The organism is Stieleria bergensis (assembly GCA_007745635.1).
GTDB lineage: Bacteria > Planctomycetota > Planctomycetia > Pirellulales > Pirellulaceae > Stieleria > Stieleria bergensis.
The window spans coordinates 6,537,350-6,593,480 of record CP036272.1 but is presented as its reverse complement, the minus strand read 5'-3'; the positions used below and the strand labels follow the sequence as shown (position 1 = coordinate 6,593,480).

General features: G+C 55.1%; 61 protein-coding genes and 1 pseudogene (2 of these 62 cut by a window edge). 42 read left to right on the top strand and 20 right to left on the bottom strand.

Going from position 1 to position 56,131, the window contains the following annotated elements:
- The 3 genes from SV7mr_RS23115 to SV7mr_RS23105 form a co-directional block, all read right to left on the bottom strand.
- On the bottom strand, nt 1–872 hold the 5' portion of the coding sequence (locus SV7mr_RS23115; RefSeq protein ID WP_145277147.1) for a tyrosine-type recombinase/integrase. Its footprint begins 100 nt before the window's first position; the window shows 872 of its 972 coding nt (coding positions 1–872); it begins with the start codon at nt 870–872; the stop codon falls past the left edge of the window.
- Nucleotides 856–2,097 carry a site-specific integrase gene (locus SV7mr_RS23110; protein ID WP_145277145.1) on the bottom strand — a complete coding sequence of 414 codons (1,242 nt, stop codon included), beginning with the start codon at nt 2,095–2,097 and terminating at the stop codon, nt 856–858. The genes SV7mr_RS23115 and SV7mr_RS23110 overlap by 17 nt, the downstream gene beginning before the upstream one ends.
- A 128-nt stretch (nt 2,098–2,225) precedes the next feature.
- Complete coding sequence (locus SV7mr_RS23105) at nt 2,226–2,540, bottom strand: amidoligase family protein (protein ID WP_419187818.1); 315 nt, start codon at nt 2,538–2,540, stop codon at nt 2,226–2,228.
- Between the two features lie 250 nt (nt 2,541–2,790).
- On the opposite strand from SV7mr_RS23105, the gene SV7mr_RS23100 reads away from it, so the two are divergent.
- Nucleotides 2,791–2,997, top strand: a complete 207-nt coding sequence (locus SV7mr_RS23100) for a hypothetical protein (protein ID WP_145277141.1) — start codon at nt 2,791–2,793, stop codon at nt 2,995–2,997.
- The gene (locus tag SV7mr_RS23095; RefSeq protein WP_145277139.1) at nt 2,987–5,254 is read left to right on the top strand and encodes a terminase gpA endonuclease subunit; all 2,268 of its coding nucleotides are present in this window, start codon (nt 2,987–2,989) and stop codon (nt 5,252–5,254) included. Before SV7mr_RS23100 ends, SV7mr_RS23095 begins: the two co-directional genes overlap by 11 nt.
- A 136-nt stretch (nt 5,255–5,390) precedes the next feature.
- Here SV7mr_RS23095 and SV7mr_RS23090 read toward each other — a convergent pair whose 3' ends face one another.
- On the bottom strand, nt 5,391–5,849 hold the full coding sequence (locus tag SV7mr_RS23090) for a hypothetical protein (protein WP_145277136.1): 459 nt from the start codon (nt 5,847–5,849) through the stop codon (nt 5,391–5,393).
- Between the two features lie 462 nt (nt 5,850–6,311).
- Here SV7mr_RS23090 and SV7mr_RS23085 point away from each other — a divergent pair, with 462 nt between their 5' ends.
- From SV7mr_RS23085 to SV7mr_RS23070, 4 genes are all read left to right on the top strand, one after another.
- A complete protein-coding gene (locus SV7mr_RS23085; RefSeq protein ID WP_145277134.1) occupies nt 6,312–7,388 on the top strand; it encodes a DUF1559 domain-containing protein in 1,077 nt (358 codons plus the stop codon).
- A 68-nt stretch (nt 7,389–7,456) separates the two neighbouring features.
- Nucleotides 7,457–8,248, top strand: a complete 792-nt coding sequence (locus tag SV7mr_RS23080; RefSeq protein ID WP_419187817.1) for a DUF4198 domain-containing protein — start codon at nt 7,457–7,459, stop codon at nt 8,246–8,248.
- A 370-nt stretch (nt 8,249–8,618) separates the two neighbouring features.
- Entirely contained in the window at nt 8,619–11,048 is a 2,430-nt protein-coding gene (locus tag SV7mr_RS23075; protein WP_145277132.1) for a DUF1592 domain-containing protein, read from the top strand.
- A gap of 1 nt (nt 11,049) precedes the next feature.
- Nucleotides 11,050–12,249, top strand: coding sequence for a DUF1552 domain-containing protein (locus SV7mr_RS23070; protein WP_145277130.1), 1,200 nt, complete (start codon nt 11,050–11,052; stop codon nt 12,247–12,249).
- Nucleotides 12,250–12,372: 123 nt separating this feature from the next.
- Here SV7mr_RS23070 and SV7mr_RS25760 read toward each other — a convergent pair whose 3' ends face one another.
- Nucleotides 12,373–12,513, bottom strand: coding sequence for a hypothetical protein (locus tag SV7mr_RS25760; protein WP_419187816.1), 141 nt, complete (start codon nt 12,511–12,513; stop codon nt 12,373–12,375).
- A gap of 282 nt (nt 12,514–12,795) precedes the next feature.
- Here SV7mr_RS25760 and SV7mr_RS23065 point away from each other — a divergent pair, with 282 nt between their 5' ends.
- The 3 genes and pseudogenes from SV7mr_RS23065 (at nt 12,796) to SV7mr_RS25750 (ending at nt 14,791) form a co-directional block, all read left to right on the top strand.
- Entirely contained in the window at nt 12,796–12,993 is a 198-nt protein-coding gene (locus SV7mr_RS23065) for a hypothetical protein (protein WP_145277128.1), read from the top strand.
- A gap of 60 nt (nt 12,994–13,053) precedes the next feature.
- Nucleotides 13,054–14,106: pseudogene (locus SV7mr_RS25755) on the top strand (phage portal protein); the annotation flags it as partial.
- A 196-nt stretch (nt 14,107–14,302) separates the two neighbouring features.
- Nucleotides 14,303–14,791, top strand: coding sequence for a hypothetical protein (locus SV7mr_RS25750; protein ID WP_419188518.1), 489 nt, complete (start codon nt 14,303–14,305; stop codon nt 14,789–14,791).
- 6 nt (nt 14,792–14,797) lie between these two features.
- Here the strand turns inward: SV7mr_RS25750 and SV7mr_RS25745 are convergent, their stop codons facing one another.
- The gene (locus tag SV7mr_RS25745) at nt 14,798–15,403 is read right to left on the bottom strand and encodes a hypothetical protein (protein WP_419188517.1); all 606 of its coding nucleotides are present in this window, start codon (nt 15,401–15,403) and stop codon (nt 14,798–14,800) included.
- 54 nt (nt 15,404–15,457) lie between these two features.
- On the opposite strand from SV7mr_RS25745, the gene SV7mr_RS25740 reads away from it, so the two are divergent.
- From SV7mr_RS25740 to SV7mr_RS23055, 3 genes are all read left to right on the top strand, one after another.
- Nucleotides 15,458–15,622 carry a hypothetical protein gene (locus tag SV7mr_RS25740; protein ID WP_419187815.1) on the top strand — a complete coding sequence of 55 codons (165 nt, stop codon included), beginning with the start codon at nt 15,458–15,460 and terminating at the stop codon, nt 15,620–15,622.
- 50 nt (nt 15,623–15,672) lie between these two features.
- Nucleotides 15,673–15,849: a hypothetical protein gene (locus tag SV7mr_RS25735; RefSeq protein ID WP_419187814.1), complete on the top strand. Its 177-nt coding sequence runs from the start codon at nt 15,673–15,675 to the stop codon at nt 15,847–15,849.
- 1,059 nt (nt 15,850–16,908) lie between these two features.
- Complete coding sequence (locus SV7mr_RS23055; protein ID WP_145277124.1) at nt 16,909–18,471, top strand: AAA family ATPase; 1,563 nt, start codon at nt 16,909–16,911, stop codon at nt 18,469–18,471.
- Nucleotides 18,472–18,473: 2 nt separating this feature from the next.
- Here SV7mr_RS23055 and SV7mr_RS23050 read toward each other — a convergent pair whose 3' ends face one another.
- Together SV7mr_RS23050 and SV7mr_RS23045 are read right to left on the bottom strand one after the other, a co-directional pair.
- On the bottom strand, nt 18,474–19,061 hold the full coding sequence (locus SV7mr_RS23050; RefSeq protein ID WP_145277122.1) for a hypothetical protein: 588 nt from the start codon (nt 19,059–19,061) through the stop codon (nt 18,474–18,476).
- A gap of 314 nt (nt 19,062–19,375) precedes the next feature.
- On the bottom strand, nt 19,376–19,837 hold the full coding sequence (locus SV7mr_RS23045) for a hypothetical protein (protein WP_145277120.1): 462 nt from the start codon (nt 19,835–19,837) through the stop codon (nt 19,376–19,378).
- Between the two features lie 21 nt (nt 19,838–19,858).
- On the opposite strand from SV7mr_RS23045, the gene SV7mr_RS23040 reads away from it, so the two are divergent.
- The 5 genes from SV7mr_RS23040 (at nt 19,859) to SV7mr_RS23020 (ending at nt 23,710) form a co-directional block, all read left to right on the top strand.
- A complete protein-coding gene (locus SV7mr_RS23040) occupies nt 19,859–20,092 on the top strand; it encodes a hypothetical protein (protein WP_145277118.1) in 234 nt (77 codons plus the stop codon).
- A complete protein-coding gene (locus tag SV7mr_RS23035; protein WP_145277116.1) occupies nt 20,082–20,816 on the top strand; it encodes a hypothetical protein in 735 nt (244 codons plus the stop codon). Before SV7mr_RS23040 ends, SV7mr_RS23035 begins: the two co-directional genes overlap by 11 nt.
- Nucleotides 20,794–21,501: a hypothetical protein gene (locus SV7mr_RS23030; RefSeq protein ID WP_145277114.1), complete on the top strand. Its 708-nt coding sequence runs from the start codon at nt 20,794–20,796 to the stop codon at nt 21,499–21,501. The genes SV7mr_RS23035 and SV7mr_RS23030 overlap by 23 nt, the downstream gene beginning before the upstream one ends.
- Before the next feature lie 101 nt (nt 21,502–21,602).
- A complete protein-coding gene (locus SV7mr_RS23025) occupies nt 21,603–22,208 on the top strand; it encodes a thermonuclease family protein (protein ID WP_419187813.1) in 606 nt (201 codons plus the stop codon).
- Between the two features lie 374 nt (nt 22,209–22,582).
- The gene (locus SV7mr_RS23020; protein ID WP_145277110.1) at nt 22,583–23,710 is read left to right on the top strand and encodes a DNA-methyltransferase; all 1,128 of its coding nucleotides are present in this window, start codon (nt 22,583–22,585) and stop codon (nt 23,708–23,710) included.
- On the opposite strand, the gene SV7mr_RS23015 is transcribed toward SV7mr_RS23020, so the two are convergent.
- Genes SV7mr_RS23015 through SV7mr_RS23000 form a run of 4 tightly spaced genes read right to left on the bottom strand, consistent with a single transcriptional unit; the run spans nt 23,707 to nt 27,971 of the window.
- Nucleotides 23,707–24,948 (bottom strand): hypothetical protein, encoded by a 1,242-nt coding sequence (locus tag SV7mr_RS23015; protein ID WP_145277108.1) that lies wholly within the window; start codon nt 24,946–24,948, stop codon nt 23,707–23,709. The genes SV7mr_RS23020 and SV7mr_RS23015 overlap by 4 nt on opposite strands.
- The gene (locus SV7mr_RS23010; protein WP_419187812.1) at nt 24,945–25,982 is read right to left on the bottom strand and encodes an AAA family ATPase; all 1,038 of its coding nucleotides are present in this window, start codon (nt 25,980–25,982) and stop codon (nt 24,945–24,947) included. Before SV7mr_RS23010 ends, SV7mr_RS23015 begins: the two co-directional genes overlap by 4 nt.
- A 46-nt stretch (nt 25,983–26,028) precedes the next feature.
- Complete coding sequence (locus tag SV7mr_RS23005; RefSeq protein ID WP_145277104.1) at nt 26,029–26,676, bottom strand: hypothetical protein; 648 nt, start codon at nt 26,674–26,676, stop codon at nt 26,029–26,031.
- A gap of 5 nt (nt 26,677–26,681) precedes the next feature.
- Nucleotides 26,682–27,971 carry a serine/threonine-protein kinase gene (locus SV7mr_RS23000; RefSeq protein ID WP_419187811.1) on the bottom strand — a complete coding sequence of 430 codons (1,290 nt, stop codon included), beginning with the start codon at nt 27,969–27,971 and terminating at the stop codon, nt 26,682–26,684.
- Nucleotides 27,972–28,257: 286 nt separating this feature from the next.
- Between SV7mr_RS23000 and SV7mr_RS22995 the strand changes: the two genes are divergently transcribed.
- The 17 genes from SV7mr_RS22995 (at nt 28,258) to SV7mr_RS22915 (ending at nt 42,024) form a co-directional block, all read left to right on the top strand.
- A complete protein-coding gene (locus SV7mr_RS22995; protein WP_145277100.1) occupies nt 28,258–28,617 on the top strand; it encodes a winged helix-turn-helix domain-containing protein in 360 nt (119 codons plus the stop codon).
- A gap of 86 nt (nt 28,618–28,703) precedes the next feature.
- A complete protein-coding gene (locus tag SV7mr_RS25730; protein ID WP_419187810.1) occupies nt 28,704–29,150 on the top strand; it encodes a DUF4314 domain-containing protein in 447 nt (148 codons plus the stop codon).
- The gene (locus SV7mr_RS22985) at nt 29,147–30,937 is read left to right on the top strand and encodes a recombinase family protein (RefSeq protein WP_145277098.1); all 1,791 of its coding nucleotides are present in this window, start codon (nt 29,147–29,149) and stop codon (nt 30,935–30,937) included. Before SV7mr_RS25730 ends, SV7mr_RS22985 begins: the two co-directional genes overlap by 4 nt.
- A 72-nt stretch (nt 30,938–31,009) precedes the next feature.
- On the top strand, nt 31,010–33,028 hold the full coding sequence (locus tag SV7mr_RS22980) for a phage major capsid protein (protein WP_145277096.1): 2,019 nt from the start codon (nt 31,010–31,012) through the stop codon (nt 33,026–33,028).
- 94 nt (nt 33,029–33,122) lie between these two features.
- Nucleotides 33,123–33,452 (top strand): DUF2190 family protein, encoded by a 330-nt coding sequence (locus tag SV7mr_RS22975; protein ID WP_145277093.1) that lies wholly within the window; start codon nt 33,123–33,125, stop codon nt 33,450–33,452.
- Between the two features lie 21 nt (nt 33,453–33,473).
- Nucleotides 33,474–33,824: a DUF2190 family protein gene (locus tag SV7mr_RS22970; RefSeq protein ID WP_145277091.1), complete on the top strand. Its 351-nt coding sequence runs from the start codon at nt 33,474–33,476 to the stop codon at nt 33,822–33,824.
- Nucleotides 33,825–33,916: 92 nt separating this feature from the next.
- The gene (locus SV7mr_RS22965; RefSeq protein WP_419187809.1) at nt 33,917–34,456 is read left to right on the top strand and encodes a hypothetical protein; all 540 of its coding nucleotides are present in this window, start codon (nt 33,917–33,919) and stop codon (nt 34,454–34,456) included.
- 61 nt (nt 34,457–34,517) lie between these two features.
- Nucleotides 34,518–35,498: a hypothetical protein gene (locus SV7mr_RS22960; RefSeq protein ID WP_145277087.1), complete on the top strand. Its 981-nt coding sequence runs from the start codon at nt 34,518–34,520 to the stop codon at nt 35,496–35,498.
- A 5-nt stretch (nt 35,499–35,503) separates the two neighbouring features.
- Nucleotides 35,504–35,845 carry a hypothetical protein gene (locus SV7mr_RS22955; protein WP_145277085.1) on the top strand — a complete coding sequence of 114 codons (342 nt, stop codon included), beginning with the start codon at nt 35,504–35,506 and terminating at the stop codon, nt 35,843–35,845.
- A complete protein-coding gene (locus SV7mr_RS22950; RefSeq protein WP_145277083.1) occupies nt 35,842–36,225 on the top strand; it encodes a hypothetical protein in 384 nt (127 codons plus the stop codon). The genes SV7mr_RS22955 and SV7mr_RS22950 overlap by 4 nt, the downstream gene beginning before the upstream one ends.
- Complete coding sequence (locus tag SV7mr_RS22945) at nt 36,222–36,650, top strand: hypothetical protein (protein ID WP_145277081.1); 429 nt, start codon at nt 36,222–36,224, stop codon at nt 36,648–36,650. The genes SV7mr_RS22950 and SV7mr_RS22945 overlap by 4 nt, the downstream gene beginning before the upstream one ends.
- Complete coding sequence (locus SV7mr_RS22940) at nt 36,650–37,213, top strand: hypothetical protein (RefSeq protein ID WP_145277079.1); 564 nt, start codon at nt 36,650–36,652, stop codon at nt 37,211–37,213. Before SV7mr_RS22945 ends, SV7mr_RS22940 begins: the two co-directional genes overlap by 1 nt.
- A gap of 30 nt (nt 37,214–37,243) precedes the next feature.
- Nucleotides 37,244–37,651: a hypothetical protein gene (locus SV7mr_RS22935; protein WP_145277077.1), complete on the top strand. Its 408-nt coding sequence runs from the start codon at nt 37,244–37,246 to the stop codon at nt 37,649–37,651.
- Nucleotides 37,652–37,955: 304 nt separating this feature from the next.
- Complete coding sequence (locus SV7mr_RS22930; RefSeq protein ID WP_145277075.1) at nt 37,956–38,456, top strand: hypothetical protein; 501 nt, start codon at nt 37,956–37,958, stop codon at nt 38,454–38,456.
- Between the two features lie 20 nt (nt 38,457–38,476).
- Entirely contained in the window at nt 38,477–38,686 is a 210-nt protein-coding gene (locus tag SV7mr_RS22925; RefSeq protein WP_145277074.1) for a hypothetical protein, read from the top strand.
- A gap of 9 nt (nt 38,687–38,695) precedes the next feature.
- The gene (locus tag SV7mr_RS22920) at nt 38,696–41,230 is read left to right on the top strand and encodes a phage tail tape measure protein (protein WP_145277073.1); all 2,535 of its coding nucleotides are present in this window, start codon (nt 38,696–38,698) and stop codon (nt 41,228–41,230) included.
- A complete protein-coding gene (locus SV7mr_RS22915; RefSeq protein ID WP_145277072.1) occupies nt 41,230–42,024 on the top strand; it encodes a hypothetical protein in 795 nt (264 codons plus the stop codon). The genes SV7mr_RS22920 and SV7mr_RS22915 overlap by 1 nt, the downstream gene beginning before the upstream one ends.
- Nucleotides 42,025–42,500: 476 nt before the next feature.
- Here the strand turns inward: SV7mr_RS22915 and SV7mr_RS22910 are convergent, their stop codons facing one another.
- From SV7mr_RS22910 to SV7mr_RS22900, 3 genes are all read right to left on the bottom strand, one after another.
- Nucleotides 42,501–42,731, bottom strand: a complete 231-nt coding sequence (locus SV7mr_RS22910) for a hypothetical protein (RefSeq protein ID WP_145277071.1) — start codon at nt 42,729–42,731, stop codon at nt 42,501–42,503.
- A gap of 227 nt (nt 42,732–42,958) precedes the next feature.
- The gene (locus SV7mr_RS22905; RefSeq protein ID WP_145277070.1) at nt 42,959–43,516 is read right to left on the bottom strand and encodes a hypothetical protein; all 558 of its coding nucleotides are present in this window, start codon (nt 43,514–43,516) and stop codon (nt 42,959–42,961) included.
- 656 nt (nt 43,517–44,172) lie between these two features.
- Nucleotides 44,173–44,376, bottom strand: coding sequence for a hypothetical protein (locus tag SV7mr_RS22900; RefSeq protein WP_145277069.1), 204 nt, complete (start codon nt 44,374–44,376; stop codon nt 44,173–44,175).
- 271 nt (nt 44,377–44,647) lie between these two features.
- Between SV7mr_RS22900 and SV7mr_RS22895 the strand changes: the two genes are divergently transcribed.
- The 8 genes from SV7mr_RS22895 to SV7mr_RS25725 all read left to right on the top strand — a co-directional run bounded on the left by SV7mr_RS22895 (nt 44,648) and on the right by SV7mr_RS25725 (nt 49,987).
- On the top strand, nt 44,648–45,196 hold the full coding sequence (locus tag SV7mr_RS22895) for a hypothetical protein (RefSeq protein WP_145277068.1): 549 nt from the start codon (nt 44,648–44,650) through the stop codon (nt 45,194–45,196).
- Nucleotides 45,189–46,562, top strand: coding sequence for a glycosyltransferase family 25 protein (locus SV7mr_RS22890; protein WP_419187808.1), 1,374 nt, complete (start codon nt 45,189–45,191; stop codon nt 46,560–46,562). Before SV7mr_RS22895 ends, SV7mr_RS22890 begins: the two co-directional genes overlap by 8 nt.
- 4 nt (nt 46,563–46,566) lie before the next feature.
- Entirely contained in the window at nt 46,567–47,328 is a 762-nt protein-coding gene (locus SV7mr_RS22885; protein WP_145277067.1) for a glycosyltransferase family 2 protein, read from the top strand.
- Entirely contained in the window at nt 47,321–48,034 is a 714-nt protein-coding gene (locus SV7mr_RS22880) for a glycosyltransferase (RefSeq protein ID WP_145277066.1), read from the top strand. Before SV7mr_RS22885 ends, SV7mr_RS22880 begins: the two co-directional genes overlap by 8 nt.
- Nucleotides 48,031–48,837 carry a radical SAM family protein gene (locus SV7mr_RS22875; protein WP_419187807.1) on the top strand — a complete coding sequence of 269 codons (807 nt, stop codon included), beginning with the start codon at nt 48,031–48,033 and terminating at the stop codon, nt 48,835–48,837. Before SV7mr_RS22880 ends, SV7mr_RS22875 begins: the two co-directional genes overlap by 4 nt.
- Nucleotides 48,834–49,247, top strand: a complete 414-nt coding sequence (locus SV7mr_RS22870; protein WP_145277065.1) for a hypothetical protein — start codon at nt 48,834–48,836, stop codon at nt 49,245–49,247. The genes SV7mr_RS22875 and SV7mr_RS22870 overlap by 4 nt, the downstream gene beginning before the upstream one ends.
- Nucleotides 49,248–49,288: 41 nt before the next feature.
- Nucleotides 49,289–49,744: a hypothetical protein gene (locus SV7mr_RS22865; protein ID WP_145277064.1), complete on the top strand. Its 456-nt coding sequence runs from the start codon at nt 49,289–49,291 to the stop codon at nt 49,742–49,744.
- Between the two features lie 99 nt (nt 49,745–49,843).
- A complete protein-coding gene (locus SV7mr_RS25725; RefSeq protein ID WP_419187806.1) occupies nt 49,844–49,987 on the top strand; it encodes a hypothetical protein in 144 nt (47 codons plus the stop codon).
- 110 nt (nt 49,988–50,097) lie between these two features.
- Here SV7mr_RS25725 and SV7mr_RS22860 read toward each other — a convergent pair whose 3' ends face one another.
- The 5 genes from SV7mr_RS22860 to SV7mr_RS22840 all read right to left on the bottom strand — a co-directional run.
- Nucleotides 50,098–51,252 carry a hypothetical protein gene (locus SV7mr_RS22860; protein WP_145277063.1) on the bottom strand — a complete coding sequence of 385 codons (1,155 nt, stop codon included), beginning with the start codon at nt 51,250–51,252 and terminating at the stop codon, nt 50,098–50,100.
- Nucleotides 51,253–51,269: 17 nt separating this feature from the next.
- Nucleotides 51,270–52,973: a hypothetical protein gene (locus tag SV7mr_RS22855; protein WP_145277061.1), complete on the bottom strand. Its 1,704-nt coding sequence runs from the start codon at nt 52,971–52,973 to the stop codon at nt 51,270–51,272.
- A 5-nt stretch (nt 52,974–52,978) separates the two neighbouring features.
- Nucleotides 52,979–54,418, bottom strand: a complete 1,440-nt coding sequence (locus SV7mr_RS22850) for a hypothetical protein (RefSeq protein ID WP_145277059.1) — start codon at nt 54,416–54,418, stop codon at nt 52,979–52,981.
- A 134-nt stretch (nt 54,419–54,552) separates the two neighbouring features.
- Nucleotides 54,553–55,236 carry an RloB family protein gene (locus tag SV7mr_RS22845; protein WP_145277057.1) on the bottom strand — a complete coding sequence of 228 codons (684 nt, stop codon included), beginning with the start codon at nt 55,234–55,236 and terminating at the stop codon, nt 54,553–54,555.
- A protein-coding gene (locus tag SV7mr_RS22840) for an AAA family ATPase (protein ID WP_145277054.1) crosses the window boundary here: on the bottom strand, nt 55,211–56,131 show its 3' portion. 477 nt of this gene lie beyond the right edge of the window; only the last 921 of its 1,398 coding nucleotides appear in the window; the start codon falls outside the window, past its right edge; its stop codon occupies nt 55,211–55,213. Before SV7mr_RS22840 ends, SV7mr_RS22845 begins: the two co-directional genes overlap by 26 nt.

The window sequence follows — 56,131 nt, the reverse complement described above, 5'->3', positions numbered from 1 at the left end:
GTCCCGCTCAGTGTGCTGTGGCCCAAATAGGTAACCAGTAGCGGCAACCTCGTATTGATGTCTTGGCCATCACGGTACCAACGTTCCAAGCAGTGAACTGCAAAGGTGTGTCGAAGGTCATGAAGTCTCGGTCCCTTGCCTCGACCGCCATGCGGGATCCCACACTCGTTAAGGAAGCGTCGGAACAATCCGTAAATCGAGCGTTGATGAAACGGCTTGTTGCGTGCAGTGGGAAAGAACGGATCCGATTCACGATGGAATGCCATCCGTTGCTTATAGGTACGCAGCCGGTCTCGAATCGAAGGTGCGACTGGAACCAACCGGTTTTTACGAAACTTGGTGTCAAGAATTCTCAGCACACCAGCCTCAGCATCGACATCTTCGGCCGTCAAATTGCAGGCTTCCGAAACTCGCAGGCCGCAGTAGCAGAGCAGCCGAAAGAGTTCCGGCATCACGAGATGGCGTTCCGGCGAGCGAGGGTCCGATGCCAATCCATCGACTCGCGTGAGCAAGGAATGTATCTGTTGGTGGGTGAAAATGTAGGGCACAAAGTCCAGCTGTGTTGCCGTGGTTGCCAATTTGGAATCCGGCAAATAGGCGGCAACTCCGTGACGCCGAGCGTACTTCGCAAATTGGATGAACATCGACATCCGCGCTCGCATGGTTCTGGGACGTTCGTGCTTGCGCAAGCGAACCCAACGTTCGGCAAGGTCACGATCAATCCGATCGGGAGGGCAAGCGTTGGCGTGAAGGTATCGGTCGAGTCGACGGAGTTCGCTCGTTTCGGCAACATAGCGGTAACCGCAGGAAAGCTTCATCAACAGAAATGCTTCCAAGTGATCGGCCAACTGGCTTTCAAACGACTTCTTCATGACGAGCCTCCTCAGGATCAAAAGCGACGGCTCGCAACGAATCTATGTCGATGCGCAGATACGTCCGAGTCGTCTCTTCAGAAACGTGACCAAGGGTGCCAGCAATGGTCTCCAGTGGAACCTTGGCTTCAAGCATTCGGCTCGCCAACGCATGCCGTAAGGCGTGCAAGCCTTTTCGACTTTCTTTGGGAAGTTGAATCCCCGCAAGACGCCGATACTTCGCCACCATGTCATAGAAACTGCAGCGTGAACCGATGGGACCGTAGGGAGCGTTGCTTTGAAGAAAGACTTCGCGAGCATCCGAACTCGGTCGGCCGTTTCGCAAGTAATCAACGAGCGCTTCGCCAACGGAATCGGGAAGTGGTAAATCCACCGCGACTCCTGTCTTTGACTGACAGAAACGAATCGCCGGCTCGTCCCAGTCGATCTCATCAAGTGTTAACAAGCGAATGTCACTTGCGCGCATGCCGAGCTTGGCGGCCAACATTAAGATCGCGTAGTTGCGCTTTCCACCGGGCGATGAGCGATCAACGGCACCGAGTAGCGCGGCAACATCGTTGGCGTTCCAAACCGTTGGTATGCGATCCTGCTGAAAGTATCGGATCTTTGGAACGTCATCAACCAAAGCTGAATCGACCAAGCCTTTCATACAAAGAAAACGTAAAAAAGACCGAATGTGTGACACTTGACTCGCAAGGGTGCGCGGTCGAACGTGTGACTGCTTTGCAACGAAGGCCTCGAGTGCTTTGGCATCAATCTCTCGAGGCGTCACGATACCACGGCGATCGAGAAAGCAACAGAATTGTCGCAGCAAGAGCATACGGTTGTTTAGGCAACGAAGGGGAGTTCGCCGGCCGTCGCCACAGAAATGTTCATAGCTTTCAGCGATCGCCTTCCAGTGTTCAGAGAATGGGATCAACAGATCGCGGTGCCGCCGACGCGTCACACAGCCATGCAAGGCGTACTCTCCGAGTGTCCGCATCGCCAAGCGGAAATGCCGTTGGTTCTTTGTCATTTCCTTATCGTGGATGTCTTCAATGCCGCGTGACCGAAGAAACTGATTACTTAGATCGACGGAGTACGAATCGTCACTCTCCGACTCAGCAAAAGCAACAAACTGATCCCACCAACGTCGATAGTGCCGAAGCGTCCCGTCGGTGTAGTGCATCTCTTTCATGGCGTCGATCGCTCCATCGACCAACAATCTCAAACTTAACTTCGTCATAAATACCTCCAAGTGCTGAACGTCCGAAATGGACACCCTCAGCACCAAGGTTCACGAAGTTATGTTCAGTTCAATCGAAGATTTTAGAGCGTTTTCAGTGAAACCGCTTGTGAACCAACGCCAGAATCTTACCGACTCCACATAATCGTCATCACCGCATAATGCAGCCCGCAAGATTCGTTAACCCGGGCGCCGCGGTCTTTGATCGCGTCCACCGCGGTCTCAACGCTTTGCAAACCCTCGCGTCCGCGAAGGACCGGTGAAACAAACTCGCAAGGTTTGCGTCCGGCCGGCGTGCGGATGCTGCCATCTCGTTCGGCTTTACAACCCGCCGGAAGCCAGGCAACCGGCAATCCGTTGTGGTAACCGCCGATCGGCGTGCGGTCGTTGCCGGGCATGTGGGTTTCGATTTCGATACCGAAGGCGATGTCGTTGGCGTGCATGGTTGGTGTCTCCGAAAAGCGTGGAATTCGTTTTGCGTTGACACACATGAGCCATGCGTTTTGAGACACCTCAAGCGAAGTTCGGAAGTAATGTTCGAGTAATTCGCAGCTTTCTTTTCATCCCCACAGGCGGCCAGGTTCGGCCCCACGTCGCCGCCGAAAACATGCGGCCACTGACCGCAAACATGCACTTCATCGCGAAAGTCGCCGACGTGTTGGCGCAGTCGCAATTCCACCGAGGGAGCCCGCCATGGAAGGCAGTAACGAAGAACTGAACCCGAATGCGATGACCGCCGAACAAACGGCCGCGTTGTTCTCCAAGTTGCGACGGCGAAGGGTTTCCGTTGCCGAAGTTGAAGCCGACATCGAGGCCGGCGCACCGACCAATGATGCCGGCCGCTTGAACCTGTTGACCTACACCGCATGGATGTTAAAGGAGGCCGGCCGTGGCGAATGACCCACGCAAACTGAAACCGAGCGAGTGCTGCCGGCTACTCAACTCGACGCCGCTCGGTACCGTCATCAACGAACGGCAACTGCATCGGCACCGAGTCGAAGCCGGTAATCGCATCGGAGATGGCCGGCATGTCGACCTATTGGCGTATGCCGATTGGCTACATGAGAAACGGCATGCACCGAAACCGGTTTCCCATGTCGACCCGTATGCAAAGCTCAAAGAGAGTGCCCGGGCGCGCAACGCCGCGATCGCTCTCGCCGGCCGCGACATTGGAGAACTGCCCGCAGTCGAGAATCCCGAGCGGAAAGCCAAGGCCGCCGGTTCCTTCCGAGCATTTTGCGAAGACTACTTCCGATTGACATTTCACCTGGCTTGGTCGCCGGACCACTTGAAGGTGATCAACAAGATCGAAGAAGCGGTCATCCGTGGCGGTCTTTTCTCTTTGGCAATGGCTCGCGGATCCGGGAAAAGTTCGCTCGCCGAAGTCGCTTGTATCTGGGCGGTCCTCAATGGCTATCGCGACTTTGTTTGTTTGATCGGAAGCGACGAAGGCCACGCCTGTGACATGCTCGACTCGATTAAAACCGAACTCGACAGCAACGATCTGCTTGCCGCCGACTATCCAGAAGCCTGTTTCCCCATCCAAGCCCTCGACGGAATCGCTAACCGAGCGAACGGGCAGCTCTTCAAAGGCAAGCGAACACAGATCGGTTGGACAGCCAAAGAAATCGTCTTGCCGACCATCGCCGGCAGCAAAGCCAGTGGTGCAATCATCAAGGTTGCCGGGCTGACCGGTCGCATCCGTGGTATGAAATTCAAGCGGCCCGACGGCAAAACGGTGCGGCCATCGTTAGTCGTTCTCGACGACCCGCAAACCGATGAGTCGGCTCGCTCGCTATCCCAATGTGCTAACCGCGAAGCGATCCTCGCCGGCGCCGTGCTCGGGCTGGCAGGCCCCGGCAAGAAGATCTCAGGCATCATGCCCTGCACCGTGATTCGCCCTGGCGACATGGCCGACAATATTCTCAATCGCGACCTTCACCCGGAATGGAACGGCGAGCGGACTCGGATGGTCAACGCGTTTCCAACCAACGAAACGCTCTGGCAACGCTACGCCGAGATCCGCGCGGAAGGATTGCGAGCCGGCGACGGAGGAGCGGCCGGCACCGAGTTCTATCGCCAAAACCGTCTGGCGATGGATGCCGGCGCTGATGTCTCGTGGAAAGAACGCTTCAACCACGATGAACTATCGGCGATCCAGCACGCGATGAACTTGAAGCTTCAAGACGAAGCCGCCTTCTTCGCCGAATACCAAAACGAACCGCTGCCCGAAGAAACCGTCGGCGCCGATCAACTGACCGCTGACCAAGTCGCCGCCAAAGTCAATAACCTCCCGCGACGCCGCGTCCCGATCGCCGGCAACCATCTGACCGCTTTCATCGACGTCCAAGGTAAATTGCTCTTCTACGTCGTCGCCGCCTGGGAAGACGACTTTACCGGCTACGTTGTCGACTATGGCACCTACCCGGATCAACAGCGAACCTACTTCACGCTCCGCGACGCTCGGCACACCTTGGCCACCGCAGCAGAAGGAACCGGGCTTGAAGGCAGCATTTACGCCGGCCTCGAATCGTTGACGAACGAGCTACTTGGTCGCGAGTGGCAGCGTGACGACGGCGCAGCGATGAAAATCGGCCGCTGCTTGATCGACGCCAACTGGGGACACTCGACTAACGTCGTGTATCAGTTCTGCCGACAAAGCTCCCATGCCTCGATCCTGCTCCCATCGCACGGGCGATTTGTCGGCGCTTCATCCAATCCCTTCAGCGAATACAAACGCCGGCCAGGCGATCGCGTCGGGCTCAACTGGCGAGTCCCCACGATCCACGGCAAACGCGCCATCCGCCACGTCATCTACGACACGAACTGGTGGAAATCCTTCACGCACGCGCGACTCGCCGTTTCAATGGGCGATCGAGGCTGCCTCTCCATCTTCGGCGATCGCCCCGACCAACACCGCATGTTCGCCGAGCAAGTCACCGCCGAATACTTCGTCCGCACCGAAGGCCGAGGCCGAACCGTCGACGAATGGAAAGCCCGCCCCGAACAACCCGACAACCACTGGCTCGACTGCCTCGTCGGCTCCGCTGTCGCAGCGTCCATGCAGGGTGCGCTGTTGTTCGGAACTGATCGACCATCCGCACCAAAACGCGAACGCGTTAGCTTCAAAGAGCTCCAACGCCGGAAAAGAAGCTAATTCCACCGCCGGCAACCTGCGCGTGCGGCAAACCGACTCAGACACCTGCCCGCCATTGCTCAAGATTGCGTCCGGGAACATAATTGCCTGCGTGAGGAACGAGCGGCTGTCATCCCTTGCGATTGTCCGCTTTGAACTATTTGAAACGACTTTCGATCCGCGATTGCAGAGCGAGGCAGGGCCTTTTATGGCTTTTACTGCTTTCGGTCGCCTTTGCGCTGACGGGGTTTGTTAGCGTTCCTTCAGCAAAGCCACCCGCAGGCCGGTCTGCCGAGCGTTTTCCTTGCGAGAATTGCCCATGCGGATGCTCCAGCGCCGAATATTGCTGGGACAAGTGCTGCTGCCACACCGACCGCGAGAAATTGGCGTGGGCAGATCGCAATGGGGTGACTCCGCCGGAGTTCCTGGTCGCCAGGGTCACCAAGTCTCGCAGTTCGGTGGCTTCGTCTTCCAAACCGAGTTGCTGCCACTGCTCAAGCAAGAAAACGGCTTCGTGCGACGTATCCCCATCGGAAAGCTCGAAACGGGATGAATCTGTAGACGAACCACGCACCAAAGCAATCTTGATGTGGAAGGCTGCGGAGTGTCGCGGCATCAGCTACTTCTGGACGATGATGGCTGCCGTTTACGTCGAGCCAGCTCACGTAATTGTCCAGGTTGATCCTCCGCTGCTTGGATGGATCACCTTCTATGACGAGCATGCTTGCTCGCATCTTATCGCTCCGGATCCTCCGATACCGTAGCTCATCTTAGTTTGGCAGTTCTGTCTGCCCAATTAAAGAATCCTAGATCCCGCTGCGCGCCAGTCAAACGGCCAATACGCAGCTGGTTTGCAAGCACGTGCGCCCTCGATACCGCTTCCATCGCCGGAGATCGGCGACGGCTCGTTCCTCACACCAACGTGGTTTTCGTCCCTTTGGCGTGGAAGCGACCTCGATAGGAGCATGCACCGATTAATCCGCAGAATACTGTTCTGCCGGTTTCGCTACCGGTACGCGCTCACAACGCAAACCAACTCCAAGCCAACATCGAAAAACGAACCATAGCGAATTGAAATATGCAAGAAAACAAGCCTACGCCACGCAGCGCATTCACGCTGATTGAACTCTTGGTTGTGATCGCAATCATCGGCATTCTCGTCGGCCTGCTTTTACCCGCAGTGCAGGCAGCCAGGGAAGCCGCGAGACGAATGAGTTGCGGCAACAAGATGAAGCAAATCGTCCTCGCAATGCACAACTACGAGAGTGCACACAAACGTCTTCCAGCCAACTACACCACGGGCTCAAGTATCGCCGGGAACTTTTCTGTATTTGCCCAGCTCGCACCTTATTACGAGCAGGCAAACGTCATCGACTTGATCGATTTTGGAAAGCCACTCGCCGTAGGATGCTGCCCCGGCACACTGGTAACTCCACACGACGTGGCCGCCGCGACACCTCTGGCGTTACTTTCTTGCCCAAGTGAAGCATCCGAACGCTTCTTTTCGGTTACCACACTGTCGGGCCGCGGTCCGACCGAGCGATATGCAGGGACGAATTATGTGATGAATTTTGGTACCGGTGTCGGCACACAATACGACACGCGAGTGCCTACCGATGGAATCCACTGGATTGATGCCGCTGTCGGTTTCAATGCGATCACGGATGGCTTGAGCAATACGGCGGCGTTCTCCGAATCCTTGCTGGGTGTTCTGAAGCAAGCCCCTACAGAGCCTACCAACGACTTTCTCCGGCGCCGAACCATGATGAATGTCCGCTGTGCGTTCATCGATCGGTCGCGGCGGCCAAGCACTCCCGGCATGGCCGGCTACAGTTTGCCAGACGACCCCAGCCAACTCGAGGCGTATACCCGGGCCAGCTCTCTTTTCCGTGGATGGTCAGGCCAGCGCGGAGCCGGATGGATTAACGGCCGAGAGTATTGGACGGGATACACGCACTATCATCCGCCACAAAGTGGAATCCCAGACATGCAAACCTGTGGATGGGGAGTCTTTGGCGCGCGTAGCAACCATCCAGGTAGTGTCCATCTCGCGTTATGTGATGGCAGCGTCCGTTTCGTTAGTGAGTCGATTGACTTGCGGACATGGCGAGCGGTTGGGGCGCGCAACGACGGGCAGGTGCTAGAGGAGTGGTAGCACTTCGCAAACTTTCCACCTACTGGTTTCAAATTCCCAAGTACATTTTTACACCCCAGAGAGTACCAATGAAAACCGCGATCTTCTACTTTGCATTTGCGATCTCATCCCTGTTGGGCGCGATGCGCTCGCATGCCCACGACACCTGGCTGGAAGCCGGTGCCGCGACTGTGCCTGTTGGCGAGTACACGTACGTTGATCTGATGCTGGGAAACCACGGTAATGATCATCGTGATTTTAAGCTGGCCAGTAAGATCACGCTTGATCCCTGCACCCTGAGCGTGGTCGATCCCACGGGTAGCACGCTTGATTTAAAATCCGCAATCACCGACATGGGCAGTGCAGAGAAGGAGGGATTCTGGACAGCGAAGTATGTGTTTGCAAAGCCTGGGCTTCATCGCTTTGTACACACACTCGATACGCTTCATCGAACGACAAGGGCGATTAAGTCCGCAAAGACATTCGTCATGGCAACCGATGGCGTGGGAAACAGCATTGACTCGGCCAACCCTGACCTCTGTCACGGGTTTGGTCTTGAGCTGGTCTTGAAAACTCCCTTTGCGACCATCGAGGCTGGACGGCCAATCGAACTACACGTCATGCGGTCCGGCAAGCCTTTTCCAGAGGCACGGGTGACCTTCGTTCCGCGTGGGACAACCCTAGCTGAGGAATTCGATTCCGATTATGAGCGAATCAGTGATTCCGAGGGGCACGTCCAGTTTGTGCCCAAGGAGGGCAATATGCTGTTTGCCATTGTCCACCATATGGCAGAAGGGGAATCCGGAGACGGCTACGAGAACACGCACTACTCAGCCGCCATGGTCATCCAAGTTCCCAACAAGGCGATCAATCTTCGCTAAGCTCTTTATCCTCGCAGTCATTGATCAACCGAGGATCCTGTATACTTTTGCGACAGCGGTTTCGGCGCGTCGGTGTCTCTGTGCTGGCAACACCGATGCGATTTCGGCCGTAAGCTTCACGCTAGCGGTCGATGCACCCGACAGCACGAAGAAATCGCGGTTCGTGCGGTCGGTGTGGATGACCGACGCAACTAGAGTTCAGCCAAGAGCGGCTCAAGGATGCGGCTCCCGTTGAATAGGCCTGCACTTGAAGGAGGAGGACTGTAGAAGCCGTTTCTTCGCAATTTCGGGGCCACGGCCCTCTGAAAAACCTCAAAATCTTGCGTTAAATTGAAGCGAGATCGGTAGCGTCACCGTGTGGGAATCACCATTGGACTTGGAACGTAATGAAAAACAGAAAAACACGATTCCGTATTCAGCTGGTCATGATGCTAAAAGGAACGCACGCATGAAAAGATGGTGGACGCCCCTCATTGTTCTCGCTGCATCGTGTGCGCCCAGCCACGCTGCCGAGAAGCCTCCTGCAAGCATCAAGGCGTTCTTTGAGCAGCATTGCTATGATTGTCACGATGCAGGCCAGGAAGGTGATTTGAACCTGGAGGGGAGGGCCTGGACGTTTAGTGATGCTGATTCATTCGAGTTTTGGAAGAAGCTCTACTTCGCGGTAAAGGATGAGCGAATGCCGCCCGAAGAGAGGCCCGGTCATCACGCCAGCGAACGGTTTCTGAACGCTCTCGGCAAGGAGTTGGGCAAAGCAGAAAAACGTATCGAAAGAAACGACGGCCGAGCGGTGGCAAGACGCCTCACCGTTCGGGAGTTTGAAAACAACGTCAAAGACCTGCTCGGGCTTCCTTACTTCGATGCCGCCAGTTTTTTGCCCGAGGACGTCGCCAAGCACAGCTTTACCAAGAGTCAGGACTCTCTCGAATTCTCATCTGTCCATCTCGAGAGCTACATGGAAAGCAACCAAACGTTGCTCGATAGCCTGGACGTGTACGAATCGAAGCCTGAGTCGACCAAAAAAGCCATGCGTTTTGTGCCGTTCGCAAAAACGAAACAGAAGGGCGACTACTCACCCGGCATTCTGAAAGAGAATGGTGAACTGCTGCTGTTCACGAACGGCTATGCGTCACATAAGACACGGCGACCAGGGTTTGATTCACGGATTGAAGCCACCGGTCACTATCGCATCACGTTCCAGGCGAAAGCGATCCAGACGGAAGAGCCACAACTGCTGGCGCTTGTCTCGCTTGGGCAGTCAGTGCGGCAAAAACCGTGGGTCGATCTCTGTTCGTTCTACGTCGCGCCCGGCGAGTATCAGTCGTTCTCTAAGAAGATCTGGCTGGAGGCAGATTCAGACCTGACGTTTACGCATCCCAATGCAAAGCATCGGCGCAATGCGACAATCATCCTGACCCAGCCCGGTCTCGCCATTTCGGAGGTCAAGCTGGAAGGCCCCTTTTACGATGAGTGGCCCTTGAAGAGACAGCAGGTACTTTGGGGCGACCTGCCCATTTCGACGAGAATCGTAAACGAAAGAAGACGATACGCCGTTCGACCTGCCGCTTCGACAAAGGCGATCCATGAGTTGATTCGTCGATTCGCCGCCTCCGCCTATAGCCACAAGCTGACGATCTCGGAACGCCAGCTATACGTGGATCTGTTCGACAGGTCGTTCGCAGAAACGCAGCACCTTGAAGAGTCTCTGCTCACAACCTACAAAGCGATCTTGTCGTCGCCGACGTTTATCTACAAGATCGAGGAAGGCGGCGAGCTTTCGCAGTACGACCTGGCCAACCGACTCTCGTACTTTCTGTGGAACAGCAAAGCGGATCGCGAGCTTCTGAAGCTGGCAGAAGACGGCAAGCTTTCACGGAAAACGTTGGCACAGCAGGCCAGCAGATTGTTGGACGACCCGAGATCAATGCGCTTTGTGTCAGATTTCGCAGAACAGTGGCTCAACCTCGACGAACTGTTTTTAACGGATCCGGATTCTCGGCTCTATCCAGAAGGGAATAAGCCCTTATTTCTTTTCATGAAGGACGAGACGACGCTTTTTCTGAACGATTTGATCAAACGTGACCTTTCGGTTTCAAACGTCGTTGAATCGAACTTCGCCATGCTCAACGAACCCCTGGCGAAACACTACGGCATTGACGGCGTCCGGGGGCTGGAATTGCGACCTATTGTTTTGCCCGAGGGGCACGAGCGAGGCGGTATTATCACACAGGGCAGCGTCCTGAAAGTTACCGCCAACGGCACCGTCACGTCGCCAATCCCCAGAGGCGTTTGGTTCCTGGAAACCATGCTCGGCACACATCTTCCGCTGCCACCGAACGAGGTTCCAGCCTTTGAGCCGGAAGTCGCGGAGGGGTTCAGTCTGCGAGAGGGACTGAAGCGGCATCAATCCGAGGAAGCGTGCGCCAGCTGCCACAAAAAGATTGATCCGCCCGGATTCGCCTTTGAGAGCTTTGACCCAATTGGCAGGTATCGGGACCAATACCGCGTTCACCATAAGAACACGTTCAAGCTGGACGGCGACGTTGATAGTTCCGGGCACATGTCCGATGGCAGTCCATTCGGAAACATTCAGGAATTTCAGCAACTCGTTCTGAGGGACAAGAAGGCGATCGCGGAGAACTTCGTAGATAAGCTGAGCATTTACGCGACAGGGACATCGCTTAGCTTCAGCGACAGAGATGAGTTGGACAGAATTATTCAGGCATCGGTCAGCCAGGATTTGGGTGTGAAGACAATTATTCTTAACTTTATCGACAGTGATCTATTCAGGAGGAAGTGATATGACGAATCTATCGCGAAGACAGGTGCTGAGATTGTCGGGCGTGACGTTGGCGCTTCCTTGTCTTGAGAGCTTCGGTGATTCAGCAAGACCAGATGAGGTCAAGCGATTTATCGCCATGCAGATGCCCTACGGATTCCTGCCCAACAACTTGTATCCTGATCGAGACATTCAGGGGAGTTCCCCGTATATGTCTGCCCTTGAAGACCTGAAGGGGTCGGTAACCCTGTTGGACGGATTTCATAATCCGGGTGTTAACAGCGGCCACGACTGCAACTTCTATTTTCTTACCTGTGGCAGAAAAGACGCAGGGAAAAATACGATTTCGTTGGATCAGGAACTGGCGGCGAAGTATCAGGGCGAAACACGATTCAAGTGCCTGGTCTCCGGCATTGGATCCAGAGCGGGAATGTCCTACACGCGTTCCGGCATCAAGATCCCGGTCCAGTCGGACCCGGCGAAAGTGTTTGCCAGGATGTTTGTCGGAGGCTCCGCTGCAGACGCGAAGCGGAAGATGCATGAACTATCTGAAGGCAAGAGCATTCTGGACAGCTACAGCTTCTATGCTTCAAAGTTCAACGGCTTGAGCGGCAGTGATCGAAGTCGGATGGACCAGTACCTCACCGCCGTACGAGAGGTCGAAAAGAGCCTGCAGGCATCGGAAGCATGGATTAACAAGCCTTATCCCAGGGTCGAGAAGATAGCGCTGCCCAACAACAGGCAGAGTGGCGAGATCCGGAACTTTCGACTGTTTACGAAACTGTTCCGACTCGCCCTGGAGAATGATTCGACGCGTATCATCACCTACGACTTTGGTCAGCTGCGATCAAGGTTGGATATTGAGGGCGTCAGTGATGGCTATCACGAAATTTCGCACCACCACAATCAGCAAAACAAGCTGAGCCAGCTCAAGGCAATCGAGCTCGAGATGTTCACGATCTACAGTGACTTTCTAAAGGAGCTCAAGGATGCGAATTTGCTCGATTCAACCATTTGCCTGTTCGGCAGCGCAATGGAGAGCCCCAATAATCACAGCGCCGTCAAACCACCCGTTCTTCTGGCCGGCGGTGGCTTCGACCACAAATGGCATAGGAAGCTCGAAAAGCGACAGCCATTGGCAAATCTGTACCTTTCGCTGTTCGACAGAATGGGACACAGCAAGTCCTCTTTCGGTTCCAGTACCGGCCAGTTTGTTCTGTGAACGCCTGCGGCGGATTGGTCGCAAGCCAGGAAAGTCATCAAGGATCATCCAGAAGCAGCCCAGGAAATGAGGTTGCTACCGTTGCGCGATGCTAATCCGACGCCATCTTCGGCGCGGACGTGGCTAGACCGGCTGCTTGAAGCGATTTTCGTTCGTGAAGGCGGTGGCGGACACCTCCTTCATTTCGCGGATTTTGCTCGGCGCGGAAGTTGGACCAGCCGAACGCATGAAGCCGGTCACCAAATCGGCTTCGGTCTGCGACACCTCCCGCAATTACCAAGCACAGGGGAGCGAAACGCCCGTTCAGTAATGGGGCTTGGGTGGATGTCACTCGGTCTCCGCCAGCGCGCACCGGCGGCCGACTCCGGATTATCGTCTCGCGACCTGCTGGTCGATTAATCCCGAGCACTTTCGGCGGGATTCTTTTTGGTGCGTGTGTCTCGCCGAGCATTTCTCGAAAAATGATTGCTCGTTTCGACTTTTGACTTCGAAAGTTGGAAGGTCTAGAGGTAACGGGAAACATCAATTCCTCCTTTAGGTCGTTTAGTGACTGAAAGCCTCGAAGATGAAATTCGCGAGAACGCCAAAGGGCCGGCGAAAGCCTCTGGCGATGCCGGCAGCGTGGAACAGCACAAGCTGACCGACCAGATCGCGGCGGACAAACATCTCGCAGGTAAAAACGCGGTCGCCAAGCCGAATCGTGGGCTTCGCTTCAACAAGATCGTGCCGCCGTCGGCGGGCTGATCTTTCTTTCACTCTCTAATCCACAAGGGCTGCCGGGGACGGCAATAGGAAACAGCAAGGATGCTGAAACGTTTGTCAGGGATCATCGAGCAAATGCGCGGCGGGCCGGCACAATTGTCCGCCGCCTCTGGACGCTCGCCCCGGCAGCCCTTCTTCTCTCGCTTGCGTGCCAGATACGACGCTGCGAACACAACTCTCGACAACCTCAAGCACTGGTCGCGGGCCGATGGGCTTTCCGCGGCAGCGGCTAACAGCCCCGATGTCCGACGAACACTTCGCAATCGTTCGCGGTACGAGGTCGCCAACAACAGTTACGCTCGCGGCATCACGCTGACGCTCGCCAACGATGTCGTCGGAACTGGGCCTCGGCTACAGATGCTGACCGCGAACGATGCGGCAAATCGTTTTGTTGAAGCGGAGTTCTTCGCCTGGTGCGAGGTCGTTGGCCTTGCCGAAAAGCTGCGAACGATGAGGCTATCGCGAGTTGCCGATGGTGAATCGTTCGGATTGCTTACGAGCAACGAACGGCTCGAAACTCCGGTGAACCTCGATCTGCAATTGATCGAAGCCGACCAAGTCGCCTCGCCGACTTTGATGCCCGACTCTCGCCGCTATCTCGATGGCATCCGGTTCGATGCCGCTGGGAATCCGATCGCGTACGACGTATTGAAGAATCACCCCGGCGATGGATTCTTTGTCGTCAATGATGAATACGACACCGTGCCAGCAGCGGATGTTGTCCATTACTTTCGTTGCGATCGCCCGGGACAGATTCGAGGCATCCCGGACATCACACCGGCGCTGCCACTGTTTGCACAACTGAGGCGATTCACGCTTGCGGTCCTTGCAGCTGCGGAAACTGCGGCTGAATTCGCTGGCATTCTCTACACCGACGCTCCCGCGAATGGTGAGGCCGATGCGGCCGAACCGTTTGAACCGATCGAGCTTGAAAAGCGAATGCTGCTGACGATGCCCGGCGGTTGGAAGATGGCTCAAATGAAGAGCGAGCAGCCATCGACCACGTACAGCGAGTTTAAAAAAGAGATCCTCAACGAGATCGCTCGTTGCTTGAACATGCCGTTTAATGTCGCTGCTGGGAATTCGTCGGGCTACAACTATGCCAGTGGGCGGCTCGACCACCAGACGTACTTCAAATCGATCCGAGTCGAGCAATCGCAACTCGCCCGCGTCGTGCTCGACCGCATCCTGCACGCTTGGCTTCGCGAAGCCATTCTCATCGAGGGCTATCTGCCGAATTCGCTTCGCACGCTCGACTCCACGTTCGAGCACCAATGGTTCTGGGACGGCCATGAACATGTCGATCCGCGTTCCCCGTGGTACGAAACGAGAACCAGATGTGATCGAATTTCAAACGCTCGAAGAAACGCGCACAAACGACGTTGTTGCCGCTCTCGAAAAGATGCACGACGGTGCGCCGGTGTCCGCCAAGCGGATCGGCGAGGCGGTTGGTATTTCGGGACACCAGACGTTGATCTATTTGCACATGGCGGCCGAGGAGGGGCGGGCCAAACCGGTTCGCACCAAGAACAGCGATGTGACGCGGGGATGGGTGCCGGGCGATGTCGGCGCATCGATGTCGCTGGCCGACGAACGAGCGACGTTGGCGGCCGATACGTTGGCTCGCCTTTACGACGGCAAACCGCTGAGCGGGCGACAGGTAGCCGAGGAAATGGAGCGCCCGACAGGCACGGTTGGACGCTGGCTCACCCATGCCGAGACGTTGGGGCTAGTCGTACGCACCGAAACGCATCGCGGATGGATTCCTATCGGCGATTGATTCCGACTATTGGTCGGCTATCGCGTGCAATGCATGTTTGTAAATGCAAAGGCAATCTTCCATCTCGCCCGCCGTTAGCTTTTGAAACGGCTTTGGCAACGACGTTGGCTCAATCCATTTCGTCGAAGGCTTGTAGCCGAGGGCCGTCGCGCCAACACGGACTCCGGCATGCAGATAGACGTACTCGGGCTTTAATTGTAAATACGCACCAAGGCGATGGGCCGTGTCGTACACCATCAATTCTCCGATACCGGAGATGCTGGCTATCGCTTCGTGAACCATCACAAATAGTTCGTGAAAGGTTTCGCAGGACTCAAGATCGTATTGCTTCAATCGTTGGTGGACTTTCTGCAAGTTCGCACGCTGTAAACGATACTGATGTGGGTGCCGTTTCCCATCTGCCGCCTTGGCGTAAGCGGCATCCGCCAACGCTTCGTCGAAGCTTCCTAGTTCTGCATAGTGCTGAGATTCTGAGTCAGCACCTGCCTGAAAGAACTTCTTGTAGTGGCGGACGATCTCTGCATGGGATTCGGGGTGATCATCGAATCGCAACGGTGGACATCCAGACTGCCGTTTGACTTTCTTTTTAACGATTTTTTGTTTGGTACTCATGGACTGATTATCTCGCAAAATGACATCGGAAATCAATGACCCAAGATTAGGCGTATGGACCAAGACACGGAAGTCTATATCGAACTCGCTGACGACGAACATCCCGACGCTGACGCTGCGGCCGAGGACACGGCGAGATTGTTAATGGAGGTTCGCGATCAACGACGAGTCAGTACAAAAATAGCAGCTTTGGATGTTCCGGGCAGTCAATCAGGCTGATTGCGATTAGGCTTAAACGTTTCTGAACCTTGAGCCAATCGGAGCCCGCGATGAATGACGAGTCAAACAACCAGATTGACGATGACGACGACCTACCACCGATGCCCGACGACGTCGCCGACGCCTGGGCTGCAGTTCTGATCGACGTTCACGAAAAGCGAAAGCACAACGTGACGACGAAAGCTTCAGATACTGAAAAGGAATCGTTTAGCAGCGAACGTGAATGATCGTACAACTCGAATCGCTAAATTCAATTCCTGCTTCTCCTCGATTTTTGTATCCGCTTGTGGCATGTTGCAATATGTGTTTCGTATTCCTCGGCGACCAAATCTTGCCGACGACCTCCGCACGCTGAGCATTCGAGGCGATAAGACGTATCGAATCCCCAAGCCGAATCCCCCGAAACGAACTCGCCACAATAGAAGCACTCATCGGGTAGGCGGACGATGTCCTTAACGGTTCGGTCTGCTCTGCCGGCTGCATGGAGTCGCTTGAAAGCAGTTACGAAACAACGCCATCGCCCGCCGTGCTTTCTGTAGGCGGCTTGAACATCGTGCAGACTGTATCTCGGAAACGATTGAATTGAATCTGCTGGTACAAACAGTTCGTAATAGACACTCGCGTCGTCCGCAGGAACTAATCGAATCTCACAAAACGCTCCTGAAACAGTTTTCCGACTTGAAGCAAACGTCGTGTCAGATTGGGACGCAAGGCGATCGACAAAACCCGTTACCGACAAAAGGTCACTCCCGATCGCCTTTGAAAGCTTTGTTCGATCCTGAAAGTACTGTTGCCCATCGAATCGATGACCAGCTAGTTCACGCGACACTCGCCACATGACTGTTTGTTGATGTTCACGCCAACACGAATGAATTGGCCAAGGACTACCAAGGCTATCGAACAGGGCGCAGCCACCGTTTTCGTCGCGGTAGAAGTAGACCTCCGTTTTGCACCAAAAGCACTTTGTCGAGTAGGTGAGTGGGCTGTAAAAGGTATCGAGACGGCGTCTCGCTCTCGCAGCTTGTTCTTGCTCATAGGTTGGGCCACTGGCAGATACCGACGATCCACTTCGATAGTGTCCTGAGATGCGTACACCATCGCTTCGGGTAAATCCCCTGACGTATGCCCCTTGTCTGCTGTGCGATCGCCTTTTGCTCATAAAATTAGTCGCTAGCCCAAAACAATATTCCTGTCGCGGATCGTTCGATACTTCGCACGAATGAACTTAGGATAATCGAATTCAATTCTTCTGGGGATTGAACGCCCCAAAGATCGAATAGCACCTCATGGATGAGACGTCGCCGACACGAATCTACAACGACGGACCTTGTTTCCCGCGAACGGCGTTGGCGGTTGAAGCGGAGAAGGCGTATCGCGATTGGTTTGCCAAGACCGCGATGAACGTTCCCGCTTGGAAGCAACCCAACCGGACTTTGTTTCGCGAACTGATGTTGGCCAGGGAACGCTTGCGAGCGAAAGCGGTTGTCGGCGCGGACCACGGCGTCTGTGTGTTTCGGCCGGACCATCCAATCGAAGCGTCGAAAGCTCGCGGGCGAGCCCAGGCGGTTTGGATCGCGATCGAAGGGTGGCGGCATTTCAGTCGCGAAGGTTTCGATACGCAGACGATTCGCACTGTGGCGATGTCCGGATGGAACGCTCGCGTGCAACGTTGGTGCAAAGGCTTACTGCGTCCCGACCAAATTGTTGTTCCGCCTCGGCCGCACGAAGACCTCGATGCCAATACCCAAGACCGCCTCGATGAGATACGCCAGTTGTCGGAACTGACCCACGACACGCTGCCCAGGGCCGCCGACATTCGGCCTCGTAGCTTGCGGCGACTGCTCGATCGCTTTTCGGCATTGAAGCGACCAATTATTCACGGGCTGCTTCGTTCCGGCGAAACGATGAACGTCATCGCTCCGCCGAAGGTTGGCAAGTCCTGGTTGGTCAGCGATATGGCTCTGGCGGTTGCGACTGGCCGGCCTTGGCTCGATCGGTTCGATACCGAACGCGGCGACGTGTTAATCATCGACAACGAATTACATCCGTCGACGTCGGCGAACCGAATCCCGAAGGTCATGGCCGCGCGAGGGATCACGGACGCCGACGTCTCGGACCATATTTTTGTTTCCAACCTTCGAGGCAACCTCAAAGACATCCGCTCGCTCGGCAACTACTTCGATCACGTCTACGAAGAACGATTCAAGATGATCGTCATTGACGCATTCTATCGAATGCTGCCGGCGAACGCGGACGAGAACGACAACGCGGCGATGGCCGGCGTCTACAACACCATTGACCGGTACGCCGAAATGCTCAAGTCCGCTTTCGTTCTCGTCCACCACACAAGCAAGGGCAACCAGTCCTACAAGTCCATCACTGACGTCGGTGCCGGGGCTGGAAGCCAAGCTCGCGCGACCGACACGCACTTGGTCCTTCGGCCGCACGAACAAGACGACGCAATCGTGCTCGACGCGGCAGTTCGTTCATGGCCACCGCTCGATCCGATTGGCCTGCGATGGAACTTCCCGATTTGGACATCCGATCAAACGCTCGACGCCAGCAAGCTCAAGAACGATGGTCGACGACGATCGGCCAAAAAGGAGAAGCCGGCGAAACCCGTGTGGACCGCCGAGAGCTTCACAGAAGCGTTCGTGACCGAGCAGCCACAAACGGCCGTCGTGATCAAGGCGGCAGCGAAGGCGGACGATGTTTCCGGCCGGCAAGCGACAACGCTTTTGGAGCATGCTGAGGCAAAAGGGCTGGTCCACCGCTGGCGGTTCGGGTCGAACCAAAAGCACCAATTCGCGACCGAGCCACAGTCACGGGATACTGGCCCCGAGCGATAGAACTAATCTTCCGGGAAATTAGGCGTATGAACTACGAGCTTTCGATGCAAGAGCGTGTAATGGTCGCGTCCCCTTTTTCGACTTTCGTAGATAATTTTTTCAAGAGTTTGGGACGCACTGATCTCGTCAGCGATGAGATCCCTCAAGAACGCGATTTCCGGTTCAGCCAATTCGTAGCCCTGGAATGACATCATAAAATCAAAGGACTCACCATGCCGGTAAAGCCGCCCTGGCAGCGGACGATGTTTCCTGCAGCCTAGCATGATGCCGTACCTAAGGTACGGGTGAACTGATTTGTGTGCGGATGCTTTCTGACTGTAAGTAATCGAGTCATGTGTAGTGACTGAATGCACTTTGCATTCGATGACAATGCGTGGCTTCCAAACTCCGTCAGCGTCGAACTCACGAATTAAAATATCGGTTTCATACTTCGTTGTTCTACGCACGGGTTCATTTCCATAACCCCGAATTTCGTGACCGTAGGCCAGCTTCATGCCTACGACTGCGGAGTAATCACCGTCTTGGATTTGGCAAAGGCATTGTTCGTTAATGCATTCGGCTAGAATTTCTACCCATTCTTTTTCGTTCATCTCATCTCCGTTCTCTACCACTTTGGGCCAGGGACACCGATTGGCTTAAAGGATAGCATCCGCGACTGCGCTACCCAACCAAGTTGATCCTCAACCTAACACGGCCAATCAAACCAACCCCTAAAACACTCCCGCCCTCGCGCGCACACCCCCTAGTACCCCCTGGGTGCGTGCGCGAGGCACGCCCCAGGGCTTGGCTAGTGTGTGCGCGCAAGCGCAGGGGCAAAGTGCGCGAGCGGGAGAGCACCCGACCGAGAACGCCAAAGAGCAAACGGAACGCGACACTGGCCGACGTGTGCGGCCGTGTGGGCAGACTACGAAGCTTCGTCGTTGGCGATCGAACTCTCAATAGCGTCAAGGCGTTTCTCGATCCGTTCTAGCGTTGAAGCGAGGGCAGCGATTTCGGGCAGCACAAGTTCGCGAAGAGCGCGACGCGTATTGATCCGGTTTGCAAGGACGGGCAAGAACCTCTGCTTCGCCTCGGCCGGATATGCCTCGTACTCGTCGAGCGAGCTTTCGAACTCTTGCGAAACGAGGTCTGGATCGTCCTGCGTGAATAAAGCCTTCTTCCCTTTTCGAGTGTACGGCTTCCGGATCGGACTAGCTGCATACGAAACGCCCCCAGGCAGACTGAAGGATGTGAAGTGAAATGGACGTCGTTTTCTCATCATCGAAACCCCTACAGAAAATGTTTTAGGTACTCCGAGAAAAATGCGTTTCTCGAAAAGGGCCGCGGGAACAGCCACGCTTATAGGCAGAGTTTGATTGTTGTACATGTCCGAACGGTGGGCCAATTCATGGACGAAGACGATCTCGAAAACTTTGCCGTTCCGATCACGCATGTGCGTGATTCACTTGGGTTCTATTACCAGCACGTTGCCGAAACCGAACGACCGGTCGTGATCCAGCGATACCGCGACCGATCCGTCGTCATGGTCCCCCTTTGGGAATGGCGATGGCTTAAACAAATCGAAGCCAAGGTTCGCGCTGGCGAACCCATCATCACGGAGAAAGAAACCGATGGACATTGACCGCCTTATCGCCGATGCCAAAGACCTTTGCTACCGCGTCGCGCCCGCTGAGCTATCCGGTTCGCCGCTCTGGGTCGTGCCGCAAACCAACCTGCCACCGATGCTCGGCCGACACACGGTTTGCTATGGCTACACGTCGCCGAGCCTCGACATGCACCTGCATCACTGCTTTTCCGATTGGGAAGGCATTCGTGGGCCAGTGATAGTGCTGGGCAATCTGAATATCGAGCGAGACTTCCCCGAGCGAACGTACAACAAAATGCTCGGCACCACGCTGCACGAACTGGCCCACATCCTCGAACGCCCGTCGCTGTTCCAACCGCGTCCGTACAACCAGCAGTACATCCGCGCCGAAGCCATCCGAATCGCCGACGCCGTTTCTCGCGACGAAGATGGCGACGGTTCGACCCCACCATGGACGACGCATGAATCTCGGTTCATGCGGATCGCGTACCACCTGCGCCATCGTGCGGCCGGTCTCGGCTACGACATCCGAGCGGACGAAGTCTACAGCCCCGAGCGGTTCGGCATGTCGCCGGCCGCCAAGTACGCGCAAGCGATCAAGCCTGAAGCGGACACGTTGTGCGCCGCGTCGTTTCGGCAGATCTGTTCGCAACCCGTCTCACCCGGTTTCAAGGCCATCTACGAGGCCGACAAACGTTCTTGGATCAACGCCCACCCCGAAAGGCAAAGGAGCCACAATGAATTTGACATCACTACTTGAAACGATCACCAACCGCCAACGCCAGCGACGCATCACCAAGTGGTCCGACTACCGGCGATTGGTCGCCAGCATTTGCGACGGCAAAGAACCGGACGCCGACAAGATCGCCACTGTGCTGGCCGACAACGAACGGACGCTCGACGAGCTACGACACGACGCCGAACTACTGGCCCGCCGTCGAAGCCTGCGTGACGAGTACGACGCGATCGCGCCGCTCGAAAGCGAAGCGGCCAAACTCGCCAAGCAGATCGACACTGCTGAGCAAACCCTCGAAGCGTTGACGGCAAAGCACGAAGCAGAAATGTCGCCGCTTTACATCCGGCGAACGGAGATCAACACGATCCGCAAGCGAGCGTCCCAGGCCCGCATGGAACTACGCAACACCTGCGAGGACCGCGAACTCGTCGCCGAATACGATTCGGTTGTCGAAGAACTCAGCGCGGCCGACCACACGCGAGCGTCCCTCGCCGAGGAAATGGACAAACGCGAAAGCTGGGCTCGCCAAGACCGAGAGAAGGCGAAGGCGACACCGTTCACGAACGAAGCGAACCGCTACAAAGAGCAAGCCGAAACTCACGAAGCCATCCTTGCCGACCTGCGAGCCAAATACGAGCCCGCCGAGAACACCGTCAGCGTGTTGCAAGAACGCTTATCGGAAATCGAAGACCGCTTGCTCGAACCGTAGCTCCCTGATTTGCATTTCCGCCTTTGTTGACATGACAGCCAATCAAAGTGAAACTCCGCACTGTTCTCGACCATTCCCGCGGTCGCTTTTCAATGAGTTTCTTGTTCATCGAAGAAATGCAAGTGTTTAGACGATTGAGTGCTAAATCTGTCTTGGTCCATGTGGTTTTCGTGTTAGCAATAGGATTCTTCAGCGGGCTCTTGAGGGCGCAGGAGAACTCGCAACTCGATTTGTCCGGCAGATCGCTGACAAGCGAGCAGAAAGAAGAACGAGTAGAGGCGAAGTTACTCCGCGTAATCGATGGCGATACAATTGAAGTGTTGTCACCAGAGTTTGCGAAGACACGAATTCGGATCAACGGCATCGACGCGCCTGAACGGGGGCAGCCGTTTTCAAATGTTTCGAAGACAACGCTGATAGGACTCTTGCGACTGGACACCGTGCAGTACGAAAAGACAGGAACGGATCGCTACGGCCGAGTTGTTGCGGAAATCTATGTAGCGGATGAGCGGATAGCTCTGAAGTTAGTTCAACTCGGTGTCGCATGGCACTACAAGCAGTACTCAAAAGACAAGTTGCTCGCAGCAGCGGAAGATAAGGCTCGAACTTCCAAACTTGCAATCTGGTCTGATCAGAATCCCGTCGCACCATGGGATTGGCGAAGGCGACCAAAAGCGGAACGAGATCGGATTGGCTCTGGCCATTAGCTCGAAATAGCGTTACCGCCTTCAATTTTAGTGCCCCAGGATATTGGTACCCCCACTATCGCGAGTGCGTACTTGTCTTTACAAGTACGCACAAGTGCGGTATTTTGTTTTTGAACGAAAGCTCGGGAGACCAAACGTGTCCGGGACACAACGGAAAATAACGGTTCTGTTAACAGATGATGAATTCGATCGATTTGACGGATTCTGCAGGGAGAACGGTTTCAAGAAAAGCACGTTACTGGTGCGTTTAATGAAGGAGTTCCTCGAAAAACAGAATGGTCTGGATTTCAGTACCAACAAAACGCAACGCAATTCGAACTCAGTTGTCGACAACAACGAATGACTGAAAAAAGGCGAGACCGCAGGAATACCACATGAAAAAGAAAGCGACAAAAAAGAAGCCGGCTGACTTGCCAGGGTCAAGCGACTCAGTTCGGTTGTCCTTCACAACGAAGTTCGGCGCAGCGTATCACGGTGATTCCAAGGTCATGCTTCGCGAGCATGTCGAGGAAGAGTCCGTTGACCTAATCATGACCTCTCCGCCGTTCGGATTGGTTAGGAAGAAAACTTATGGCAATGCGGATGCGGATGACTACCTAGATTGGTTCCGACCATTTGGCGATGCGTTCAAACGAGTTCTGAAACCGAGTGGATCATTGGTGATCGACATTGGTGGCGCATGGATCCCAGGGCAACCGACGCGAAGTCTCTACCACTACAAGTTATTGATCATGCTTTGTGAAGAGTTTGGTTTCCATCTTGCACAAGACTTTTTCTGGTGGAACCCTGCAAAACTTCCGACTCCAGCGGAGTGGGTAACGGTGCGTCGTGTTCGAGTGAAAGACGCAATCAACTGCGTATGGTGGCTTTCTCCAACACCATGGCCGAAAGCAAGCAACAGGCGAGTGCTGACTCCATATAGCGACTCGATGAAAGGACTACTAAAGAATGGATACACGGCAAAAAAACGCCCGAGCGGGCACGACATAAGCGAAAAGTTCAATATTAACAACGGCGCATCGATCCCTCCCAACTTACTCCCCTTTCCGAACACAGACAGTAATTCACATTACCTTCGCTACTGCAAAGACAACGATCTTCCATTGCACCCGGCGAGATACCCGGCTGAACTTCCAGAATATTTCATTAGGATGCTTACCGACCCAGGCGACCTGGTTATCGACCCCTTCGGCGGAAGTTGCATTACCGGTGAGGTGTCTGAGAGGCTAAGACGAAATTGGATGTGCGGCGAGTTGGTCGAAGAGTACTTAGCAGGTGGGAAAGGTAGGTTTGAGGGACCAGCGGTTGACGAGGACTCAAAAAGCACGAGCAGAGCATCGTATTCGGTGAGTAGCTCCGCCTGTCTTTGGAACGGAACTGCTGGCGAACCACTACCATCCGATGGTGGGCGAACTCGGCCGAAGAAAGCTGCCTGCAAGGATGACGCACCGAAGGCCAAGAAGAAGACGGCGAAAAAGAAAGCGACCAAAAAGAAAGATTAGTCTTCTGTCGAGAATCGTTCTGCCCATTTCAGCATATTGTCGTTTTGCAGATCTAGCAGCGAGAGCGGTACAGGCGTTTGCGAGCAATCAACGCTAGCCATCGCGTCACCTGGAAGATTGCTAACGGCGATAATGGATTTTCGCAGCAAGGCACCTTGCTCGTTGCAATGCGAGTAGAGCCTAGAGTAGCGAACAAGTTGCTCAACCGCAGCGCGTACTCCTTCCGTCCACGAACCTACACCTCCAAAAAACTTCGCTTCTCCAAGAGCTAGAACAGATTGCTTTACGCGGTCAACAACTACAACATCGGGTCGGTCAGATCCAACACCGATCTTGAAATGCATAAGTATCTCGTTGACAATCCTTTCGCTTGGTTCGGGCTCTGGGAAACTTTGAAGTGGTGAACGGCTTTGCCAGTAGACATCGCAATCTCCAAACGAGGCGATTGGCCGGCTGGAACCATATTCAATTGGATGCAATGTAAGTTTTGTTTTGAGTGTCTTGGAAAGCGTCTCCGCCATTCGTAGTGCGAGAAGAAGCTCGAACTTCTGCCACTCTTCCAATGGGCCAACTAGTGAGTGGTTTAGCAGACGCATGACTGTTTGCTCGTCTCCCGACTCGATTTTGCAGAGCAGTAGAAATGCGTCATATGCCCTCCGGTAGAGCATGCGTCGAGACTTCCCTGCTTGAACCACTGCTTTCTTTGAAGGTCGACTTCGTACGTTCGTCTGCTCGATCGCTTCGCCAATGCCACTCAGTCTAGCGCATGACTCGAGCCTGTCCGAAATAGCTGAAACCCTCGCGTTGTATCCTTTTGATTGATCTAGCAAATTTTTGTAGCGTCTCAATACGTGTCGACTCATTTGAATTACCCAACCAAGAACATGGTTGGGACCTTCGGCAAAGCTCTTCTTGGGTTCATAGTAGACGCTCCTACTCCGGTCTCCAGATACGCGTCTTTCGATCACCGTCGCATTGGTCAAAAGCCGTCCGCGCACAAAACCTGAGCTACATTGCAGGTCAAACTCCTGGGACGCTTGGGCTTCGTGTCTGTTGTGCAGCAAGTGGTTTACTAGGTTTTCCAACTCGCCTGAAATTGCCCATTGGATTCGAAGGTACTCCAGGTCCTCGGAGATTAACGAATCACTTTGGCCAAACCGAACGCCGTTGCCTTGTCGAAAATAGCGGATAAGCATACGGACAATATGCTCATCCAGTGCAGGTTCCACCACCATCATATTGACAATTGAATTAGGCGTGAACTCAATAGCATTCGTGCGTCTTGAGAAAGCTTCAGCGCATCTGCGATTTTATCCCGCAACGAATCAGATTCGTCTCTTAGTATTCCATCGAGCATTGGAAATACGTAAACGCTAAGTGCATCTAGCAAAGGCATCGACAAGCCTTCCTCATCTGTTGGAGCGAAGAAATCAAAACCGTCAACTTCACCAAGTACGTACCTGATAACATCGATGATTGGTGCTGCTCCGATTGGTCGCACGTCGTTGATAGCGGACCAGACCTCCGCAAGTGGAGACCGCGATGTCGCTGGAATTTCTGAGGCTAAGTCACGCGACAAATACTCTCTTAAAAACGCATCGGCATCGCTCGGCTCAGCCACATATATCCAGGCGAAGCGTCGTGTTAAAGCGTAAGACATTTGATACAGCGAAGCTTTGTCTATCGAATTGATCGTTGCGATGATCATCCACTTGCTTGACGGCGAGTAACTAGCAGGTGGATTCGATGTGCCTTTGGGGCGAATCTCAACTCGGCTTGATTCCGGATCGTTCGGGTCTGAAAGATACGGTAGAACAGTGCTTTGTCCGCTGAGAACCGAGAAAAGCGGGCCAATGACTTTGTCAATGTCACATCGATTAAGCTCGTCAAAAATCAATGGTCTGTCGAAGTTCTCAAGCAGCACTCCAGGGAAGAACTTTAGCTTTCCGTCGGCAAGTGGTATGTAGCCTCCAAGAACGTCCTGTGAGGTGAAATCGGACGAACCTGTAATGAGCTTCCATTGTTCGGATATCTCACCTGCGACTCGCTGCGCAATCGTTGTCTTGCCCGTCCCCGGTGGACCGTAAAACATGATGTGTCGACTTCCTGCCTTTAGAGCAGCATTGATCTGCCTATACACACTAGGGTCGATTCCAATGAGTTCGGAAAGAGGTTCGACGACTTGCTTGTCTTCGAGGAGCCCTCGATTTGTGCTCTCGTTCGATTCGTCTTCGCTACGCGCGTCAAGCGAACGAGCAATTTCGTTAAACATTGCATCGACATCCGATGCCCGGTTGCCTCGGTATGTTTTTACAGGACTAGCCATTTGCCGCCTCGCTTTCTTCATTGGAAAGCTGACGGACAGGATTGACTTGAATCAATTCTTGTATTGCAGCAGTTGCTTGGTCGTAACTTATTTCGATCTTCTCGGTCGCTGAATCGTGAGTGAAGGGCCTGTCAAATTCTCCGATCGCAACTAAGCCGGCTTCGATGTAGGGTTGAACTTCGCCCAAATAATTGAATTCTCCAGTTCTTGGGTTTAGGCCATCAAACACTTGACCGCTGCTTCCGTTTTTAAGGGCTGACGGAAAGATGAACCAAAGCAACCATTCCCATTCTTCAAAATACTCAAATCGTCGGTATCCTAAATGAATGACGGGGGCGATACGAACACATAGGCCGCCAACTGAACGATGGGCGGTGTTCGCATAAGAAAAGTTTCCATTGCTATTCTCCTCAGGAATTACAGCAGACACTCCGTTGGATGTCGTTTCCAGATGCACCAATAGTCGCGAAGGCTTAGAGTTCATTGACGAATGGCTCCAGAAGCCGGTCTCGCTATTAATCGTTTGCCGCAAGTCATCGAACTTTCCGCCGCTAACTGCATTCTCAAGTCCGTACTCTGAAAGCATTTTGTTTAAGCGAGAAGCGATGTCGCGGCGTCTAGTATGTCGATCTGATGGCATCGGATTCAGTCTCGTGTTGTGAAAAAGGTTGCTAGCCTTGAGTGTAGGTCCTCGGTGCTCATCCAAGTTGGAAGCTCCTTGACAATAATCGGATTGCCAGCGGAGAGCTTAGCAATGATTGCTTCTATATCTTCAGGTCGCGATACGACCTGAAGAAGCTGGCTGGCATTTTCAATTGCGGCATACTTCTTTCGGACAATACCTAAAAAGAGTATGCAGTAGATCAGGTCCGCGCGTGTCCTTGCATTCTGTGACGCAATGAAAAGGTTAGAGCAACGAGTAGTAACAGCATCCAAATGAGCAGCACCCCAATTTTGCGAGGTCGTGTCTCTGACGAATGCCCCGATAACTTCGCCGGAGTTTTCAGGATTGATCTGATTCCATCCAGCGAGTGCATCGACGCTCAGTTTTAGCATTACTTCCCTACGCAAATCTTGATCTATCGTATCTGGCGTGAGCAATCGATCTAGCGTTTTCAAGTTGTTTGTATTGATTGGTCCATCGGAAAGCTCTTCTAGGATGCGACTCAGTTCCGATGAATTAGCTTCACTCGTTCTTCCTTGCGTGCGACTCCGCCAAGCATCGATGAGGTCGCTAACCGTCTGGTAGCGACGGGAGATGCGGTTCTCTGTGCTTCGTTCGACAATGATCGCGACATCCTTGGGCAAGCGATCTAAGCTTTGGACTGACGAGGTAAGTCGTTCGGTGTGCATCTCGTAAAGCATTCGTCCCAAATTATAGATGTCAGAACGATGGTCGACGTTCTTCGCGTCAGTACATTGCTCCGGCGACGCATAAAGTGAAGAGCCCATGAACTGGCCCGTTGCTGTGAAACGATCTCCTTCGACGTCCATGACTTTGCCAATTCCAAAGTCCGTCACTACAACGTCGTCGAAATCATTCAGAAGAACATTGTGAGGCTTTAGGTCACGATGGATAACGCCTTGACTGTGCGCATAGTCGATGGCGTTGAGTACAGCTACGAATACCTTATCAATTCGTTCGTCGTTTCCAATCACGTCATTCATAACGTCTCGGAGCGACGTTCTGTAGAGCGGCATCACGTACCAATAAGGAGGCGAGTCCAACTGCGAATCAAGCACTGGGATAATGTTCGGGTGCACGAGATTTTGTTGAATGCGAACCTCTTGCTTGAATCTTCGAACCAACTTGTCGCCTAGATGACTGAACAGGATTTTCTTCGCAAACTCCTTTCCGTCGGAACTTCTCTCGCAGCGAATAACGTCGGCACAACCGCCGTCCCCGAGTTTCTGTTTGTCGTTGTAAGTTTCCATCAAGGGCCGTTCCATCGGACATGAACGATTGGTCGGTAGTGAACCAGCGTCAATTCTTGCTGGGAGTTTTTGGGATGCGTCATTTTCTATTGCGTTGAATTGTATCGCATACGGTGCACTTGCCGACAGGTGGCCAGTTTCGTCGCGTTTTCCGGCACACGAAAAAGTTCTTGGAATAGCTCCGGAAAAGCGCTGGATGTGTTTCCGAGACAGAGGTAACTGTGTGGTCCCGTTGGCCACGGTGGCCAACGCGGAACCTCGAAACCCCAACTACGGGAACACAAACATGGCTACGAAGAAAACCACCACCGCTACCAAGACCGCTGCCGCCAAGAAGAATTCGGCAACCAAAAAGCAGCCCGCCAAAACGACGAAGGCGACCACGGCGAAGAAGCCTACCGCTACGAAAACGAACGCCAAGAAAAAGCTCAGCCAGATCGACGCGGCCTTGGCGATTTTGAAGAAAAGCCGCAAACCGCTTTCATGCAAAGAAATGGTCGAAGCGATGGCCAAGGCAAAGCTTTGGACTTCCCCAGGCGGCAAGACGCCCGACGCGACCTTGTACGCCGCAATCCTCCGCGACCTGCGAAAGGGCACCGACGCCCGATTCAAGAAGGCAGCGCCCGGTCGGTTCACCAACGCGTAAGCGAACCGCCCGAAACGCTGACCACCACCGTGAAGGTTTCGCCCTTCGCGGTTTCTTGATTTCGCACCTACCAAGAGGACCAAACCATGAAGACGTTCTACGTTGCCACGCTCGCCCGCTACGTCCTAGTCGACGCGGCCGACGAAACCGAAGCCGCGTCGTTGGGCCGAGACGCCCTACACGCGTTGTACGCCGACCTGCGGGCCAAGCACGGCCGAGACATTCCTATCGAGATGCGAACCGTTCGTTTGGCCACAAACGCGGAGATCAACCTTTTGCAATTTCACCAACGCATGCTTCGTGAAGATGCGGTTTTGCAATTGAAGGCAGGCGATCGGATTCGGTTGGTCCGCATGGCCGACGATCCTGATCCCGTTCCGGTTGGCCAACGCGGAACGGTCGTCGATATCCATCCGCACGACGGTTGGACGCAAGTCGATGTCGATTGGGATAGCGGCCGGTCGCTCATGCTTTCGATCCCGCCCGACGAGATCGAAATCGAAACGGGCGAAGCGATGGAGGGCCAACAATGACCAAACGCAAAACGCGAACGAAACCGGCCGTTGGCTACATCCGCATGTCGACGGACAAGCAAGAGGAAAGCCCCGAGCAGCAACGTGCCGAGGTGATCAAGCTGGCCGACAAATATGGCTTCCATATCATTCGCTGGTATCAGGACGACGCCATCAGCGGAGCGAAGACCCGCCAGCGAAAACAATTCCTGCAAATGATTTCGGACGCGACGGACCGCGCCGACTTCGGTGCGATCCTTTGCTGGGACCAAGACCGGTTCGGCCGCTTCGATTCGCTTGAAGCCGGTGAATGGATTTCGCCGCTACGCCGAGCGGGCGTTGAATTGATTTGCGTCGTCCAAGGACGCATTAATTGGGAAGACTTCGCCGGTCGCATGATCTACCAGATCACGCAGGAGGGCAAACACCGCTACTTGGTCGACCTATCGCGAAACGCTCTGCGAGGCATGATCCACTACGCCAAGAACGGCAACGTGATGGGCATGCCGACGCCCTACGGCTACGACCGCGTCTACTTCGATGAGAACGGCAAAGAGATGTGCCGTATCGAACGCGGCGTGCGGTTTCGCAAACCACGAGCATGGTCGGCGAAACTGGTATTGGAAGAAACGCGTGGCGAGGTCGAAACGCTGCGTTGGATGTTCCGAACGTTTGCAACCGAGGACCGGAGCGCCCGCTGGCTCGCCGTCGATATGAACAAACGGAAGGTGCCCTCGCCGAGCGGAGGCGAATGGGATTTCTCGCACATCAAAAACCTGCTTCGCCATCCGGTTTACATCGGCACGCTGGCCTATGGTCGCCGCACTGCGGGCTTGTACCACGGTGTGGGTGCGGACGGCGAACTAGTCGAATCGAAGACGACACGGGGCGACGTAGACGGCTTCGCTCCGATCCTGGTCCCGAACAACCACGAAGCGATAATTGACGACGCGACGTTCGCAACCGTGCAAGAAAAATTGAAGGCGCGGTCAAAGGTTTCGGGCGGCCGGTTTCGGAAGTACTTGCTCTCGGGCATCCTGCGTTGCGGGCATTGCGGTTCGATCATGACGGGCGCGAGCCAGGGCAAGGGCCAATACCAGTACTACAAATGCAAACGCTCGCGGGTTTCGGGAACGTGCAACAACTATTCGATTCGGACGGGGATTATCGAAGCGACGTTGATCGAGCATTTTCGCGACATCTGGCTTTCGCCCAAAGGCCAACGGGCACTTCGCAAAGCGATCACGAAGGTCATAACCCGCAAGGCCAACGATCGGCCAAGCGAAATCGCCGCGTTACAACATCGCCTCGATGCACTTGAATCCCAGATCGCCAAGGGCAAACAAAACCTGCTGTTGGTCGACGCGGAAGACATGCCGGACCTCAAACGCGTTCTTTCGGGTTGGAAGGATGACCGAGTGCAAATCGAAAAGCAGCTATCCAGCCAAACCCAGCCCGCCAGCGAGCCCGAGGTCGATGCGGACGCGTTGATCGAAGAGCTACATCACCTCGAAGAACATCTCGCCGGAAACGAAAGCGTGCTGGCCCGCGAAGCCTTCCGACGCATCTACAAGACCGTGACGTTGTATTGGAACCACAGCGGACGCCGCTACCGCGCCATCGAACGAGCGGAGGTCGAACCGCACCATCCTTTCGCACTAACGGCGACTCCGTCGATCCCGCGAAAGAAGCCAATGCCCAGAAGATCCGTCTCGCCAGTCATACGACTACTCTGGCTATCGAATTTGCGCGGCAGGGGCGTGACTGGGAGACGGAACTCAAACAACGTGCGAAAGAGATCGCCCTGATGCGTGACCTCGGTCTGACGATCGAGTCCGACGAAATTGATTCTTCATCCGAACCCGAAGTCACGGAAGACCATGCCGAAGACGCTGAACCCCAAACCGCTTGAAGCCGAAGCCGAATCCGTCCCCAGTTCGCTACGCATCGTCTGCGATGACGCCGCGACGATCACACTGGCCGCGGCCGATCCGCCGGTCGAAGGCGATGACAAACCGGCGCTGCGGAAGTTTTCGATGGTCGCTTACACCGGCGGAGCGATGCGACTCGGCGGTTGGCCGTACCCGGTCGTCGTCGACCTGGCAGGTTTGCGAGTGACCCGCAAGTCGCGACCAATCCTCAAAGACCATGACCGTGGATCGATTGTCGGCCACACCGACGACATCAAGATCAGCGAGCGTTCCCTGGAAGTCGCCGGCGTCATTTCCGGAGTCGGTACGACGGCTCAGGAAGTGATCGCCACGAGCGAGAACGGATTCCCCTGGCAGGCTTCGCTCGGAGCCAGTGCCGACAAAGTGGTCTTCATCCCGGAAGGCAAAACCGCCAAAGCCAATGGACGCGATCACACCGGTCCGCTTTACATCGCCCGCAAATCTACGCTGGGTGAGGTTTCCTTTGTCGCGCTCGGTGCTGACGACAACACCGAAGCTCGCGTCGCAGCCGGACAAGCCGATGAGGACGTTTCGGAAACCGGCGACGAAGAATCCACCGACGACCTCGAACCTGTCAACGCGAGTCTCGACATGAGCACGAAGCCGAAAGCCAAACCGCAATTCCACTCGGCTGTAGATCAAATGCGTGCCGAGGCCGCCGCTGAATCACGCCGCATCGCCGGCATTCGAAAACTGTGCGGCGACAAGCATCCAGCCATCGAGGCCGACGCGATCGAGCAAGGCTGGTCCATCACCAAAACGGAACTTGCCGTGTTGCGAAGCGAACGCCCCAAAGCACCCGACCAATCGCAACACTCACCGCGATACAACCGTGAGGTCCTCGAAGCCGCAGCTTGCTTGTCGGTCGGAATCGACGAGAAAGCGCTGGTTGCCAGCTATGGCGAACGCACCCTCGAAGCGGCACATCCGCTTCGGCATATCGGATTGAAGGAACTCGTGGCCGAGTGCGCGCGCAGCGAAGGCATCGATGTCCCGCGTGTCTTCGGCGACGGAACGGAGACCATCCGCGCCGGTTTCTCGTCCATGAGCCTGCCGAGCATCATGGAAAACGTCATGAACAAGACGTTGTTGGCCGCCTATCAAAACCAGCCCATCGCGGCGTTTGATCTCTGCAGCGTTGGAACCGTCAGCGATTTCAAAGAGGTATCGCGGTACCGTCTGCTCGGAACCGGTGGATTCGAGCAAGTTGCTCCCGACGGTGAACTCAAGCACGGAAAACTGTCGGAGCAGAAGTACACGAACAAGGCTGACACGTACGGTCAGATCCTGACGCTGACCCGGCATGACATCATCAACGATGACCTCAACGCTTTCATGGACATCCCGCGACAGATGGGGCGTTCCGGTGCTGAGTCGATCGATGATTTGTTCTTCACGCTGCTGCTCAAGAATTCGGGCTTCTTCTCTGCCGGCAACTCCAACTTATTATCCGGTGCCGACACCAAGTTTGGGCCGGACAGTCTGACGGTTGCTAAGACCACTTTCCGCAAACAAAAAGCTGGGCCAGGATCGAAGGCTAAGGATCAGAAGCCGATCAACATCCGGCCAGAATTCTTGGTTGTTCCGGTCGAGCTGGAAACGGAAGCCGAGTTGCTTATGGGTTCGGCGCAGTTGATGATCGACGCCCAAGGCTCACCGACCAAGATTCCGGTCGACAATCCGCACCGCAACAAATACCGCATCATCAGCATGCCGCACTTGTCGGATCCATATTACCAGGGTGCGTCTGCGGCCGCCTGGTATCTGTTCGCGAATCCCAGCGTGCTGCCGGCGTTCGAGATTGTGTTCCTCAACGGCCGCCGCACTCCGGTCATCGAACGAGTCGAGATGCCGCCGAACACGCTGGGCATGGGCTTCCGCTCCTACATCGACTTCGGTGTGAACTCGCAAGATCACCGCGCGGCCGTGAAGGTCACCGGCGAATAAGTAGGCGTGAGACCTAAGGCGTAAGGCCTGAGGTCCAAACCGCACCATTTCCTTCTTCTTCCTCAAGCCTCAGGCCTCGAGCCTCAAGCCTCTTATGCAAGCTCAATTCATTCACGACGGAAAGCACGTCGACTTCACGCCTGACGTCGATGTGCCGGTTGGTTCGATCGTCATCCAAGGCGACTTGGTCGGCATCACCAAACGCGATCTCAAAGCGGACGTGCTCGGCTCCATCGCGGTGGAGGGTGTTTTCGATTTCCCGAAAGCCATGGCGAGCGAAGACGAGTACTCCGCCGGTCAGAAGGTCTACGCCACGAACGACGGCATCATCACCCTGATCGATACCAACACCGTGTATCTCGGCAAGGTCGTCGCAGATGTCGCGGCGACCGATGAGTTCGTCCGTGCGCGTCTCAGTCAGTGATCAACCAAGTGATGAAGCCACGTGAGCAACGCCATCATCGTTCCCGCTGGGGCCACCTTCGTTCATGAAGGTGACACCATCCCATTCGTCCCGGATGTCGACATCGCACCGGGCGACGTGGTGGTTCTGAACAAATTGGTGGGCGTCGCCAAGTTTGGCATCTACGCAGGTGCTCGCGGGAGCATCTCGGTCAGCGGGATTTTCTGCCTGGTGAAAGATCCAACCACGAATGTTCCCGCCGGCACGATTCTTTACTGGTCCGAGATCAGTCATCACGTCATCAAAAACCAGTACCAGCATTCAATGATTGGCATCTCAGTCGAGGATGCACCGCCAAGTACTCCCAACGTTCTGGTTCGACTCCTTCAGTAAGGCGATTCATGAAACCGCACCGCATGGATGCACGAATTCTACTTTGCGGGCTCGCGCTGATTGCATGCACAGGCTGCCTCCCCGAGGCTGACGTGCAAGTACGACGACTGCCGGCACCGCCGCCCGAACAACCAATTGCGAACCTTCCTCGCGAGTTGCATCAATGCAATTGGACTGGCCGACTCAATCAAGGCAGCTGTGTTCACGCGTCACTAGTCAATCACCTGCGTTGGTTGAACGAATATGAGCTTGGCGAACGTTGGCGAGCGACCTACAGCGACGGCGAGTGGGACACGCGATTGCGAAGTCGCCTGGATGCGGCCGGCATCGACTACAGCTACACGATCAAAGCCGACCCGCGTTTTCTGGATTGGGCAACTGCCACGCGTCGCGGTGCGATCCTGTGGTGGAAGCCCGCCCATTGCTGCACCTTCGTCGGATGGGTCGAACGAGAGGGACGTCAATATGCAGCGATCCTCGACAACAACTATCCCGGCCGATTTGAACTGACACCAAGAGAGCAGTTCGTGCGTCTTTGGGCCGGCTACGGCGGATTCGCTCTCACGGTCTTGGAAGACCCCGCCAGTTCTCTGCCTTATCGAAGTTACGAGGTTGTTGACGGTTCGCGCTGAGTGCGAAGTCGTCGAAGCAACAACTTTCTCGCCACAATCCCTGCATGGAGCAATGTGAAAAGTGAAGGATGAAATTCGGATCAAGCTCAGTGTCGGCCTGATCGTCGTCGCGGTGATTCACGCTGTTCTATTGGGCGGCGTGTTCACAGCATTGCATCAACGACCTGCGGCTCAAAAGCAGGTGGATTGGTCATTGCCGTCATCTCCGCCGGTCACTCCCGAAGTCGGTCGCATAGAGAAGCTGGAGATTCCGCCAACGGTGAACTTGCCAGCCCAAGCGGAAATGAAGCAACAGATCTTCAGGCGGCGTTGCAACCCGTGCCAGCCGACGGTGGTTCAGCCTTCGTATTCTGTTCCAACGGTCACTGTCCAGCCTGCAACGCCTTCGGTGCCGATTGTTGTCACGCCGACCAAACCGATCGCGACGCCCAAGTCCGAGAAGAAGCGTTACCAACTAGCGCTATTCGTCGGCAGTGATGCCAAGAGCAAGCGATTGCTTGATTGGTTCAATAAAGATCCCAAGCTGATCAAATTCAAATCGAGCTGCGAGTTTCAGGTCTACACGTCCAGCAACGCTCTCTATCGGAGTCGCTACCAAGAGATCGTCCCAATTAGCCAGTTTCCGGTCGTCTTGTTCCAGGACTCAACCGGCGGACACGTTCATGCTGCTGGGCACACGATGCTGCCTGAAACTGCGGCTGAGTTGTACAGCGATCTTCAACACAGTTTCGGGCTGTACGAGCAAACTCGTGAAGCCCAACAAACGGGAGCCATTCGAGAACGGGGCTATTCCTGGGACGACGCGATCTCGCCCACCATGCAGCTTTCCTCTGAAGACTGCCCCGACGGGTATTGCCCGGTCGAACCCAGTGACCGCTGGCGACCGTTTGATCGCGACACCGAACGCGATCGACTCTTCGACCGTGATAGTGACGGACGCAACGCGTTGATTTGGGCGGGGGCCGGTGAGCTGGCCACGCTCGCGTTGATCGTCGTCGCCATCATTCTGCTTGGATTCATTCTCATCAAACGAGGCATGTGAAAACTATGATTCTTGGAATCGCAACCGTTGTTGTCCTGGTCCTCGTTGCCGTCGCGTTGCTGCCCGCAAGAAAACGTGACCAAGACGGAAGTACACCGTTGCTCGGGCCACCGTCTCGCCCCACAAACGTTCGTCAGCAACAGTTGACTGAAGAGGCCGAGGCGATCGCCGACGAATACCAGCGTCGCGCCGATGAAGCTTGGCGTGACGAGCTTGGTGAAAAGGCTGCCGATTTGCTTAAGTCGAACAGCAAACCAGCCACGAAGTCAACGACGCGCAAGTCAGCCGCAGCAAAGTCCACGACGGCAAAAACCACGACACGTAAGACGACCACGCGTAAGTCATGACCGACATGCTTCGCGATGGCCAAGCCTGGTTGGCCGAGAAGCTGAAAACGCACGCGTCGCGATTGGTCACCTACCAACGAGATGATGCGGAGGCCGATTTGCCGGCCACCATCGGTCGCTCTTTCTACGAGCAAGACGATGGCGAAGGCATTGTGACACGCAGTCAGGTTCGTGACTTTCTGATCGATACCGCCGACCTACTGCTCTCGCCCATCGGCTCGTTGCCCAAACGCGGCGACTGGATCCTTGAAACCGAGGACGGCGCGACGTTTACCTACGAAGTGATGTCGCTCGGAGGCGAGCCGGCCTGGCGATATAGCGATCCGTTTCGGCTCAAGCTGCGAATCCACACGAAGTTGATTAATACCGAGGAAGCATGACCACAATCCTGGAAATCGCCGACAAGGTTACAGCCAAGTTGAACGCGGCGAGCCTAAGTCAGACGTTTGAAGCGACTCGACTGTACATTCCCAACTTTGATCTTTCGGATTTGAAAGAACTGCGAGTCACGGTGGTCCCACGCGAGATCGATTTGTTGCCGCTCGATCGGGCCAGCAACAAAGTCCACGCGATGATTGATGTCGCGGTACAGAAAAAGTTCAAGAAGGGCGACGCAGGCGAGATCGATCCACTCGTTCAATTCGTCGAGGAAGTCGGCGACGAGTTTCGTCTCAAAAGATTGACAGACTTTCCGCAAGCGCGCTGTGTCAAAGTGCAAAACAGTGTGTTGTATTCGGTCGAGCACTGGGAACAACAGCGTCAGTTCACGAGTCTGCTGACGCTGACTTTTGAATTGGCCCGCTGATGCGAATCACCACGCGTGTTCGCTTCACGCCCGAGCAACTCAAGAGGAAAGCCCAGCAGGCGTCTTTTCGATCGCTTGGTCATGCCGGAGGTGCGATCCGTCTGACTGCGAAGCGGTCGATCCGGCGTCGAAAGAAACCATCCAGCCCTGGCAGTCCGCCCCATACGCAAACGGGCCGACTCAAGCGTTCGATTCGTTACGAGGTCGACCGATCGCAACCCGACGTGGTTGTTGGTCCGGTCAACGAGATCGCAGGACGACTTTGGAATTTGCACGAGTTTGGCGGGATCGCCAAGCGTCGGCGCAAGCTGAAACGACATCGATTCCGAGTTGGCGAACATGGACCAATCCGTGTCAAAACGCTCGGCAATGCAGCCAAGTTCGCTCGCATCAGGTTACTGACGGCCGCTCAAGCGAGTCGCGCCACGCGATTGATTGAGGAAGAGAACCAGCGTCGATCGGTTGCGAGGCCAAGACGCTACCCAAAGCGACCATTCATGCGGCCGGCCCTCGATGCAAATCGAAGTCGGCTGCCCAAGTTCTGGCGTGACAGCGTGAAGTAACGCCATTCCCACGGAAGGAAACTACAACTCATGCCAGAAGTGCGACTCGGTCTCGACGCCACGCTTTCCATCGACGGCGCCGAAATCAAGAATTGCAAAGACCTGACGGTCACGCTGGAGAAGGCGGAGGCCGACGCGTCAACTCGCGACAACAACGGCTGGCGAGCGACAGTCGGCACGCTGAAAGACGCGTCTATCGAATTCACTGTTCTGAATAAAGACGGCGACACAGCGTTTGCATTGCTCCAAGGACTTTTCATGTCCGGCGATCCGACCGATGTTGCAATCAGCGATGCCGGCGGAACGCTGACACTGACTTGTGAAGTCATGAATTTCACCATCAATCAGCAACTCGAAGAAGTCATTTCCGCGGACGTCACTCTCAAACCCACTCAGGCCGCCAGCGGTGCTGGTTTGAACATCGGCAGTACCCCCTAAAGTTCAAGATAGGCGGCTGTTTTAGGAATAGTTCTCATCAAGTGAGATAAGAAGCTCGTGGGCGACGTCGGATAGGCCGGGTGGTACTAAGCAACTGTCCGATTGTCCAAGTCGAGTGGCAGCTTCCAAGAGACACTTCCTTGCCAATTCAATCGCTGGATAGCCGTCAAACGGCGTGGAAGTAAATGCCTCCCAGTCGCCCGCACTAATCCGGTTAGCGCGCACACTGGCCAAGAAGCGGCAAAAAGCAGACTCGGTTACGTCGACGGGCTGTGTCATGAATCCATTTTAGCACGGAAACCAAATGCAAAAATTCGTTGATCGAAAGGGCCGCGTGTGGGTCGTTGATCTCGACAACACCGCGCTGCGGCGAGTCAAAACCATCACGGGCGTTTCACTGATGGACGCTCTTGATGGTGAACTCGTTGCGAAGTTAGCCAGCGATCCGCTGTTGCTTGGCGATGTTCTTTATGCAGTTTGCAAACCACAGGCGGACAAAGAAGAAGTCACGGACGAACAGTTTGGCGAAGGGCTGGCCGGAGATTCAATCGCGGAGGCAACCAATGCACTCATCGAAGCGATTGTGGCGTATCTCCCGGAGCAGAAACGCCGCCTGATGGAAAAGGCGGCGGAGAAGCAGCGACAAATCGAGACTCGCGGATTGGCAGCGGTGGAGAAACACTTGGACGATCCGAATCTGGTCGATCGAGTCGTGCAGGATCTCGAAAAGAACCTGCAGGCATCCGCCTTGAACGCCTCGTCCTCCGACTCGCCGGTATCCTCGGAGTCGACCCAGGACCGCTGACACTCCGACAGCTTGTCACCATGGCCGATGCTCGTCGCGAGCACGATTGGGCGATCGCTAGCAGTCACATGGCATTGCTTGCCGAAGTCAATCGCGACCGAAAACGTCGCCGCAAGCCTTATCGTCCGGCCGAATTCAACCCGCTCATCATCGCCAAACAGCCTGCGATCCCAACATCGGTTCAGAAGCTCTCTGGCATTCTTGGCGTTCCATTCAATCCGAAGTCGTAACGGAACCTCATGTCGCAGGTCAAAGCGGGTGCCGCCTACGTCGAACTGACCACGCGGAACTCGAAGTTTCTCAAAGGACTGGAAGCTGCCAAGAAGCGGCTCGAGCGCTTCGGGGCTTCGACACGGCTGATCGGTACTCGGTTGATGAGTATCGGCACGGCGGCTGCCGCGCCGCTGGCCGGTAGCCTTGCCGTGTTCTCTTCTTTCGACGATGCGATGCGCGGCGTGAAAGCAATCACGGGAGCGACGGCTTCCGAGTTTGAAATGCTTCGTGACAAAGCAAAGCAACTCGGAGCCACCACCAGTTTCTCTGCCAGCGAGGTTGCCTCGTTGATGACCGAATTAGGTCGAGCAGGTTTCAATCCGAAGCAAATCGAGGATATGACGGGTAGCGTGATGAATTTGGCTCGAGCGACTGGAACCGATGCGACAATTGCGTCCGGTATCTTCGCCGCCGCGATTCGTCAGTTTGGGATGGAGGCGACCGACGCCTCTAGGGTGGCCGATGGTCTGACTGCGGCTGCCAACAAGAGCTTCAACAGTGTGGAGTCGCTCGGTGAAGCCCTATCTTACGCCGGTCCCGTTGCCGCCGATGCCAACATGAGTCTGGAAGAGACGCTGGCAATCTTGGGAACGCTCGGCAACATCGGCATCCAAGGCAGTTCGGCGGGTAACGCGTTGAAGCGATTGTTGACGCTTAGTGCCGCTGAGTCAGAGAAGTTTCAAAAAGTCTTTGGTGTCGCAACGATGGATGCCGCCGGCAATGCGCGACCACTGGTCGATGTGTTGGGCGAAGTCGCCGATGCAACGAAGAATCTGGGTTCCGCGGAGAAGGCAGCCAAGTTCAATGAGGTGTTCGGTCTGCTGGGGATCACTTCGGCGTCGGCCATTGGAAAGTCTGTGACCGACACGCGTGCATTGCTTGACGAACTGAAGAACGCAGGAGGCGTGGCGGACAAGACGGCAAAGGAGATGGACTCTGGTATCGGCGGAGCGTTTCGCATCTTGAAAAGTTCGATCGAAGGCGTTGCCATCGCAATTGGCGAATCACTCAACGGGCCAATCACAAAGATGGTCCAAGCCTTCTCCCGAGCCGCATCGGGACTGACCGAATGGATCGGCAACAATCGCCGGACCGTCCAAGTTGCTGCCATCGCAGTTGCGGCCATCATTGGCATCGGAGCCGCATTGTTTGCGGTTGGGACGTTTGCGGGAATAGCGAGTTTTGCAATTGGAGGCTTGGTCAGCCTGTTCTCGGTTCTTGGCACCGTGATCGGCTTCATCGGCAGCGCCATCGCCGCTTTGTTCTCGCCGATCGGGCTAGTGCTCGTTGCCGTGGCCGCGCTCGGTGCTTACTTCCTCTATGCCAGCGGTATCGCCGGCAAAGCAATCGAGTACCTCGGAGCCGTCTTCCAAGTTCTAAAGAAAGACACGTTGGCTGCGTTCGGAGCAATCGCGAATGCCTTGTCAGCCGGCGACATCACCGCCGCATCGCGAGTGCTTTGGGCTTATCTCAACCTGCAATGGACGCGCGGCATCGAGCACTTGAAGGGTGCTTGGCGTTCTCTGACGCTCACCATCGCACGCGGATTAGTCATCAGCCTGGAGTACATCGCCAACGCGTGGGATGAAACCATCGGGTACTTGGCCGACGGTTGGTCCGTGTTTTCAACCTATCTCAAACAACGCTGGAACGACGCAACCGGGTTCATTCGCAAAGCCTGGATCAAGCTCAAGAGTCTGATCTCGGACATCGATGTTGAAGTCGAGATGCGAAAGATCGACGACGAAACGCAATCGGCCAATCGTGCCGATGAACAAGCTCGCAATCAAGCGATCTCCGAACGAATGCAGCAGCGAGAAGCGGCAGCAAGGAAGCGTCGTGCAATGCGCGAGGGCATTAACGCAAACTTGCAGGGAGGAGGCGTCGACCAGGCGGGACGGCAGCGAATCGATCAAGCCCAATCGGAACTCGACTCGGCGGTCCGCGCTGCAAACGAAGTGGCCGGCGACGATGCGAATGCTTCTGAGCAACCGCAGCTACCTGATCCTGGCAAGCTCGACGTCGAGATGCCGAAACTGGACGCGCCGCAACTGCAGGCTCCCGATTCAAAGGACCTGCAACTCGGCCTCGATCGGGATTCGGAGGATGCGATCAACGGTTTCGGCTCGGACACTGAAAGCGTGACAGCCAGTTTTGATTCGGCCGGCATGGGATTTGGCAAGGACGTTTCAACGCTGAAAGCCTTCGTGCCCCAGCAGCCAGACCAAAAAGTCACGGCTGATGGGGAACCCGAACTACCGGCAATCGCTGATGTGCCCGTTGTCGATACCGAAGCGATCAACCAATCACTGGCTCAAGTCAACCAGCAACTGACCGCCTTCGACGAGTCGCTTTCATCAGGCGATCAGCAAGTCGAACGCACCGTCACGTCGGAAGGAACCGGCCTAAGCGAGAGCGTGCAACGAGCCATCACGGAAACGGCTGAAAACACCAAGAAGCTGGTCGAACGAGCACGTGACGGAGGCTTGGTGTTTGGCTAATGGGATTCACCGCGGGAGGATACAACTTTGAAATTGCCGCGCTGACGCCCAAGGCAACTCGCGGCAATCAAACTGCCGACGTTACTTCCTACGTCGCTGATCGAGGCGGAGGTTTGGTCAGTCCGGCTGCCGCAGCGGATGCGTTGTTGGGCTACATCAAACAGATTGATCCCGATGTAATTCCCAACCTGCGAATCGACGCCGAGCACATCAATCAAAAATACGCGTTGGTTACCGCCAACATCACTAAGAAGAAGCTCGATCCGGTTTCGTTCAACACGACTGGAGCAACGACGCACCTCAACCAATCTCTGGCGACGCGTGGAATCTACCCAGCACCAGGCAAAGTCGCACCGGTCTACCAAGGTGCGATCGGCGTCAGTGACTCGGGCGTGGAAGGCGTCGACGTCACGGTGCCAGCTTTCGAGTTTTCGGTTCGTAAGAAGTTTGAATGGGTTTCGACGGCTTACTTGCTAGCGGTCGTCGCAATGACTGGCCGGACCAACTCCACGAACTGGTCCATCTTTTCACCCGGTGAAGCTCTCTTCCTCGGCGCAGAAGGTGGCGAAGACGAGCAGAATTGGGTCGACATCACCTATCACTTCGCCGCACGCTCGAACCAACCACTGCTTTCCGTCGGAGCGATCACTGGAATCAACAAACGTGGCTGGGATTACTTGTGGGTCAAACACGACGAGGAGGTGGTCGGTGATCGCGTGTTGCGACGCCCGGCCGCAGCGTACGTCGAGAAAGTCTATCCGGAGGGTAATTTCAATGCGCTGGGGATCGACTGATGACACGACGAGTCCGACCCGGCGACCAGTTCAATATCACGGCCGCCGAGTACAACCGACTGCTCGCCGCTGCCGATGCGCTTCATAAGAACAGACTGCCAGGCGGAGGCGGTCCAAGAACCCACATGCAAAACGCGGCGACAGTTCGCGTTCACAACACAACAACCGAAACGATACCGATCGGCGGTGTGGGCGGTTTTCTGACTCCGCTCACCGATCCACTCAAAGGGCCCGTTGAACTTGCTCGATTCGTACGCGATGCAACAATCAAAGTCGGCAAGCCTGGAGCAGAAAGTTCCACCGGCCGCGTGGGAGTCGCAATTGAACCGATCGCGAAAGACAAAGTCGGTCGAGTTGTTTTTGATGGCGTGGTCGCAGCGGTTATCAACGTCAAGGAGACCTGGCACGAGTATGCAGACGCATCGTTGTCGGACAGCTTCATCCTTGAATCCAAGCCTGAAGGATCGGCGCAGATTCTATGGCGCCGGAATCCGACTGACACTGGAGTCCAATGGGCGGTCGTTCGAGTCGGCCACCCAAAGGACATCGTTTACCTCGCCAAAGTTCCTGTTGGCGGGATCACCGCTCGCAAGGGGATCGTCACGGGAAGCGGCGAATGCGACCTCTTCAAGCTCGACGAGACCGGCAAAATTGAAGCGGTTCTCGACATCGATGGCGAGCAAGTCCGCATCGTCGCCCGCAACCATTCAACACAACGAATTCGGGGGCCTATCGATGGCTCCGGTGACCAGTACCTCAACGTCACATTCGACGGCAACCAAACGTGGGTGCTCGATCCGCCCAAGCACACGCTACTTTGCAAACCAACCAAACGAATCAAAGCCAAGTCCTGGGGCACCGCCCGCGAACTTCGATTTGATGGTGCGCAGTGGCGACCGATCGGCGTCAAGGTCTCGGTTTACAACGTCTGCGACTACGCGTTGCTGGCGTCGCAACAGATCGTTTGCCACTTCCACGAAGACACGTCGGCATACCTCACGATCGGTTGCCGATGCTGCGACGGAAGCAGCTCAAGCTCCAGCAGTTCGTCATCAAGTTCCAGTAGCGACAGTTCATCCTCAAGCAGTTCTTCGTCCAGCGAATCCTCTTCAAGCAGCTCATCGGCCAGTAGTTCGTCGAGCGACAGTTCATCAATCAGCCTGAGTCTGTCGAGTAGCAGCGGCGATTCATCATCTTCGTCATCCCCAAGCAGTAGCTCGTCATCAACCAGCTCAAGTTCGTCGAGCAGCGGTTCAGCGAGCAGTTCTTCGAGTTCCCTATCCAGCTCGTCATCGCTCTCAAGCTCCTCGTCGTCAGACAGCTCATCATCGAGCCAGTCATCGTCCAGCGAATCATCATCTTCAAGTTCCTCGCTTAGCAGTTCCTCATCAAGCCAATCGAGTTCATCCTCAGACAGCAGCGATTCGAATTCCTCGTCGAGCGATTCATCCAGCCACAGTTCTGATTCGTCTTCGACAAGCTCAATCTCCAACTCAGCTTCGTCGTCTGACTCAAGCTCACCGTCCTCGTCTGACAGCCAATCATCGTCCAGCGAATCGAGTGAATCATCAAACAGCAGCAGCGATTCGGAATCGAGCCAATCACAGAGCGGAAGCGAATCCAGCAGATCGCACAGCGAGCCGAGCTTTTCAGATCAGTCCGGTTCGAGTAGTTCTTCATCAGCCTCCTCGGGATCCTCTTCCAAATCTCAGTCGGCAAGTTCATCGGGATCCGAATCCAGCGAGTCCGATTCCAAATCCGAGAGCTCAGCCAGCGACAGCGAACCTTCCAGCACCAGCGAATCGATATCGGCTTCATCAGAATCCGATTCAATATCGAGTGATTCAGTAAGTGAATCGGAAAGCGAATCCGGCAGTCCTTCTGACAGTGAGTCTTATTCAGAACCCAGCCATTCGCGATCCTATTCCACCTTACAAAGCAGCCAAAGCGATTCCGTATCGAGTCAGTCGCAGTCGGATTCCCAATCCCAATCGGACAGCAATTCGCAATCTCAATCGGCCAGCGGCTCTGAAAGCGAACCGAGCTATTCGCGGGAGTCATCTGCCAGCGAATCGCATTCCTACAGCCAATCTGGATCCGGCAGCGGTTCAGTATCCACCAGTGGAACGCAGAGCGGTTCCGGTTCACTCAGCGGTTCCCACTCACTGTCAACGAGCGATTCCCAATCCGATAGCCAATCGGACTCAACCTCCGATAGCCGATCACAATCGCAATCGGACAGCGGATCCCATTCAACTTCAGAGAGCGACCGGCCCAGCGATAGCGTTGATGATCCCAGCGTTGCCGAATCATCGGCAAGTCACAGCGAGCCACCGTCTGAGAGCCAACCATCCACCTCCGAATCCGATCGGCCGAGTCAGAGCAGCGACCACAGTTCCGATCGCCCGAGCGAAAGCCGGTCTGAATCTAGCGAAGGTTCCGAGCGACCGAGTTACAGCACTAGCGAACCGCCATCGGAAGACAGCAGCGGATCGAGCGAACCGTGCAACAGCACCTGGATCTGGTCCTGCGGCTGGGAATTGGTCGATAGCGACTGCGAAGATCCCGGCGAACCGCCGACCAGCTCCGGAGCCTACGACGGACAAGTAGCGGGGATGACGGCATGATTCACTGTCCTCGTCTGACCCAGGACAACGCCTGCGAAGTTGCCGGGCAGATGGCCGGCTGCAAAGTTCGCACGACACCGTCCGCATGCAACGCCTGCCAAGCCAATGAGAACCCAAGGGCGATCAATCTGGTCACGATCGGCATGGCGCTGGTCAATAAGAAACGCCGCAAACGGGACACTCGTGAGCTCGAGTCACTGCTTCGCAACTATCTCCCCGAACGCGACGAACCCGAGACGATCAAGATCGACCGATTCCGTCCCGGTCCTGGCAACGAACTGAAACGCATGTTGGCCTGGTTCGCCAAGCCGAGCGAAACCTGCAACTGCGAAACCCGAGTCGACACGATGAACGACTGGGGCGCGGAGGGTTGCCGCCGCAACATCGACACGATCGTCGACTGGTTACTCGAAGAAGCCCAATTAAGAGGTCTGCCCCATGGAAGGTTTACGGCTCGAATCGCCCGCGGACTCGTCAACACCGCCATCCGCAAGTTCGAGCAAAAGTTCCCCGAAGGGCCATCCGAGCCGAACGACGATGCTTAAGAGCCAGTCGATCGTTGATCGCTGCTTTTTGATCAACCTCGATCGCCGGACGGATCGCCTCCGGGAATGGCTCGAACAGTTGCCCGACCCGTGGCCGTTGCCAGAGCCCGAACGGTTCCCAGCGATCGACGGCCGGCACGTTGCAACGCCACCTCAATGGCGAGCCGGCAACGGAGCGTGGGGCTGCTATCGCTCGCACCTGTTGATCTTGGAAAAGTGTCTGACCGAACACATCGATTCGTATGTGGTGTTTGAGGACGATGCCGGATTCACCGACGACTTTGCCGATCGCTTCACTGCATTCGTTGACGCGTTGCCGGCTGATTGGGGACTGGTCTACCTCGGCGGCCAGCACCTGTACGCCGGCAAGCATCCCCCGCAAAAGATCAGCGAACATGTCTATCGCCCCTACAACGTCAATCGCACCCACGCGTTCATGGTCCGCGGTCGCGAGAACATGAAAGCATTGTATCGGCACCTGACCTGGAACGATTGGCATCACAAACACCACATCGATCACCACCTCGGCCGCTTCGTCCAGCGCCGATACGAGGCACTTGTCCAAGGAAAGAACATTCAAAAGGAATCGATCGCGGTTTATACGCCTGATCGTTGGATGGTGGGCCAGTTACCAACGAAGTCCAACATCTGCGGACGGAAGTGGAATCAAACACGGTTCTTCAATGACGCCCGCAACGCCGATCACTCGGACGCGCCGTTCTTTGCGGTTCTCGGTCCGCATCGTGCGGGTACGTCCTGCGTGGCGATGGTCATGCATCATCTGGGCGTCCACATGGGCAACCAACTCGGCGGCTACGAGGCAACTGGCGGGGGTGAAGCGGTAGGACTCGCACAGCTATGCGAGAAATCGATGCGGTTCCCGGCGACCGACCCGGTAATCAGTGATCAGCAGCTTACGCAACAACTGAAATCATGGATCGTCACGCGGAAGTCAGAAGCAAACCGAGACAAAACGGTCGCCGGAGGAAAGTACCCGCATCTGTGTCGTTTCGCAGAGCACCTGCACGCCGCACTCGGCGATTCACTCCGCATCATCGCGGTGAACCGAGACATCGAAGCCTCGATCCGCAGCCTGCAAGATCGATCTCGCAAGCACGCCGGACAATGGTTTGCTGCCGACGATGAGTCCTGTGAGCGTCTTCAGCGGAGCCTGCTGGAACATCGCGATCGATTCATCGAAACACATCCCGATGTGCCGGTCTTCAAGATCGAGTTTGCAGAACTGACCGCGGAGCCCGATCGCGCCATCGGTGAATTGATTGAATTCCTCGGTATCGAGCCAACCGAAGACGAAATCGCCTCGGCCATCGCACACGTGAACCCCGAACTCAGAAAGCACGGGTGAGACCATGAGCGAAGCAAAGCCATTTTCACCGGACGACATCACGTTCTGCATCAAGACCATTCATAGACCCTGGTCGTGTCATCGGTTGGTCGAGTCGCTCCGCAGGCACTTCGACAATCCCAAGATTGTCGTCGTCGATGACGGCCGACCGGACCTGCGATTCTCAGCGAAGTATCCGCAGACGGCACGACACTGCAAAGTGATCGACCTCGACAAGCATGATGTGGGAGTTGGCATTGGACGGAACACCGCGATCGACGCTGCAGAGACCGAATTCATCTTCCTGCTCGATGACGATCACGTCATCACACCAGATCTGCACCTCGATCGAGTCTACGAGCGATTTCACGAACACGATATCGACATCCTCGGCGTACGTCAGGGCGGAGGCGGAAGGCCACTGCTGTTTGCGCCGCTAATGAACGGCAAACGCATCTGGATGTTTCGAGGCGAGCACCGCCGCGTTGGACCACTCGCCTGGTGCGACATGTCCAGTAACGCGTTTCTAGCTCGGCGCGAAACCATCGCCAAGCTGAGATGGGATCCAGAGATCAAGACGTACGAACACTGGGAGTTCTTCTACCGAGCTAGTCACGTCGAAAACCTGAAAGTAGCCGTGGCGGAAGACTGCATGGTCGTCCACGCCCATGTGGGTGCGAAGCCCTACGGCGATCTGCGTTGCCGACCCAAGTTCCGAAAACGTGGTTTGCGCAAACACGGCTTCCATTCAATGCGTTATCCCGGCGGAGGCATTGTTCATGCGTGACCAAGTCACCTTCTGCATCAAGACCATTCACCGCCCACAGTGCTGCGCCGCGCTGGTTCGTAGCATCCACGAACACTGCGGCAACAATCGTCCGGCAATTCACGTTCTTGACGATGGAAAGCCAGAGCTTCGCTTTTCGACGAATTGCCCGACCGAAGCGGAAATGGTCGACGAACTGATCGAGACCGAATACGACATCGGTCTATCCGCCGGCCGAAACCGTCTGCTCGACTTCGGAGACTCACCAATCGTCGTCTTCGCCGATGACGATCACTTGGTTACGGCACGGACTCGATTGCCGGAACTAGTCGACACGCTGAATCGGAACAACGACATCGACTTGCTGGCCGCATTGAGCAACAACGACGAACGACCGCGAATGCTTCGCAGCAACGGAAGTCGACTGCGCATTCACCGCGGCTATCTGCGAAAACAAGGCTCGATTCGCTGGTGCCACTACGTCGGCAACTGCTTCGTCGCTTTTCGAGACATTCTGCAAGCGATTCGCTGGGATGAAGATCTCAAGGTTGAGGAGCACTGGGACTTCTTCTGGCGGTGCAAAGTAGCCGGCGTCAACGTCGCGGTCGATGTTGGCCATTCCTTCAAGCACGAACACGTGGATCCGCCTGGTTATCAGCGATACCGCCCTCAGTTCCTAAAACGTGGCCTCGAAAAGCACGGATTGGAGAAGGTGATCTGGCGATGATCGAATTGCCCGCGCTGGAATACCACCTCGCACACGGTTGCAACCTGTCCTGCCAACAGTGCAGCCATTACAGCAACTTTCGATTAGCCGGCGCGATGCCAACGCCGTCCGAAGCGAAGGCTGAGTACAAAGCCTGGAACCATCGCATTCTGCCGAAGCGGTTTGCATTGCTCGGTGGCGAACCACTGTTGAACCCAAGGTTGATTGAGCATTTGCATCTGGCTCGCGAATGCTGGCCGCACTCGGACCTGATGCTCGTAACAAACGGCTTCTTCTTTGACAGACATCCAGATTTGCCGCAGGCACTCGTTGAAATCGATTGCCGATTGGAAGTCAGCCAACATGGGACACAAGAGGCATACCTCGAGCGATTCCGCAAAGCCAAACAAACCGTCTGGCGATGGCGAGAGGCATATCCACGCATCCAGATCAAGATTCGTCAATCGCATCGTGGGTGGATGAGGCAGTACCGAATCGAAGATGGCAAGCCAATGCCGTTCGATTCCAAGCCGAATGCCGCGTACAAGATCTGCATGCAGAAGACCTGCACGCAGTTGTTCAAGCAGAGACTCTGGAAGTGTCCGGCACTCGCCTATTGGTCGCAACTTGAACAGCGATTGAGCCTCGGAGAGATACCCGAGTGGCAGTTGTTCCGAGACTACAAAGCCTGCTCCCCCAAATGCAGTGACGCCGAGCTTGCAGCGTTCCTAAATTCAAAGGCCGTTCCTCAATGCGGGCTCTGCCCAAGCAAGCGGGTGCCCTTCCATCATCCCGATCCAATTCAAAGGAGTGAGCTTCGATGAGCTTCCGTTCGCGCCGTCCTGATTTGCCGCCTCCATGGCCACCATTCATTCCGCCGTTTGATCCACCGGGAAGCGAGCCTCCGTATGTTCCGCCAGATCCGGACCCACCGGAGGGATCAAGCACCGACGATAGCACGTCTAGTTCCGAATCACGTCCCGACTGGTGGCCCGAGGATTGGCCGTGGCCGCCGGAACCCGAAGAGCCAACAGTCATCGAAGCCTATCCCCCAATCCACACGTGGCCGCGACTGCCGCCCGACCATCCGTATCACGTCCCGCCCGGCTACTCCGCGCCGGACAATCTGCCGCCTGGTCATCCCGGAGAGTACTATCCAGGCATGCCGCCGTATCCAGTCGTCCATCCAGTTCCCAACGACGAAGATTCGTCGAACGATGGCAGCGCGTCTTAACCGTTTGCGGACTGTCGACTGACAGTCACCAAGAATCAGAATTGAACAACTTCCCAAGCCGGCTAATCGCCGGCTTTTTTCGTTTCTGGACCAAACCAACATCCAGCTTGCTGAAACCAAGGCGTCTCGATAGGTTCGGGACAAGGCCGAAGCAAGACCGCCACGCCGCTATAAAACCAAACCAAAAACATGGGGCGAACAAACCGATGTCCGAACCACTTTTAAAGATCCCGAATCATCATTCCGCAACCTGCGGCGACCCACCGATAGTCAACGGCCAAGAATCGCATCTCTACATCGGTTACTTCGAGAACGAACACGGCGAGCAATGGATCTTCACCCGCGACCGCAAAAGCGGCATCGCCACCCTCCGGGGCGGCGACATCGGCTGGAACACCGCCATCGACGTCACCAATGGCCCGTCATCCGAATGGGTGTTCAACCAATCAGAATTCGAATGGCTTCGAGCGTGCTTGAGGGCCAGCGGCAGCCGATAGGAGATCAACCTGAGTCTATGGCCTGCCTGGTAGCAGTGGTCGATGTTCTGGTGAACGTGCAGTCTGGGGAACGCGTTTAAATAAGACCTCGGATTCGACGTGTCCATCGACACCGCAACCTCGGAGCACTTCACCGGCCAAGTGATCCGAGACGGCGACAAGATCTTCTACGCATCACTCCCAGCCACCAGTGCCTTCGTCAAGAGCCAAGAATGGACGCGAGCCGAATCGTTTGCGAACTGAGCGATCCAGTCACTTCTATACAAAACGCCCGTGAGGGAACCATCCTTTGTGGGCGTTTTCGTGTATCGATGCAGATCAAACTATATGTCCGACACGTTTCTTGCCCAATGTCATCTGCCGGATTCTTCCAATGCTTCTCGAATCCGCGGTAGCAACATCGATGGCTCCGTCGTCTTGAATAAGGGACCGATCAAATGGGTGATGGGCGACCCGCTGCGTTGGACGCGGTTCAGGTATTCGGCCGTACGTTTATCGACTTCGGTTGCATCCGCGTACATCGAAAGGCAGGCGAAGGACGCATCTCCAAGATCGCTCCCCGCGACACGGTCAGCCGACTGCTGGATCTGATGCAACGCTCGGTCGAATGTAAGCATCGGAAGCGATTCAGGCGGGACATCCAGCAGGTTCACTTCGACGGGCGGTCTCAGATTTCGTCCAATTACATTGAGTTTTTCGGTAAGTGTTCCTAGTTCACCAAGCTCGCCCAGCGTCATGTCATCGTTCGCCAAGCACTCGGGCACGCCGAAATGCTCGCACACTTGCGATGTGAACTCTTCTCCTCTGTCGAGCATGGCTCGAACACGATTGCGTGTTTGGATGGCAAAATCCAACGCCTGCTGATCGACATCTTTAATGTTCTTGTCGCCAGACGATCGGACCTGCTTCGCAAGATCCCCAGCAAGCCGACGGGCACATTGATCAAGATCCGTAGGCGCGACCAAGATTTCTTGTTTGATTTCGCCGATGGTTCGACCATTTACCCCACTCGGATCGGTTCTTGAAAACGAAACGACATAGCGGTCCTTTTCCAAGCTCTCGCGACACTGATGGATGAACGGCTCCCAGACTTCGTTGTCGGCAACAAACATATCGCTGCCAACGCCGGTTTCCCAGATATTCTCCCGGACCCGATCACGAATGGCAGCTAGTTCACGAACGCCATCGTGGACGAAGGAATGGAGTTCAGCCGCCCCAATGTCGGTCATTGCACCCGTGAACCAAGACCTGTCGTACGGACGCGGCCAAGCGATCATTGGCAGCCGAGCGAGGAAAGCGAAACGATCGCGAACAATCTGGTCACACTCGTGCCGGAACAATTCGCGTAGATGAGTCAAACTTAAAATGATGCAGACATTTAGTTCTGACAGTTCATCAATGAAGTGCTGTGCTTCGCTCCGTCTCTGCTCACGGCCGGACCAGAAATCCTTAGCCAGCCGGCCGAGCGTTGCCGTATCGAGAGAAACGTATTTGGGTGTAATGAGCATAGACGTTTTTCAATCAGCTATTCGCCGTTTGCACCTTCTCCACCGGAGAAAGCGGTCGCGATGACTCTCAATGATTCTTCGCAGTCTTTGCAAGTCTGCCGGAACTGTTTCAGCAGTGACCCATGCGTTGCTCTAGCCTCTTTCTCGCGATTCTTCGCGGTGCTGCCTGAAGCATGCCCCTTCAATTCAGACCTCAAATTGTGAACCGTGTGCAGCGGTGACATCACATCGCGTGCACGGCCGGCATCAAACCCAAAACCAATCAAGCACTCTTCGACCAGTTTCAACGCACGAAGGGAATCCACCCCGGTTCGGCCAAGTTCATTTGCTTTCCCGCGAAGCCATCGTTCGTTCAAAGACTCGACAAGAAGCTGATCGAGGTACAGAAATTCATTCGCCCATTCATCACGACCATCGGTAAGTGGATAGTTTAGTTTTCGCAGCAACGAAGGATCACGAATGGTCCACCACGAAGCCTTTGATTCCTGGAGTTCTCGGCATTGCTTCTTCAGGGCTTGAAGCGCGTTGTACTCTGTGGACCACTGGCCCCCAAAGTCTCGCCGAACCACACTTTCGCTCAGTGGTGCCTTCGGAGGCTCGTTAAATGACTTCCAGTGCAGTTGCTCTTCGTAGGGAAGGTCCCCCAAATCACACAGGTAGACGTGAATTTGTCCTGCATCATTCACGTCGTATCCCTTCATGTACCAGGTTCCGCGACAAGAGATCGAGTTGCTTTCAACGGTGTACTTCTCGGTGTCGGCTTTGTACTTGGTGAGTACCTCAGGACGAAAAAACGCCGGAGTCACTTGGAACGGCAGTCCTTCTTGCTTTGTGAAGTAGTTTGCCAGCATATTGGGGTCGCACGATAGTTCTTTGATCACCTCGTTCCGCCAGTCGTGCGCGATGAACGATGCATACTGCCTCTCTTCGTCGCTGTAAGGCGGCCAAAGTGACTGGGCCAGCTTCTCCTTGCTGATCGCAATGTCCGCGAGCTGAATGCCGCGAGCGTAACTGCCGATCCCACGTTGCACGGTTAGCGATCCGCGGACCGTGTCGCTTTTCGGAAGTTCTCGTCGGCCTTGGTTGTCTGCCCAGCCTGAAAAACCACCGGTCCGAAACCGAGTCACGTCGAACATGCGCAAAAATATTTGATCCGTCACCGCCGCGTATCTGGCGAGGAATTCTCGCTCGATTGACACCATTCGTCCGTTTCCAACGGAATGAACCTGCACGACCTCTGCGATGTCACCACGATCATCAATCGTGCACCATGCATTTCGTTCCGGCAAATGATGAAGTCCCAGAACGTGCATCATTTTCTGGTTCATTTCCACATAGAGTTGGCCGTCGTCAATCGCATCGAAATCCCGCAGGAAGATTAGCTTTTCGCCTTGATCCAATACGTCAGATCCGCTGTAGTCGATAGGGTCGCAGATCCAAACCCGGTCTCCCTGGGTGGCCAGCCCCCAGGTGCCATCTGCCGACATGTTCCATCCAAGCAAGCCGTCGATCGCTTGCTCATCCGTCATCTCGAATCGCGGTACCAAGACCGCATGCCAGAAAAAGTGATTCATACTGGCATAGATGCAGATGCGATCGTCGCCGATGTCCGCTTCAAGCAGCGCAACGGTGTCATGCTGTTCAATCCATGTGTCAAACTCTTCGCGAGACGCCGGTTCGGTGGCCGCACGCTCGAATGGTTTCAGATTATAAGGATCCAACCGTTCTACTCCCTGCTCAGCGTAGTTTGCTCCGAAATGCCATCACCGAGATAGATCGGATCACCCCGGCGAATTTCAGCACGCTGCACGTACAATCGACCGGGGGCTCCGAATTCTCGCATCAGCGTCTTGAAGCAGTCGCGATGGACTTTCAGCCAATGGTCCCAACCCATTTTTGGAGTGTCTGATTCGCTGCCCAAGATGTCAGCACCGGCTTTGTCCAATTCATCGCCAATCAATTCAACTAAACGGTCGCGGCGAGCATCGTCACGATTATCGGCGTCGAAAAGCACCAGCATACGATCGAAGACTGCTGAACTGATGCTACGAGCAGTATTCCAAGACTCCATTGTCGTTCTGGCAATCTGTCCGATCACGGCTTCATCAGAATGTATTTGCTCATACTCGATTGCCTTCAACACGATCGCGAATCGGTGTTCAGCAATCTCGTTTGCGATCGGCTCCATATCGGGCTCATTCTCTTTTCCCCAGAAGGTGATGAAGCTCTTTCGGTTGTTTGGCTTGCCGAGCGTCCAGGATTCTTGAAGCTCAACGACTTCGCTCGCGGCCTCGTTCTTGAGGATTCCGTTTGTCATCACGAATGTTTGCGGCGGACCATGCCAAGATTTCGATAGCCGAAACGCGTGGGGATCTTCGCCAAAAGCGACGAAAACCGCATCAAGCGTTGAAGTATCGGGGTTGCTACTTACAATGAGTTGATGCGCAAACGGTCTCGACTCCAATCCCGCTTTGGCAAGAATCTGCTCGTAGCGGCCTCGGTATTCAGGCTCGTACTGCAAGCCGAGCGAATATTCGGCCAAATCCATTCGGCCCACCTTCTCCGACGCATTGTCGAGCACGTAGTCTCGAACGAGATCACGACAGCCTTGCAGATTGTGGGATCGCGTAAAACGTTCTGGGTCGCTTGCTAAAAGATGGTCGAACGTCAGCAGTATAGATTTCAGCATGCACACTTCGAGAAACGGATTCACAGACGGCACTGCAGCGAAAGTCACGTCCTCCCGTTCTGGTTCACATGCTCGGATCGTTTTTAGCGGGAGGCCAATCTGTTCGCTGAGCCGCTCAACGGATTCAACATCTTGCCCGTAGACCGCCTTTACCTTGCCTGTCTCATCCTTCTCAACGAACGTGCCGCAGATTTCGAGCTGCCCCATCCTGTTGATCCGGCACGGATACTTGTGGTTTGGCGTCTCAACATTCAGCCCCGCGGCTCGGACGCGACTGGGCACCACATGAGATAGATTCATTAACACCGGCCAGTAGACCTGCTTAGCGGCTAGATCCACGCGACGTGCGCTTTGTTCGTTGAATTCGGAGGAAGTCACAGTCTGTGACGTCACACGACCGCCCAGCGAATCCAAGATCGTATGCTCGACCTTGGTGGCTGCTGTCAGCGTCTCGCTAGTAAAAAGGCAGGTGTTCATCGAACGTTAGGAGACTCAGAATCCCTGCTTGGTTCGCTCATTGCAAATCGCCCTGCGTCTCGATCATTCCAACGAAGTTCTGCATTGGCGGCACGAATTAGTTTTGGAAGTCCTGAAACGCGCGAAGCGAATTGTCATTGCTGATCCAGGTCAATCGAGTCACGTCGCTTCAGTGTGTCGATCAATTTGTAGACACGCGTGCCCGGGCAGTTCGGTACATCACTCGTGCCATCTGCGTTTCTTGCTCGTTCAGTGGCTTGAATGACTTGGTCTGCGGTGAGCTGAAGACGCGCCACGTTTGATTTGTTGTAGCCGCCAGCGGCTTGCCGAAGCCTTGCTTCAAAGCTGCCACAGCGTAGTGACGAACGCTGTTCTTCCGAAACTACACCGGATGGATCTTCTCCGAGCAACTCAAGAAGCAAACGGTCGTCGACGTCCGAGAAATGCATGAGTAACCAGACCTCGAAGCAGGGATTACTGATGGCAATGCCAAAACCTTTGCTGCGACACTGTTGAAGCACTTGTGAGAGTGCGCGCTGATTCTCGCCACGAATCCAATGATCTGCATCAATGCATAACCAGAGTTCATCCTCATCTCCAACTTGCTCCTCTTGGGAGTACTTATTGAGTCTTTCAAAAACCGAGGCCGGAGACGAATGTCCGTCTTCCGTGGGAAGAACCCTGTACTGCACTCGTCGAGCGCGAAACTTGGAAAAATACTGTTTGACCGCATGTGTATCCTCACACGCGATTACGACAATGCTAGTGTCTCGAAGTGCTCCGCTGGTTCTGTCAAGCGATCGGCGTTTCCTGGGCATCTTTCGTTCCGTCTCGGGTGCAGCCCAGCCATTCGGCGAGCGAGGAAATATCACCAATGATAGGTAAAGCGTCGAAGCGTCCCTGCAGATAGCCTTTGCGCAAGTTCAGATCTTTACGGATCTTGAAATCAGTTAGTGGAGTCAAGCGACTTTGTCCGGTCTTGTCTTTCTCAACCATCCAATACTCATCGCGTCGCAACAGTTCCTGGTCAAGCAGATGAGCCTCGTGCGTCGTGACAACCATTTGTCTTCGCACGCCTGGGCAGCTCGTGCTGAAAAATTCAACTAATTCCCAGCACAGCTTGGGGTGAAGGCTGCGGTCGAGTTCGTCGATCACAACAACACGACTGCGCCCCTGTTGTGGGTTTAGATAAGGTAGGTAGTGCAAGAGTTGCTGAGTGCCGTCGGATTCTTCACCGAATGGAAGCATAAATCGCACGTCTCCCTCATTTCCTCGGTGAAGGGACATGAGTTGCCGCGTAATTACTTTGGTCGGGTCATCCGGGTCAATCCGCTCATCCATGTCGCCGGAACATCCATATCGGTAGTACGGCATGTATCCGTCATCGCCGAAACTTTGAAAAATTTCTCGTTCATGGTCACGGCAATCACGAGACTGCTCATGGAATTGCAGTTCACAAATTCCCGTGTCGACATTGCACAAAAACGACTCTGCGAACTTTTTGAAAGGTGTATCTGAGTAGAGTCTTTCGAGCATGTCGCAAGATCGAGCTTCTGCTTCGAGGATAATTAGATCCTCAGTCAACCATTCGATTACTCCACGCAGCGTTGCACCAAGGCTTTCCTCTGGAAGCGAATTGGCTCGACTAAGAAACAGCTGAGTTGGACGGATCGGTAATTGAGACAACACGGACAAGGTGTGTTGCATCTCGGC

Coding starts and splice junctions, on each gene's coding strand:
- SV7mr_RS23020 (WP_145277110.1), top strand. CDS start 22,583: ATGAAAAAGAAAGCGACAAAAAAGAAGCCGGCTGACTTGCCAGGGTCA.
- SV7mr_RS22955 (WP_145277085.1), top strand. CDS start 35,504: ATGATTCTTGGAATCGCAACCGTTGTTGTCCTGGTCCTCGTTGCCGTC.
- SV7mr_RS23085 (WP_145277134.1), top strand. CDS start 6,312: ATGCAAGAAAACAAGCCTACGCCACGCAGCGCATTCACGCTGATTGAA.
- SV7mr_RS22950 (WP_145277083.1), top strand. CDS start 35,842: ATGACCGACATGCTTCGCGATGGCCAAGCCTGGTTGGCCGAGAAGCTG.
- SV7mr_RS23040 (WP_145277118.1), top strand. CDS start 19,859: ATGGACGAAGACGATCTCGAAAACTTTGCCGTTCCGATCACGCATGTG.
- SV7mr_RS23080 (WP_419187817.1), top strand. CDS start 7,457: ATGAAAACCGCGATCTTCTACTTTGCATTTGCGATCTCATCCCTGTTG.
- SV7mr_RS23055 (WP_145277124.1), top strand. CDS start 16,909: ATGGATGAGACGTCGCCGACACGAATCTACAACGACGGACCTTGTTTC.
- SV7mr_RS22910 (WP_145277071.1), bottom strand. CDS start 42,731: ATGGTTGCGGGCGACGATGCGGACTTGCTCGCCATCGATGTCGAGAAC.
- SV7mr_RS22885 (WP_145277067.1), top strand. CDS start 46,567: ATGAGCGAAGCAAAGCCATTTTCACCGGACGACATCACGTTCTGCATC.
- SV7mr_RS23035 (WP_145277116.1), top strand. CDS start 20,082: ATGGACATTGACCGCCTTATCGCCGATGCCAAAGACCTTTGCTACCGC.
- SV7mr_RS22975 (WP_145277093.1), top strand. CDS start 33,123: ATGCAAGCTCAATTCATTCACGACGGAAAGCACGTCGACTTCACGCCT.
- SV7mr_RS22890 (WP_419187808.1), top strand. CDS start 45,189: ATGCTTAAGAGCCAGTCGATCGTTGATCGCTGCTTTTTGATCAACCTC.
- SV7mr_RS25750 (WP_419188518.1), top strand. CDS start 14,303: ATGAACATGTCGATCCGCGTTCCCCGTGGTACGAAACGAGAACCAGAT.
- SV7mr_RS22900 (WP_145277069.1), bottom strand. CDS start 44,376: ATGGTTGGCTCTCAGACGGTGGCTCGCTGTGACTTGCCGATGATTCGG.
- SV7mr_RS22875 (WP_419187807.1), top strand. CDS start 48,031: ATGATCGAATTGCCCGCGCTGGAATACCACCTCGCACACGGTTGCAAC.
- SV7mr_RS22920 (WP_145277073.1), top strand. CDS start 38,696: ATGTCGCAGGTCAAAGCGGGTGCCGCCTACGTCGAACTGACCACGCGG.
- SV7mr_RS22895 (WP_145277068.1), top strand. CDS start 44,648: ATGATTCACTGTCCTCGTCTGACCCAGGACAACGCCTGCGAAGTTGCC.
- SV7mr_RS22915 (WP_145277072.1), top strand. CDS start 41,230: ATGGGATTCACCGCGGGAGGATACAACTTTGAAATTGCCGCGCTGACG.
- SV7mr_RS22925 (WP_145277074.1), top strand. CDS start 38,477: ATGGCCGATGCTCGTCGCGAGCACGATTGGGCGATCGCTAGCAGTCAC.
- SV7mr_RS23015 (WP_145277108.1), bottom strand. CDS start 24,948: ATGATGGTGGTGGAACCTGCACTGGATGAGCATATTGTCCGTATGCTT.
- SV7mr_RS22845 (WP_145277057.1), bottom strand. CDS start 55,236: ATGCCCAGGAAACGCCGATCGCTTGACAGAACCAGCGGAGCACTTCGA.
- SV7mr_RS22850 (WP_145277059.1), bottom strand. CDS start 54,418: ATGAACACCTGCCTTTTTACTAGCGAGACGCTGACAGCAGCCACCAAG.
- SV7mr_RS23045 (WP_145277120.1), bottom strand. CDS start 19,837: ATGTACAACAATCAAACTCTGCCTATAAGCGTGGCTGTTCCCGCGGCC.
- SV7mr_RS22860 (WP_145277063.1), bottom strand. CDS start 51,252: ATGCTCATTACACCCAAATACGTTTCTCTCGATACGGCAACGCTCGGC.
- SV7mr_RS23050 (WP_145277122.1), bottom strand. CDS start 19,061: ATGAACGAAAAAGAATGGGTAGAAATTCTAGCCGAATGCATTAACGAA.
- SV7mr_RS22995 (WP_145277100.1), top strand. CDS start 28,258: ATGGCTACGAAGAAAACCACCACCGCTACCAAGACCGCTGCCGCCAAG.
- SV7mr_RS25745 (WP_419188517.1), bottom strand. CDS start 15,403: ATGAGTACCAAACAAAAAATCGTTAAAAAGAAAGTCAAACGGCAGTCT.
- SV7mr_RS23005 (WP_145277104.1), bottom strand. CDS start 26,676: ATGCCATCAGATCGACATACTAGACGCCGCGACATCGCTTCTCGCTTA.
- SV7mr_RS22930 (WP_145277075.1), top strand. CDS start 37,956: ATGCAAAAATTCGTTGATCGAAAGGGCCGCGTGTGGGTCGTTGATCTC.
- SV7mr_RS23100 (WP_145277141.1), top strand. CDS start 2,791: ATGGAAGGCAGTAACGAAGAACTGAACCCGAATGCGATGACCGCCGAA.
- SV7mr_RS25740 (WP_419187815.1), top strand. CDS start 15,458: ATGGACCAAGACACGGAAGTCTATATCGAACTCGCTGACGACGAACAT.
- SV7mr_RS23010 (WP_419187812.1), bottom strand. CDS start 25,982: ATGTTTAACGAAATTGCTCGTTCGCTTGACGCGCGTAGCGAAGACGAA.
- SV7mr_RS25735 (WP_419187814.1), top strand. CDS start 15,673: ATGAATGACGAGTCAAACAACCAGATTGACGATGACGACGACCTACCA.
- SV7mr_RS22940 (WP_145277079.1), top strand. CDS start 36,650: ATGCGAATCACCACGCGTGTTCGCTTCACGCCCGAGCAACTCAAGAGG.
- SV7mr_RS22980 (WP_145277096.1), top strand. CDS start 31,010: ATGCCGAAGACGCTGAACCCCAAACCGCTTGAAGCCGAAGCCGAATCC.
- SV7mr_RS23070 (WP_145277130.1), top strand. CDS start 11,050: ATGACGAATCTATCGCGAAGACAGGTGCTGAGATTGTCGGGCGTGACG.
- SV7mr_RS22870 (WP_145277065.1), top strand. CDS start 48,834: ATGAGCTTCCGTTCGCGCCGTCCTGATTTGCCGCCTCCATGGCCACCA.
- SV7mr_RS23000 (WP_419187811.1), bottom strand. CDS start 27,971: ATGGAAACTTACAACGACAAACAGAAACTCGGGGACGGCGGTTGTGCC.
- SV7mr_RS23110 (WP_145277145.1), bottom strand. CDS start 2,097: ATGACGAAGTTAAGTTTGAGATTGTTGGTCGATGGAGCGATCGACGCC.
- SV7mr_RS22880 (WP_145277066.1), top strand. CDS start 47,321: ATGCGTGACCAAGTCACCTTCTGCATCAAGACCATTCACCGCCCACAG.
- SV7mr_RS22985 (WP_145277098.1), top strand. CDS start 29,147: ATGACCAAACGCAAAACGCGAACGAAACCGGCCGTTGGCTACATCCGC.
- SV7mr_RS22935 (WP_145277077.1), top strand. CDS start 37,244: ATGCCAGAAGTGCGACTCGGTCTCGACGCCACGCTTTCCATCGACGGC.
- SV7mr_RS23105 (WP_419187818.1), bottom strand. CDS start 2,540: ATGCACGCCAACGACATCGCCTTCGGTATCGAAATCGAAACCCACATG.
- SV7mr_RS22945 (WP_145277081.1), top strand. CDS start 36,222: ATGACCACAATCCTGGAAATCGCCGACAAGGTTACAGCCAAGTTGAAC.
- SV7mr_RS25730 (WP_419187810.1), top strand. CDS start 28,704: ATGAAGACGTTCTACGTTGCCACGCTCGCCCGCTACGTCCTAGTCGAC.
- SV7mr_RS23090 (WP_145277136.1), bottom strand. CDS start 5,849: ATGCCGCGACACTCCGCAGCCTTCCACATCAAGATTGCTTTGGTGCGT.
- SV7mr_RS23030 (WP_145277114.1), top strand. CDS start 20,794: ATGAATTTGACATCACTACTTGAAACGATCACCAACCGCCAACGCCAG.